We start from the raw sequence: 56,463 nt of genomic DNA, 5'->3' as shown, positions 1-56,463 counted from the left end.
CGCAACGCTTCCTTGTTCTCCGACAGCACCGGCTCCTCGATGAACATCAGCTTGTAGGGCTCGAGCTCCTTGGCGAGCACCTTGGCCATCGGCTTGTGCACGCGGCCGTGGAAATCGACGCCGATGCCGATATGCGGGCCGATCGCCTCACGGATGGCGGCGATGGTCTCGACTGCCCTTTCCACCTTCTCGTTGGTGTCGACGATCTGCATTTCCTCGCAGCCGTTGAGCTTGATCGCCTTGAAGCCGCGGGCGACTACGTCTCTGGCATTGTTGGCGACGTCGGAAGGACGGTCGCCGCCGATCCAGGAATAGACTTTGATGCGGTCGCGGAGCTGGCCGCCGAGCAGGGAATGGATCGGCTGACCGAGCGCCTTGCCCTTGATATCCCAGAGCGCCTGGTCGATGCCGGAGATCGCGCTCATATGGGCCGCGCCGCCGCGATAGAAGCCGCCGCGATACATCACCGTCCAGTGGTCCTCGATCAGGAAGGGGTTCTTGCCGATCAGGTAATCCGCAAGTTCGTGGACGGCGGCCTCGACGGTCAGCGCGCGGCCCTCGACGACCGGTTCGCCCCAGCCGACGATGCCTTCGTCGGTCTCGACCTTCAGGAACAGCCAGCGCGGCGGAACGATATAGGTGGTGAGTTTGGTGATCTTCATCTTAGGTCTTAATCTCTTCTCGGATTTGCGATGGGACAGCGCGTCCACGGCTTTTCGTGATTGATCATTTCGTCCTGCCGATCGCCTTCTCTGCGGCGGCAAGGTCGCGTACCGCAAGATCGAGCATACGATTAGCGCATTCCCTCGCGCCTGCCTTGTCGCGCATGCGCAAGGCCTCGACCAGCTCGCCGTGAACGAGCACCGCATCCTCCCGGTTTTCGACGGCGATGTTGGAGGCATGCAGTGCGTATTTCAGGGCAGCATGGATGGCGCTGGACAAACGCCGGAACACCTGGTTGTGGCTGGCGGTCAGCAGCACCGTATGAAACATCACGTCGGCGTCGGTGAAGCTTTCCGGATCGCCTGCGCTGTCGCGCATCTGCCGCCAGGCCTTATCGAGATCGGCGATCTCCTGGGCGCCGGCACGTTCGGCGGCATATTCGGCGGCTGCCGGTTCTATGGTGCGCCGGGCTTCGAGAATGCATCCCAAAAGATCGAAGTCTTTGATGTAAGGCCCCATCCAGTCGAGCACCTCGGCGTCCAGGATGTTCCATTCATCCCGGTCGCAAACGGTCGTCCCGACCCGCGGCTTGCCACGGACAAGCCCCTTGGATTCCAACACTTTCAGCGATTCGCGAATGACGGTGCGGCTGACTCCGTAGAGTTCGCAGAGGTCGTTCTCGCGCGGCAGCGGCGAGCCCGAGGGATAGCGGTCCGCGCAGATGTCCTGAGCGATGGCCGCCGTCACGTTGCGGCGTACGCGCGGGCGGCGTTCGCTGCCGGAGCTTTCCATTCGGCCTTGTTCCTCAGTCGATTCCAACTTCACCTCTCCGCGCTCTCTCCCAGGCAGCAACCGAACCTGATTAACCGAATTCGATCCAGTTTGCGACGGGTCCATCCGTCTCTCGCCACTATCCTATTATTCCAATCATCATACATTGGCAATTGACTGGTATGATGATTTAACATAATTCATTGGGCGCTGCCTGGGAGGCAGTTGCTCGATTTCAGAGTTTAGGGAGAGAGACATGCGCTTGTTCAAAGCAGCTATTCTGGCTGGCACTTTCGCCATTCTGACAGCCGGCTCGGCATTTTCCGCAGACGTCAAGATCGGTTTCATCGTCAAGCAGCCGGAAGAGCCCTGGTTCCAGGACGAATGGAAATTCGCCGACCAGGCCGCCAAGGAAAAAGGCTTCACCGTCGTCAAGATCGGCGCCGAAGATGGCGAGAAGGTCCAGTCGGCGATCGACAATCTCGGCGCGCAGAGCGCGCAGGGTTTCATCATCTGCACGCCCGACGTCAAACTCGGTCCCGGCATCGTCGCCAAGGCCGAAGCCAACCAGTTGAAGCTGATGACGGTCGACGATCGCCTCGTCAGTGCCGACGGCAAGCCGCTGGAAGACGTGCCGCACATGGGCATTTCGGCCACCAAGATCGGCGAGACCGTCGGACAGGCGGTCGTCGACGAAATCAAGAAGCGCGGCTGGGACATGAAGAACGTCGGCGCGATCCGGGTTTCCTACGATCAACTGCCGACCGCCGTCGATCGCGTCGAAGGTGCGATCTCGGTCCTGAAGTCTGCCGGGTTCCCGGCCGAGAACATCTATGATGCGCCGCAGGCGAAGACGGATACCGAGGCAGCACTCAACGCGGCGACCACCGTCCTCAACAAGCATGCCGACGTGAAATACTGGGTGGCTTTCGGCCTCAACGACGAAGCCGTTCTCGGCGCCGTCCGCGCTTCGGAATCGGTCGGTATTCCGGCTACCAACGTGATCGGCGTCGGCATCGGCGGCGCGGAATCGGCGATCAATGAGTTCAAGAAGCCGGTCGCGACGGGCTTCTTCGGCACCGTCATCATCTCGCCGAAGCGTCACGGTTATGAAACGGCGCTCAACATGTACGACTGGATCGCCAACGACAAGGAGCCTGAAAAGCTGACGCTGACCTCCGGTTCGCTGGCGCTGCGCGGCGATTACGAGAAGGTCCGCAAGGATCTTGGCATCGAGTGATCATGCTTCCAAAATGATCAACCTCCGGCGGCCGCTCCGCGTGCCGCTGGATCCTTGTCGGCGGAGCGGCGATGGCGTTTCTCGAATTCAAACATATCTCCAAGGGTTATCCCGGCGTGCAGGCGCTGTCGGACGTCTCCTTCGCGGTCGAGAAGGGCGCCGTCCACGGCCTGATGGGTGAGAACGGCGCGGGCAAATCGACGCTGATCCGCGTATTGTCAGGCGATCAGGCCGCCGATGCCGGCAACATTCTCATCGATGGCGAAGAACAGAATTATGCCTCGGTGCGCGACGCCTTCCATGCCGGCGTCATCGTCATCCATCAGGAACTGCAGCTCGTTCCGGAGCTGACGGTGGCCGAAAACCTATGGCTTGGCCGCTTCCCAGGGAAGGGCGGAGTGATTAATGCCAAAACATTGATCGAGACGGTGCGATCGAAACTCGAAGAGATCGGCATCGATGTCGATCCGTCGGCCAAGGTCGCCTCGCTTTCGATAGGGGCGCGGCAGATGGTCGAGATCGCCAAGGCGGTGATGCTCGAGGCGCGGGTGATCGCGCTCGACGAGCCGACCTCCTCGCTTTCCTCGCGCGAAAGCGAAATTCTGTTTTCGCTCATCGACAGGCTGAAGGCGAAGGGAACGGTCATTCTCTACGTCTCGCACCGCCTCGACGAGATTTTTCGGCTTTGCGACAGCCTGACCGTGCTGCGCGACGGCAGGCTTGCCGCCCATCATCCTCGGATCGCCGAAACGACGCGCGAGCAGATCATTGCCGAAATGGTCGGGCGCGAGATCAGCAATGTCTGGGGATGGCGTGAGCGCCCGCTCGGCGGCGTCAGGCTCGAGGTCAAGGGCCTGTCGGGGCCGCGGCTGCGTACGCCAATCAGTTTTTCCGTCCGCCAAGGCGAGATTCTCGGCTTCTTCGGCCTGATCGGCGCCGGCCGCAGCGAGATGGCGCGACTGCTTTACGGCGCCGACAACAGACATCGGGGCGAGGTTACGATCGACGGCATTGCGGTTTCGCCGAGCAATCCCAAAGCGGCTATCAGCGCCGGCATGGTGCTCTGCCCGGAGGACCGCAAGTTCGACGGCATCGTCCAGGGCCGATCGATCGAAGAGAATATCGCGATCTCGTCGCGCCGGCATTTTTCGCCCTTCGGCATATTGAACCCGAAGAAGGAGGCGGCGCTGGCCGATCAGTTCATTGCCCGGCTGCGGGTGCGCACCCCGTCGCGCAAGCAGGACATCATCAATCTCTCCGGCGGCAACCAGCAGAAAGTCATCCTTGGCCGCTGGCTCTCCGAGCAGGGCATCAAGGTTCTCGTGATCGACGAGCCGACGCGCGGCATCGACGTCGGGGCGAAGTCGGAAATCTATGAAATCCTTTATGAGCTGGCGGCCGGCGGCATGGCGATCGTGGTGATCTCAAGCGAGCTGCCCGAGGTCATGGGCATCTCCGATCGCATCATGGTGATGTGTCAGGGCAGGGTGGCAGCCAATGTCGCCCGCCCGGATTTCGACGAGCGCAGCATCCTGACGGCGGCACTCCCTGACAAGAACGCCGCGGGCATCATTTAAGACTGGGAACATGGGCGATGACTTCGTTGAAAAAAATCCTTCTGGGCGAACAGGGGCTGGTGGTGATTTTCGCCGCCGCCTTCGTGATCGTCTCCCTCTTCGTTCCGAATTTCCTGACCGAGCGGAACATGCTGGGGCTGCTGCAATCGGTCGTCACGATCGGCATCGTCGCCTGCACAATGATGTTCTGCCTGGCGTCCCGCGATTTCGATCTTTCGGTCGGATCGATCGTCGCTTTCTCCGGCATGGCCGCGGTGATGGTCTCGAACGCGACAGGCTCCATTCCCGTCGGTTTGCTGGCCGCCCTGCTCTGCGGCGCCGTCGTCGGTTTCGTCAATGGCATCGTCATCGCCCGGTTCCGCATCAACGCGCTGATCACGACGCTTGCGACCATGCAGATCGTGCGCGGCCTGGCGCTGATCGCTTCGGACGGCCGCGCGGTCGGCATCAACGATCCGGCTTTCTACCAGCTTGCGTTGTCGCGATTCCTCACCGTGCCGACGCCGATCTGGATCATGCTCATCCTTTTCTTCTTCTTCGGCTTCGTGGTCAACCGCACCGTTTTCGGCAAGAACACGCTGGCGATCGGCGGCAATCCCGAAGCTTCGCGGCTTGCCGGCGTCAACGTCGTCACCATGCGGATCTGGATCTTTGCCCTGCAGGGTCTCGTCTGCGGCATTGCCGGCATCCTGCTTGCCTCGCGCATCACTTCCGGCCAGCCGAATGCGGCGACGGGGCTCGAACTCTCGGTGATTTCGGCCTGCGTCCTCGGCGGCGTTTCGCTGGCCGGCGGCCGGGCGGCAATGAGCGGTGTCATCGTCGGGGTGCTGATCATGGGCATTGCCGAAAACGTTATGAACCTGCTGAATATTCAGGCATTCTATCAGTATGTCGTGCGCGGGCTGATCCTGCTGATCGCCGTGTTGCTCGACAATTTGAGATCTTCGGCTGCGGGGCGACGCGGATGAGCCATGAGCGGGCAGGGGACGAAATCGAACTGAGGCACGGCGACCTCGCCGTTCGGGTCAGCCGCCGGGGTGCTGCCGTCACCGCCGCGACCTATCGGGAGACGCCCTTTCTCGTCGCGGCCGGCGGGCCGGATGGTGTTATGGCGAATTTTGCGATGGTGCCGTTCGGCAATCGTGTGGAACGCAATGCCATGTCCTTTGCCGGACGTGCCTATACCTTCCAGCCGAATACTTCCGATCCGCTCTATCGGCACGGCGACGGCTGGCTCGGCTTCTGGCAGCTGGACGAGGCCAGCGTGGAGCATGCGAAGTTCTCCTTTTCCCGCATCGCCGACAAGGTTTCACCTTATGCCTATCTGACCCGGCAGCAGATCCGTGTCGCCGGCGATAGCCTGGTGCTGACGCTTTCCGTGGAAAACCGGGGCGAAACCACGCTTCCCTTCGGATTGGGTCAACATCCTTTCTTTGTTCGGACGCCGGAGACGAAGCTGACGATTGCGGCCGACCGCTACTGGAACGAGCGGCCCGACCATCTTCCCGATGTGCCCGGCCCTGTGCCTGACGATTTCGATTTCAGGTCCGGCAAACTGTTGCCGCAGAAATGGATGAACAATGCCTTCGAAGGCTGGAACAGGCGGGCGGCAATCGCCTGGCCGGAGCTAGGAATTCAGGCGGCGCTGAAAGCCGAGGGCGCGCTTGACCGCTTCATGCTCTATATGCCGACCGACCGGAACGACTTCTTCTGTCTCGAGCCGATGAGCCACCTTCCGAACGGCCATCACCTGCCCGAATTCGGCGGGCTGACGCCGCTTGCGCCGGGTGAAGCCTTTGCCGGCAAGGTGACGATCGATCTGTCGGCGCTGCCGCTTCCATCGGAGGGGAGATAGATGAGCGATCGCCTGCAAGGCAAAAATATTCTGATCACCGGCGCTGCGCAGGGTATCGGCCTTGCGATCGCCAGGGCATTCCTCAGGGAGAATGCTGCGGTCTATCTCGTCGATCGCGATGGAGCGCTGCTGGCGCAGGCAGCGGCAGAACTCGCAAGCACCGGCGGCCAGGTTGGTTATCTGCCGGCCGACATAACCGATGCCGGGACGATCACCAGGGCGGTTGCTCATGCGAACGACGAGATCGGCCCATTGAATGCGCTCGTCAACAATGCCGGGGTCAATGTCTTTGCCGAACCGCTCCATACGACCGACGAGGAGTGGAGCCGCTGCTTCGATATCAATCTGAAGGGAGCATGGAATTGCTGCAAGGCGGTGCTGCCCGGGTTTATCGAGCGCGGCGGCGGCGTCATCCTCAACATCGCCTCCACGCACGCCTTCACGATCATTCCGCACACCTTTCCCTATCCGCTGGCCAAACATGCGCTGCTCGGCATGACGAAATCCCTGGGGCTGGAGTACGCGCCCCGCAATATCCGGGTCAACGCTCTGGCGCCGGGCTATGTCTCGACGCAGAAGGTGATCGACTATTGGAACAGCTTCCCCGATCCTGAGGCCGCCAAGGCCGAGACGATGAAGCTGCATCCCGGCGGGCGGATCGCAACGCCGGAAGAGATCGCCATGGCGGCGGTGTTCATGATCTCCGACGAATGCCCGTTCATGAACGCCACCTGCCTGACGATCGACGGCGGTCTCGGCGTGCAGCAGCATCCCGCCTGAAAGGGCTTTCTATTCCGCCGATTTTTACGAGCCTGTCGTCTTCTCAGGATAGAGCGTTATATTGTCTCGCGGGGAGCCTATCCAATCTCCCTCAGGCATGGAGCGGCGCCCTGCCGCTTCCTCAAAACCATCGAAACAGGAGGACGGCATGCAGATCAATCGCACGGCTTCGGCTCATTGGAGCGGCGGCCTCAAGGACGGCAAGGGCCTGATCTCGACTCAGAGCGGCGCCCTGACAGACTATCCCTACGGCTTTGCCAGCCGCTTCGAAGGTATTCCCGGCACCAATCCGGAAGAGCTGATCGGTGCTGCCCATGCCGGCTGCTTCACCATGGCGCTGTCGCTCATCCTCGGCGAAGCCGGTTTCACCGCCGAGCATATGGAAACCTCCGCCAAGGTGACGCTCGAAAGCGTCGAGGGCGGCTTTGCCGTCACCGCCATCCATCTTTCGCTCTCCGGCCGCATCCCCGGCGCCGACGAGGCGACCTTTACCGAACTCGCCAATAAGGCGAAGGCCGGCTGCCCGATTTCCAAGGCGCTCGCCGCCGTTCCGATTACGCTTGACGTCAAGCTCGCTTAATCCCTCTGCCGCCGACGAGGTGCCGCGCTCATCTGTCGCGGCACTTTCGCCTTCGCTGGCGCTTATCTTCACCCTTCCGAAACTTCGCTATGTTTGATGCAGCTTTGCTACTCCGATGGCAGGAGCTCTCGCGGCGCATTCGAGCGCCTGTAACTTGACAAATGACGGCTGATATTTTACGACTGACGAAATTCAAAAATCGTCAGTCGTAATTCGGGCGCCGAAAAACCATGAACGACATCACGGAAAATACACTCGACGTCACGCGGCAGGAGAATGTCACGCGCATTCTCGATGCGGCCGAGCGGCTGTTTCGCCACTATGGCTACAGCAAGACAACGGTGGCCGACATTGCCCGCGATCTCGGCATGTCGCCAGCCAATATCTATCGGTTCTTCGCTTCCAAGGTGGAAATCCACCAGGCCCTTTGCGGGCGCATGCTCGCGACCGCATATCAGATCGCCTACGACATCCGCCATCAGCCGGTTAGCGCCAGCGAGCGGCTGCGTCGTTATGTCAAGACCCAGCATCAGTTGACGCTCGATCTGATGCTCGACGAGATGAAGGTGCACGAGATGATCATCGTCGCGATCGAACGCGACTGGCATGTCATCGAGAAACATATCGATCGCGTCCATGATCTGATTGCCGAAATCATCGCCGAAGGCATTGCGTCAGGCGAGTTTGCCGAGCAGGACCCGGTCGTCGCCTCGCGCTGTTTCGGCGCGGCGACGATCAATCTCTGTCATCCGCAGATGGTGGCGCAATGTCTTGCCAAAACCAACCGCGCAAGCGTCGACGAACTGATCGACTACGTCATCAGGGCGCTCAAGAAATAACCGACGGCAGCCGTCGTCGATCCCCCGAAACATTCCAGGAGTGCGGAAGATGTTTTCGCTCAAGACCCTCAGCAATCGCATGCCGTCCGTTGCCAGCCTCGCGCTCGTCGGCGCCATCGGCATCGGCCTTTCCGCCTGCTCGGAGGAAAAAGCTGAGGTCAAGGAAGTCATCCGGCCGGTGAAGGTCGTCGAGATCGCCAAGGCCGATGATACGCGCAAGCTCGATTATTCAGGGTCGGTCAAGGCGCGCACGGAGATGAACCTCGGCTTCCGGGTGGCGGGCAAGATCACCGAGCGTCTCGTCGATATTGGTGATCGGGTGACGCCCGGCGACGTTCTCGCCCGCGTCGACGCCACCGACTATCAGCTCGCGGTCAAGACGGCGGAGGCCAATCTCGCAGCTGCGGAAAGGGGCGTCGAAACCGCCGATCTCGCCAACAAGCGCGCCGAGCAGCTGTTCGACAAGAGCGTCGCCCCGAAGTCGCAGCTCGAACAGGCCGCGCTCAGCCATGACCAGGCGATCTCGCAGCGCGACGCAGCGCTCTCGGCGCTGGACCAGGCGAAGAACCAGGTGAGCTATACCGAGCTTAAGGCCGGGCAGAATGGCATCGTGACATCGATCAATGCCGATATCGGCCAGGTCGTCGGCTCCGGCAGCCCCGTCGTCACCGTTGCCGTCGACGGCGAGAAGGAAGTGCAGATCGCGGTTCCGGAAAACGACGTTGCCGAATTCAAGCCCGGCAAGACGGTCAAGGCCAGTTTCTGGGCGGACGACAGGCTGGTGCTCGACGGCAAGGTGCGGGAGGTTTCCGGCAGCGCCGACCAGCAGTCGCGCACCTTTGCAGTTCGCGTGAGCCTGCCGAACGATCCTCGCGTGTGGCTCGGCATGACCGCGACGATCGAAGCCGATGTCAACAACGATAACAGCTATGTCTCGATCCCGCTCACCGCGCTGGCCGAGAAGGACGGCAAGCAAATGGTCTGGACGGTCGACCGCGACACGGCGATGGTACATGGCCGCGATATCAAGGTCGCCGATTTTACCGGCGACGGCGTGCATGTGACCGAGGGCCTCGATAGCGGCGATCTCGTCGTTGCCGCCGGCACCCAGTTCATGAGCGAGAACCTGAAGGTGAAGGTGCCGGATCAGCAATCGGCCCTGGTTGATACGGATCAGACCGTGCGCTGACCGCGTCGAAAGGAAACAAGACCATGGACGCAAACACCGAGAAGCGGCCCTTCAATCTATCGCGCTGGGCGATCGGACATCCGAGCATCGCGCGCTTCCTCTTCGGACTGATCATCATCACCGGTGTGCTCGGCCTGATGCGCATGGGCCAGCGCGAGGATCCCGAATTCACCTTCCGCGTCATGGTCGTCCAGGCGATCTGGCCAGGCGCTTCCATCCAGGAAATGGAAGATCAAGTCGTCAACAAGATCGAGCGCAAGCTGCAGGAGACGCCGCATATCGACTGGGTCAAGTCCTATACGCGGGCGGGCAGCGCCATCATCACCCTGCAGGTCAAGGGCGACACGAATTCGAGGGACGTGGCGGATGCCTTCTACCAGGTGCGCAAGAAGGTCGGCGACATCTCCAGCGAACTGCCGCAGGGGCTGCTCGGTCCCTATTTCAACGACGAATTCGGCGATACTTTCATCACGCTGCATTCGATCAGCGGTGAGGGTTATTCCTATCCAGAACTGAAGAAATTCGCGATCCAGGCGCGCGACATGCTGCTGACGACACCGGGCGTCGAGAAGGCCGTCATCATCGGCGACCAGCCTGAGAAGATCTATATCGACGTCTCGTCCAAGGCGCTTGCCGAGCGCGGCCTGACGATCCTCGACCTGCAGAACGCCATCAAGGGCCAGAACAATGTCGATCCGGCAGGCTCGGTCGATACCGGCCTGCGCTCGGTGCGCATTTCGGTCGAAGGCGACATGAAGAAGGTGGCCGATATCCGCGATCTCAGCCTTCGCGCCGGCGGCCAGGTGACCCGCCTCGGCGATATCGCCACCGTCAGTTCCGGGCTCGAGGATCCCTATCAGCGCAAGTACCGCTTCAACGGCCATGACAGCGTTCAGGTCGGCGTTGTCATGGCCAAAGGCTTCAACGTCACCGACGTCGGCAAGGGCGTCGAGGCAACCTATCAGCGCTTCGAAGAAGCACTGCCTTACGGTGTTGCGGTCGACCAGATCGCCAACCAGCCCGACGTCGTGACGGACGCGATCAGCGAATTCATGCATGCACTCGGCGAAGCTCTTGTCATCGTGCTTGTCGTCTCGTTCCTGTCGATCGGCTGGCGCTCTGGCCTCGTCATTGCCATCGCCATTCCGCTCGTGCTCGCCGCCACTTTCGCGCTGATGTACGAACTCAGCATCGACCTGCAGCGCATCTCGCTCGGCGCGCTGATCATTGCGCTCGGCCTGCTGGTCGACGATGCGATGATCGTCGTCGAAATGATGGAGCGAAAGCTGGAGGAGGGGCTGGTCAAGATCGAGGCGGCAAGTTTTGCCTATTCCTCGACCGCCTTCCCGATGCTGACTGGCACACTCATCACCACGGCCGGTTTCATTCCCGTCGGTTTCGCCGCATCGACCGCGGGCGAATATGTGCGCTCGCTGTTCTACGTCGTCGGCATCGCGCTGGTTACCTCGTGGTTCGTCGCGGTCTATTTCACGCCGTGGCTCGGCTACATGATCCTCAAGCAGCGCCATCATGCCGGCGAGCATCACGATGCTTTCGACACCCGCTTTTACCGCCGGCTGCGCGGTACGGTCGGCTGGGCGGTTCGCCATCGGGTCATCGTCCTGCTGTTGACGCTCGGGACCTTCGTTACCAGCCTCTGGGCCTTCCAGTTCATTCCGCAGAATTTCTTCCCGCAGTCGTCGCGGCCTGAGATTCTCGTCGATCTGTGGCTGCCCGAGGGCACCAGCATTAAAGAAGTCGAGGTGCAGGCAAAGGCGCTCGAAGCGAAGATGATGGATGATCCCGACAAGCGGTTCATCGCCACCTATATCGGCGAAGGCGCACCGCGCTTCTTCCTGCCGCTCGATCAGCAGCTGCGCAATCCGAATTTCGCCCAGCTGCTCGTCATGGCCAAGGACGAACCGGCGCGCGAACGCTTGATCGTCAAGCTGCGCACCATTCTTGCCGAAGACTTCCCATCGATCCGCGGCAAGGTCGACCGCCTGTTCCTCGGTCCGCCCACTGGCTGGCCGGTGCAGATGCGCATCATGGGACCTGACCGCCAGGAGGTGCGAGCGATCGCCGATCAGGTGAAGGCGCGGTTTACGGCCAACCCGATGCTCGGAGCCATCCACGACGACTGGCTGGAGCCGGTGCCGGCGATGAAACTGGTGATCGACCAGGATCGCGCCCGGGCGCTTGGTGTGACCTCGCAGCGCGTGCGTCAGATGCTGCAAACCGCCATGTCCGGGGCGCCGCTCGACGATTTCCGTGACGGCGAGGAGACGGTCTCGATCGTCGTCCGCGAGCCGGACGCCAGCCGCTCGCTGCTGTCGGCGGTGAATTCCGTCTATGTCCCGACGGATTTCGGCGGCTTCGTGCCGGTCTCGCAGGTCGCCAAGGTCGTGCCCGTGATGGAGCAGGGCATCGAATGGCGGCGCGACCGGCTGCCGACGATCACCGTGCGCGCGACGCTGCCCGATGGCGTGCAGCCGAACGACGTCGTGATGAAGATGTATGCCGACATGAAGGACCTGCGCGACAGTCTGCCGGCCGGCTATAATGTCGAGGTCCAGGGCGGCGCCGAGGATGCGGCGGAAAGCCAGATGTCGATCGCCGCCAAGGCGCCGATCATGCTCGCCGTCATCATCGTGCTGCTGATGGTGCAGCTGCAGCATTTCGGCAAGGCGATGCTGGTGCTCGCCACCGGGCCGCTCGGCATCATCGGGGCGGCGGCCGCCCTGCTGATCAGCGGCGCGCCTTTCGGCTTCGTGGCGATCCTCGGCGTCATCGCGCTGCTCGGCATCATCATGCGCAATTCGATCATCCTGGTCGACCAGATCGACCAGGACATCAAGGCCGGCATGCACCGGCAGGAAGCGATCGTCGGTGCGGCCGTTCGGCGTTTCCGGCCGATCATGCTGACGGCGCTGACCGCCGTGCTGGCGCTGATCCCGATCTCGCGCGGCGTCTTCTGGGGTCCGCTCGCCTTCGCAATGATGGGCGGCATCCTGGTTGCGACAGTGCTCACCATTCTGGTTCTGCCCGCCGGTTACGCCCTTTTCTTCGGCCGCGAGCCGAAGGCAAAGGACGAGCCACGCCGGGATGCCGACGCCATCCAGGAAGAGGCGGATGACAGAGATCCGCCGGCGTTGGCAGCCGAGTGAGGACGGCGCGGCGAAAGCCGCGCCGTTTTCCTTGCAAGTCGCAATCTCGCGAATTCTCATCATTGTCCGCTTCGCCTCGACTCGCGCCGATTCCATTGCTGCCTGGAAAAAGCTAAGCTTTTGAAAGCACGCCGGGGCGCTAACGTGATCTCGGCCGTCCATTGACAGCGGAGGCGCGACCATGGCCGATTATCGTCTGGAAACAAGCTGGCGCCCCGTCGAAAGCAGTTTCGGGCGCTTGACTTTCACGCTCTTTAATCTTTCAGCCGAGCCGCTTTCCGGCTTCTCGCTCGCCTATACGTCGGAGACGCGGGTTGCCGACAAATGTGTCTGCGATGGTGGCAGCCTGATGCGACAAGTCGCGCATCTGCATGAGTTCCGGCCGCCAGACGGGCTGAGCGTGCCGCCGGGCGGCCACTGGCGGTTCACCGTCGAGGGGCTGACCCGAGAACCGAAACATGTGACATCAGGGGTCAAATCGGCCTATCTGACACTTGGCGACGGGCGCCATGTTCCTGTCGGTTTCGGCGATCTCCTTCTCGAAGGCCGGGATGGCGGCATTTCGCTGCCGCTTCTGCCGCCGGGCCGGGTGGAGGAGCCTTATTCGCTGCTGCCCTGGCCGCTGGCGCTCGCGCTGAAGTCGGGAGAGCTGCCGGTCGTTCTTTATCCGGCCGAGAGCACACGACCCGAAGCGGTCAAGGCATTGTCCCTGGTTCTTTCGCTTTACCAGCGGCTCTATCCGGCCGAAAACGTGCCGTTTTCGCTCTGTGGCGTAAAGGGCGGGCGCGCTATTCGTTTCGTCACCGAATCATCGATCGCTGCGCTCGCCTATGAAATACGATTTACCGCGCATGAGGTCGTGCTCTCCAGCGCGGATGCGACGGGTCGGCACTATGGCCTGATCAGTCTGGCGCATCTTATGCACGGCGCGCATGCCGATGGGGAGAGCTTCAGATTTCCTGATTTCGGCACGATCGCCGACCAGCCGCGTTATGACTGGCGCGGCTGCCATCTCGATGTGGCCAGACAGTTCCATCCGGTGGCTGACGTCATGCGGCTGATCGATATCCTCGCCTGGAACAAGCTCAACATCTTCCATTGGCATCTGACCGACGACGAAGCCTGGCGGCTGGAGATCAAGGCCTATCCCCAGCTTACGGAGATCGGCGCGCGGCATGGCCCGGACGAGGTGCTCGTGCCGCAGCTTGGTGACGGGGCGGAACCGCGCTCCGGCCATTACACGCAGGAGGACGTCAGGCGGATCGTCGCGCATGCCGCCGCGCTGCATATCGAGGTAGTGCCGGAAATCGACGTTCCCGGCCACAGCACCGCGACGCTGTTCTCGCTGCCCGCGCTCGTCGACGGGCAGGAGGCGCCGGACAGCTATCGCGCCGTCCAGGGTTATCTCAACAATGCCCTCAACCCGGCGGTCGAATTCACCTATGAATTTCTCGGCAAGGTGTTCGACGAGATGGTCACGCTGTTTCCCGGTGAATATATTCATATCGGCGGCGACGAGGTCGCAAGTGGCGCCTGGCTTTCGTCGCCGCTTTGCAAGGCGCTGATGGAGCGGGAGAAAATTGCCGGCACGGCCGAGCTGCAATCCTATTTCCTGAAACGGATCAAGGCCATGTTGTCGGAGCGCGGCAAGAAGCTCGCCGGCTGGAACGAGGTCTCACATGGTGGCGGCATCGACCGCGACGGCACTTTGCTGATGGCCTGGGAGAAGCCCGCTGTCGGCCTCGCGCTGGCGCAGCAAGGTTACGATGTGGTGATGACGCCGGGCCAGGCCTATTATCTCGACATGGCGCAGGCGGAAGCCTGGGATGAGCCCGGTGCGAGCTGGGCGGGCCACGCACCGCCGGAACATACCTATGCTTACGAGGCCGAAGGCGAGTTGTCGGAAGCGCTACGGGACAACGTGCGTGGGGTTCAGGCCTGCATCTGGACCGAAAATTTCCTTTCTCGCGCCTACTTCAATCGGCTGGTCTTCCCGCGCCTTCCTGCAGTCGCGGAAGCCGGATGGACCCCATTGGAACGCAAAGACTGGAACCGGTTCGCAGCGATCGTGCGGATGTGGCCGGTGCTTTAGGATGCAGCGGCATCGGCTTTCAGTCCCAGCAGCGCTGCGCCGATCAGGCCGGGTTCGATGCGACATTCGCTCGGCACCACCAGCGGACGGTCGAACTTGCGCAGGATGCGGGTACGCACCGCCTGGTCGAGCTCAGCGAGCAGCGGCGCGACATTGGAAAGCCCGCCGCCGACCGGCACGATGGTCGCGCCTGTTATGTTGACCGTCAGGGCGAGTGGCGAGGCGACGAGATCGACATAGACGTCGATGGTGCGCGTCGCCTTCTCCTCGCCGCGCCGCCACTGATCGATGATCTCTTCGCTCGTACGGTCGAGATCATGCAGCGTCTTGTGCAGGCGCTCCAGGCCGCGGGCGCCGCCGACGGTGTCGACACAGCCCTTCTGGCCGCAGCCGCAGGCATAGGCGGGAATGGCGACGGGCGGATTGCCGGCCGCCGATGCGATGATCGGGCCATGACCCCATTCGCCGGCAAAGCCTCCGGCTTCGTTGACAAGGCGCCCGTCGGCGACCAGGCCGCCGCCGACGCCGGTGCCGAGGATGGCGCCGAACACGATACGGTGGCCGCGGCCGGCGCCGAGACCGGCTTCAGCCATGGCGAAACAGTCAGCGTCATTGGCGATCAAAACAGGCAGAGCAAGTTCGGCTTCGAGGTCGGCTGCGAGCGTGCGGCCGTGGATGCAGGGAATGTTGGCGCAGGTCAGCCGCTGGGTATCGGGATCGACGACGCCGGCGATCGACAGAGCAACGCGGCTCGGCTGTTCGCCGATTTCGGCGATGATGTCGCGCAGGGTCTCGACGAAAGCGGCAAAATCATCCTTCGGCGTCGGCCGGCGGCCGAGGGGGACGATGTCTGTCTCGGAGCGGGCGATGCCGCCCTTGATGGCGGAGCCGCCAATATCGAAAGAAATAATCATTGCCTGCCTGCCGTTGCTCTGGCCTTCAGCGTCTGCTCGCACTGTTGGCCAAGAATTACAAGCCTTGATGCATCTGCCTGCATTGGCTTGCGGCGCAAAGGAGCGATGGTCGAACTCAAATAGCCGCCGACAGGTCTTCTCATTGATTTCCTGTCCCTTAAGTCATTCAATTGGCATATTGCGCGGCCAAACTCGGACCCTGCACTTCCATCATCTACCGGTATCATGAGCATCGAAAACGCCGATTCCAACAGACGCAGAAGACCCCGTCCGCCACGTCCCAAAGGCCGCCGCCTCTCAGCGGTCCTGCGGCAGCTGGCAGGCGACCGAAGCCGGGAGTGGATTTCGATCGGCGATCTGTTCGAGACGATGGGTGACAGGGCGATCAGTGCTCTAATGCTGATCTTCGCGCTGCCGAACGCCTTTCCGACCCCGCCCGGCACCTCGGCCGTGCTCGGCGCGCCGCTGGTTTTTCTGGCGGTGCAATTGACCTTCGGGCTGAAACCCTGGCTGCCGAAGGCGATCGCAAACCGTTCGATGCGGCGGGAAGACTTCGAGACCATTGTCGGCCGCATCCACCGCTGGCTCGCCTGGGCGGAGCGCATGCTGAAGCCGCGGCTTGCGATCTTCGCCGAGCCGCCGGCGGAATATTTCGCCGGCCTTGCCTGTCTGCTGCTTTCGATCGTGCTCGTTCTGCCGGTTCCGCTCGGCAACATCCTACCGGCAATCACCATTTCGGTGTTCGCTTTCGGCATTATGGGCCGTGACGGGCTCTTCGCGCTCATCGGCTTTATCATGACGACCGTGTCGCTCGTCATTGCCGGCAGTGTGATTTACGGTCTCGCCAAGGCGTCGATTTATTTCGTCATGCAATGGTTCGCCTGAGCGGTGGCGTCAAAGGCTCGACATTTTCGGGAATTTTGTTTTGATCTGGCGCATAGAGACTCACATCAAGCCGGCGGCGGCAAGCCGGCTCATTTTGCGCGGTAGGCAGTAGATGGCAAAAAGATCAGAGACCCCTGCACGGCTCGATGATGCAGCCCGTGCCGGCTGGCTTTATTACGTCGCCGGACGCACGCAGGATGAAATCGCTGCCGCGATGGGCATCTCGCGGCAATCGGCGCAGCGGCTGGTGTCGCTTGCGGTCGCCGAGCGTCTGATCAAAGTGCGGCTCGACCATCCGATCGCTGCCTGCCTCGAGCTTGCCAACCAGCTGCGGCGAAAATTCGGGCTGAAACATGTGGAGGTGGTGCCGAGCGATGCGGGTTCCTCGTCGACCACCGTCGGCATCGCCGAGGCGGGTGCGGCCGAGATCGAGCGCTGGCTGAAGCGGCCGGAACCGATCGTGCTGGCGGTCGGCACCGGCCGCACGCTGAAGGCGGCGGTCGATCAGCTTCCGGCGATCGAATGTCCCAATCACCGGATCGTCTCGTTGACCGGCAATATCGCGCCGGACGGTTCGGCCGCCTATTACAACGTCATCTTCAGCATGGCGGATGCGGTCAAGGCGCGGCACTATCCGATGCCGCTGCCGGTGCTCGTCACCTCGGCCGAAGAACGGGAGCTGCTGCATGGCCAGCAACTGGTGCGCTCGACGCTCGACATGAGCGCGCAGGCAGACGTCACCTTCGTCGGCATCGGCGAGCTCGGCATCGACGGGCCCCTCTGCGTCGACGGCTTTCTCGAGAAGGACGAAATGATGGAGCTTATGCGTGGGGGCGCCGTCGGTGAAATCTGCGGCTGGATCTTCGATGTCGACGGCAAGCTGCTCGACAACCCGATCAACGAGCGCGTCGCCTCGGCGCCGATCCCGTCCCGCGAGGCATCGATGGTCATCGGGCTCGCCAAAGGCAAACGCAAATTCAAGGCGATCAGAGCCGCCGTCGTCGGCCATCAAATCAACGCGCTGATCACCGACGAAGAGACGGCCGAATTTTTGCTCAAAAGCTGAGCAAAAAATATCGCAATTAAATCAAAAGGAAGACCGTTGTCTTCGGCATCGCAGCAACGATTGCCGATTGACTTTTCTTATGAAGTTGTGAGTAATTGCTCATGAGCAAAGCGAATGCTCACATCTCGTCTTCTGGGAGGAAGATATGACATTGAGAACTTTCCTGCTGGGCGCCTGCTCAGCATTGGCGTTTGCCGGCATGGCTTCGGCCGAGACGCTGACAATCGCGACCGTCAACAACGGCGACATGATCCGGATGCAGAAGCTGACGGATGATTTCAAGGCGAAGAATCCCGGCATCGACCTCGAATGGGTCACCCTCGAAGAAAACGTGCTGCGCCAGAAGGTCACAACCGACATCGCGACCAAGGGCGGTCAGTACGACGTTCTGACGATCGGCACCTATGAAGTTCCGATCTGGGCAAAACAGGGCTGGCTGCTGCCGCTCGACAATCTCGGCGCCAATTATGACGTCGACGACCTGCTGCCGGCGATCCGCAGCGGCCTGACCGTGGACGGCAAGCTTTATGCGGCGCCATTCTACGGCGAAAGCTCGATGGTGATGTACCGCAAGGACCTGTTCGACGCCGCCGGGCTGAAGATGCCCGACGCCCCGACCTGGGATTTCATCGCGGACGCAGCCCGCAAGGTCACCAACAAGGACAAGGAAATCTACGGCATCTGCCTGCGTGGAAAGGCCGGCTGGGGCGAGAACATGGCGTTCCTCACGGCCATGTCTAATTCCTTCGGCGCGCGCTGGTTCGACGAGAAGTGGAAGCCGCAGTTCGATCAGCCTGAGTGGAAGGACACGTTGGACTTCTACGTCAAGCTGATGAAGGATGCCGGCCCTCCGGGCGCCTCCTCCAACGGCTTCAACGAGAACCTGGCGCTCTTCCAGACCGGCAAGTGCGGCATGTGGATCGACGCAACGGTTGCCGCTTCCTTCGTCGCCGATCCGAAGCAATCGCAGGTCGCCGATAAGGTCGGCTTTGCGCTCGCCCCGGACAAGGGCCTCGGCAAGCGTGGCAACTGGCTCTGGGCCTGGAGCCTCGCCGTCCCGGCAGGCTCGCAGAAGGTCGAAGCTGCCGAGAAGTTCGTCGCCTGGGCTACGAGCAAGGAATACACCAACCTCGTCGCCGAGAAGGAAGGCTGGCTGAACGCACCTCCGGGCACCCGCAAGTCGCTCTATGCGAACGCGGACTACCAGAAGGCGGCTTCGTTCGCCAAGATGACGCTCGACTCGATCAACTCGGCCGATCCGACCAAGCCGACCGTCAAGCCGGTCCCCTATGTCGGTGTTCAGTTCGTGGCGATCCCGGAATTCCAGGGTATCGGCACGGCTGTAGGCCAGCAGTTCTCGGCAGCCCTTGCCGGCCAGATTTCGGTCGATCAGGCGTTAAAGAGCGCACAGCAGCTGGCAACCCGGGAAATGACCAAGGCGGGCTACATTAAATAAAACCTCCTGAGAAGAGGCGGATCCTTGACAATCCGCCCCTCTGGGCCGCCGATTGCCGAACCGCATCGGCGGCCTCTTTTCCAGATTAAAGCTGCCTTGCGGCCGCTCCCTGCTTCAGATCAGATCGGTGATTGCCATGGCAACAACACATACTCGCTCCGCGGCGCGCCTGATGATTGCGCCCTCCGTGCTGTTCCTCTTTGCGTGGATGATCGTCCCGCTCGCGATGACGATCTATTTCTCGCTGCTGAACTACAATCTGCTCAGCCCCGGCATGGAGAGCTTTGTCGGCCTGCTGAACTACGAATATTTCCTGTCCGATCCGGCCTTCATCGCCGCGCTGATCAATACGCTGCTGCTTGTTGCCGGCGTTCTTGTCGTCACCGTCGTCGGCGGCATCGCCTTTGCACTGCTGCTCGACCAGCCGATGTACGGCCAGGGCATCGTGCGCATCCTTGTCATCGCGCCGTTCTTCGTCATGCCGACAGTGGCTGCACTCGTCTGGAAGAACATGTTCATGAACCCGGTCAACGGCCTGTTTGCGCATCTTGCGAAGGCGCTCGGCCTGCAGCCGATCGACTGGCTGGCGAATGCGCCGCTGGTTTCCGTCATCCTCATCGTCGCCTGGCAATGGCTGCCCTTCGCCACCCTCATCCTGTTGACGGCGCTGCAGTCGCTCGACGAGGAGCAGAAGGAGGCGGCTGAAATGGATGGCGCCGGCGCGATCTCGAAATTCATTTACATCATCCTGCCGCACATGGCGCGCGCCATCACCGTGGTGATCCTGATCCAGACGATCTTCCTGCTTTCGGTCTTCGCCGAAATCCTCGTCACCACCAATGGTGGGCCGGGCACCGACAGCACCAATCTCACCTATCTCGTCTATGCGCAGGCGCTCCTGCAGTTCGATATCGGCGGCGCTTCGGCAGGCGGCATCGTCGCGGTCGTGCTTGCCAATATCGTCGCGATCTTCCTCGTGCGCCTCGTCGGCAAGAATCTGGAGGCTTGAGATGGCCAGAAAAGTCACAACGCAGCACAAGGTCATCGTCACCGCGATTGCCTGGACGCTCGGCATCCTGATCTTCTTCCCGATCCTGTGGACCTTCCTGACGAGCTTCAAGTCGGAAGCCGACGCCATCGCCTCGCCGCCGCAGTTCCTGTTCTTCCACTGGACGATGGAGAACTATACCGAGGTCCAGAGCCGGTCGAACTATCTCAGCCACTTCATGAACTCGGTGATCATATCCTTCGGCTCGACGCTGATCGGCCTGATCATCGCGATCCCGGCCGCCTGGGCGATGGCGTTTTCGCCAACCAAGCGGACCAAGGACGTCTTGATGTGGATGCTCTCGACCAAGATGATGCCGCCTGTGGGCGCGCTGATCCCGATCTATCTGATGTTCCGCAATTCGGGTCTGCTCGACACACGTATCGGGCTGGTGATCGTGCTGACGCTGATCAATCTGCCGATCATCGTCTGGATGCTCTACACCTATTTCAAGGAAATCCCCGGCGAGATTCTCGAGGCGGCCCGCATGGACGGGGCGTCGCTGATGAAGGAGATCGTCTACGTGCTGACGCCGATGGCGGTGCCCGGCATCGCCTCGACACTGCTTCTCAACATCATCCTTGCCTGGAACGAGGCTTTCTGGACGCTCAACCTCACCGCCTCCAAGGCGGCGCCGCTGACCGCCTTCATCGCCTCCTATTCCAGCCCGGAAGGCCTGTTCTACGCCAAGCTCTCGGCGGCATCGACGATGGCGATCGCGCCGATCCTGATCCTCGGCTGGTTCAGCCAGAAACAACTCGTCCGCGGCCTGACCTTCGGCGCAGTGAAATAAGAAAAGGGAGACAAACATGGGCAGCATTACCCTTCAGAAGGTTTCCAAGGTCTTCGGCGAAGCCAAGGTCATCCCCTCGATCGATCTCGACATCAGGGACGGCGAATTCGTCGTCTTCGTCGGCCCGTCGGGCTGTGGCAAGTCCACGCTGCTGAGATTGATCGCCGGCCTCGAGGACGTCTCCGACGGCAAGATCGTCATCGACGGCAAGGACGCCACCGAAAAGGCGCCGTCGGAGCGCGGCCTTGCCATGGTGTTCCAGTCCTATGCGCTTTATCCGCATATGAGCGTGCGCAACAACATCGCCTTCCCCCTGAAGATGGCGGGCGTCGACAAGGCGGAAATCGACCGCAAGGTGACCGACGCCGCCCGCGTGTTGAACCTGACCGACTATCTCGAGCGCAAGCCGCGCCAGCTTTCCGGCGGTCAGCGCCAGCGCGTCGCCATCGGCCGCGCCATCGTGCGCCAGCCTTCGGCCTTCCTCTTCGACGAACCGTTGTCGAACCTCGATGCGGCGCTGCGCGTCAACATGCGCCTCGAAATCAGCGAACTGCATCAACAGCTGAAGACGACGATGATCTACGTCACCCACGACCAGGTCGAGGCCATGACCATGGCCGACAAGATCGTCGTCTTGAACAGGGGCAATATCGAGCAGGTCGGCTCGCCGCTCGAGCTTTACAGCCGCCCGCGCAATCTTTTCGTCGCCGGCTTCATCGGTTCGCCGAAGATGAATTTCATCAAGGGCCAGAACGCGGCCGAGCTCGGCGCGCATACGATCGGCATCCGCCCAGAACATATCCTGCTGTCGATGGAGAGCGGCGACTGGAAGGGCAGGGTCGTGGTCGCCGAGCATCTCGGCTCCGATACCTTCCTGCATATCGAAATCGAGGGGATCGGCATGCTGACGGCGCGCGGCAGCGGCGATTTTGCCGCCAAGGCGGGCGATACCGTCTACCTGACACCGGACCGGTCGCGCATTCACAAATTCAACGAGGGCGGTCTTGCGATCTGAGCAGGCGGCCGGCTGGGGGCAGGCATGCGAGCCGGGCGATGGCGCCCGGCCGTTTGGGCAAGACCTTCAAGAGGACTGAAACATGACGTGCAAATTATCGCTGGCAACGCTTTCGGACGCGGCGCGCACTGCCGCAATCCCTTCCTATGACAGGGCATCGCTGAAAGCCGGCATCGTGCACTTCGGCGTCGGCAACTTCCACCGCGCGCATCAGGCGATCTATCTCGACGATCTCTTCAATCAGGGCGCCGATCACGACTGGGCAATTATTGGTGCCGGCGTTCTGCCATCGGATGCCGCCATGCGCGAGAAGCTTGCGGCGCAAGATTTCCTGACGACGGTGGTGGAGCAGGACAACAACAAGACGGCGGCGCGGGTCACCGCCCCGATGATCGACATTCTGCCTGTCGGCAATCCCGCCGCCGCCATCGCCAGGCTTGCCGATCCCGAGATCCGCATCGTCTCGCTGACCATCACCGAGGGCGGTTATTTCATCGATGCTTCAGGCACGTTCAACCCGGCCCATCCTGCTATCGCCGCCGATGGACAAAATCCCGGTGCGCCGAAGACGGTCTTCGGTCTGATCGTCGCTGGCCTGAAGGCCCGCAAGGACAAGGGCATCGGACCGTTCACCGTGATGTCTTGCGACAACATTCCCCATAATGGCGTCGTCACCGCCAATGCCGTGATCGGCACGGCAGCACTTTCTGATCCCGCCCTTGCCGACTGGATCTTGGCCAACGTCGCCTTCCCAAACGCGATGGTCGACCGCATCACGCCGGCGACCGGCCAGCGGGAGATCGATTTCCTCAGGGACAATTTCGGCATCGAGGACAACTGGCCGGTTTATTGCGAAGAATTCAAGCAGTGGGTGCTCGAAGACAAGTTCACGGCCGGCCGCCCGGCCCTGGAAAAGGTTGGCGTCACCTTCGTTCCGGATGTCACGCCTTACGAGCATATGAAGATCCGCATCCTCAACGGCGGACATGCCGCGATCGCCTATCCGGCGGCGCTGATGGACATTCATTTCGTGCACGACGCCATGGAAGATCCGCTGATCCGGGCTTTCCTGGCCAAGCTCGAGAAGGACGAGATCATTCCGATCGTGCCGCCGGTGCCGAATACCTCGCTGACGGATTATTTTGCTCTCATCGAGCATCGGCTTCTCAATCCGAAGATCGCCGACACCATCCCGCGTCTGGCGCAGGACGGCTCGAACCGCCAGCCGAAATTCATCCTGCCATCGACGCTCGACAATCTGCGCCAGGGCGGGGACGTCATCGGCCTGGCGCTGGTCTCGGCGCTCTGGTGCCGTTATTTCGCCGGCAAGACCGACAGCGGCAAGGATATCGTCTTCAACGACGCCAGCGCCGAGCGCCTGCACGCGGCGGCGCTGAAGGCAAAGGACGATCCGTCGGCCTTCCTCGTCTTCGATGATATTTTCGGCGAGGTGGCGAAATCGGACCTTTTCCGAAAACGTTTCGCTCGTGCTCTTAAAACCTTGTGGGAAAAAGGCACGCGGGAAACGCTGCAGCTCTATCTCGACGGCAAGCTCGCAGTGTAAGGGAATGCGGGTGGCGGCATCGGCTGGCCATCCAATCACGTCTTGCGGTCGAAGCGGGACAATCATGCGTCCGAATTGAAGTCAGGTTGGGTCTTTCATGGCTGATGCTGAACCACGGCTGGTCATTTTCGATTGCGACGGCGTGCTCGTCGACAGCGAACCGATCTCGATCAGCGTACTCGTCCGGGCGATGAGCGATCTCGGGGTTTCAATCACCGAAGACCAGGCCTATGAGCGCTTCCTCGGCCGCAGCCTGGCAACCCTCATCGATACGCTCGAAATCGAGTTCAATATTCACGCCGGCGAGGAATTCCTCGAGCGCATCCGCACCGATCTCTACGCGCGGTTCCGCACCGAGCTGAAGCCGATAGACGGCATCGCGGCGACGATAGACAGGCTCGGCATTCCCTGTTGTGTCGCTTCTTCAAGCCAGATGGAGCGAATCCGGCTGTCGCTTTCTGTTACCGGACTTCTCGACAAACTGCCCGACATCTTCAGCGCCACAATGGTCAAGCGCGGCAAACCGGCCCCCGATCTCTTCCTCCACGCGGCGCGGCAGATGCATGTCGAGCCCGGATCCTGCCTTGTCATCGAGGACAGTCCGGCGGGCATTGCCGCCGCCAAGGCGGCGGGCATGACGGTCTTTGCCTTCACCGGCGGATCGCATGCGAATTTCGCTGGATACCGCGCCGAACTCGACCGACTTTCGCCTGATGTGGTGTTTGACGCCATGCCGGATTTGATACACCTTGTCCGCGACCATAAGCTGGACGGGACTGCGATTTGATGCGTGATCATGTGGTTGCGGTGGATGTCGGCACCGGCAGTGCGCGCGCCGGCGTCTTCGATGCCAGCGGCCGTCTGCTGGCCAAGGCCGAACATCCGATCGTCATGAACCGGCCGCGTGAAAACCACGCTGAGCACGATTCCGAAGACATCTGGTCGGCCGCCTGTACGGCGGTGCGCAGGGCGATGGAGCAATCCGGTATCGCTGCCGCCTCGGTCGGAGCAATCGGCTTCGACGCGACCTGTTCGCTCGTCGTCCGCGACGTCGAAGGCCGGCAGATCAGTGTGTCCACAACAGGCGAGCGGCGTTTCGATACCATCGTGTGGCTCGATCATCGGGCGCTGAAGGAGGCCGACTTCTGCACGGCGACGGAGCACAGGGTGCTCGAACATTCCGGCCACGTCATGTCGCCGGAAATGGAAATGCCGAAGCTAATGTGGCTGAAGAAGAAGCTGCCGGCGACGTGGGAAAAGGCGGGCTATTTCTTCGATCTCGCCGATTTCATGACCTGGAAATCAACTGGGTCGACTGCTCGTTCTCGTTGCACGCTGACGGCAAAATGGAACTATCTCGCCCATCTCGAAAAGGGATGGCAGCAGGATTTCCTGCAGCGGATCGGGCTCGACGATCTTCAGGCCCGCGGCGGGCTGCCGGACGAGACTGTGCCGGTGGGCGGCAGTATAGGCCGGCTGACGGCTGATGCGGCCGAGGCGCTGGGGCTGACAACGGAGTGCCATGTCTCCGCGGGAATGATCGACGCCTATGCCGGGGCACTCGGGGCGCTCGGCGGTTATGCCGCCGATCCCGTAACACGCGAGCGCCAGCTGGCACTGATCGCCGGGACATCGAGCTGCATCGTCGCCTTCTCGCAGGAGTGCAAGCCGAGTCACGGCATGTGGGGGCCTTATTACGAGGTTGTCTTCCCGCAGTCCTGGCTGGTCGAGGCCGGCCAATCTGCGACCGGTGCGCTGCTCGATCATATCGTGCGCATGCATGCGGCCGGCGGTGAGCCGACGGCGGCGCTGCACCGGAAGATCGTCGCGCGCATCGCCGAATTGCGGACAGAGGAGGGCGATGTTTTCGGCGAGCGGATTTTTGTGCTGCCGGATTTTCACGGCAATCGCTCGCCGCTTGCCGATCCGCATGCCGTCGGTGTGATCAGCGGGCTGACGCTCGACACCTCCTTCGACGGGCTCTGCGCGCTCTATTGGCGGTCGGCGGTGGCGATCGCTCTCGGCATCCGCCATATCCTGGAGACGATGAAGGAGTATGGCTACGTGCCCGATACGCTGCATATCGCCGGCGGACACGTCAAGAACCCTGTGCTGATGGAACTCTATAGCGACGCCACCGGCTGTAAGGTCGTGGTGCCGAAGATGAACGAGGCGGTGCTGCTCGGCACGGCGATTGCGGCATCCGTGGCCTGCGGCCTGCATGAGGATCTGGCGGCAGCCGGCGAGGCGATGTATCCGGGCGGCGACGAACGGCTTCCCGACAAGGCGAAACAGGCGCTTTACGACCGCGACTACCGCCGTCTTCTGGCCATGCATCGGCACCGTGCCGAACTGGAAGCGATGTTCTGAAAGCTCACATCTAGTGGTTTGCGGTTTCGCCGAGCACGGTCGCAAATTCCAGCATGCGGCGGCGGCGGAGGGCTGCCTCCTCTCCGACTTCGAGAATGACGGATTCGGACAGGCAATCGAGCAGCGCGATCAGCGGCGGAAGATTGTCGAGATCAGGGGCGCGTGCCGGCGGCAAGGACAGCATGACGTTTGACTGATCTGCCATCCAGTCTGCTTGCTGAGGCGAAATCAGCACGACCTTGTAGCCGTAGCGCCGGGCGGTTCTGGCAAGCAGCCGTGCCTTGGCGAAACGGCGGCAGTCGATGATGACGAGCAAAGCGTCGTCGACGGCCTGCCGGGCGAAGAGTTCGGCAAAACGGTTGTCGGTGGCATCGAGCGTGCGAACACCATCACGGGCTTGCGTCAGCCGCTGGCAGAAATGATTGGCAAGGCTTGCGAGCCGCGCATGCGTGGCGATCGATACTTCGCGGGCCGTGCTGATCAGGCGGACGGCTTCGGCCCAAAGCGGCTGCGCCGTCAGATGATAGATGTGATGTAGGGCCTGGATCTGCTCGGCAACCAGCACGGCAAGCGGCTTGCCCTCCGCGGCGTCCGCGTGCAGTTCGCTCATGGCGCTCTGCAGCTGCGCCGGCGATGTGGTCACGGTCTCGCGAATTTCCACCTTGACGCTGTCCAAACCCTGGTAGCCGAGCGCGCGCAGGAAGCGCCCGACGGTCATCGGCGAGAGATCCAGCCTGTCGGCGACAGATGCTGCCGTCTCAAACGGCAGGTCGTTCAGGTGCTCGGAGAAATATTTCGCAATGCGACGCTCGGCCGGTGTGCCGCTTTTTACGTATTGCCTGAGTTTGTGCACAAAGTCTTCCACATCAGCCTCCCCGTATTTCCTCAGAGGCGTTCCGTGGATGCGCTAACGCGCCCCTTTGTCTTTGCAACTATTTTCGGAAGCTGCTTCTCAGGCTCGTATTTCTGCGTCTGATAATATTATATTCGTTCTAATATTGCGACAAGTTTCTATTACAGCCTGCAATTTTATTCTCTCTTGTCGGTAGCATTCGCCTTTCCTACATCTTCTGCGTAACCGGAGACGCTGAAGAAATGATTCTTGATGCCACACGCCTTTCGCTCGCCAATCTGTTCGCGCCGGAGACACGCTCGGTCTTCTGGAAAGTGCTCGGCCTGACGCTTCTCGTGCTCGTCGGCCTCTGGTTCGCGCTACGCGGGGCCTTCATGGCCTTTCTCTTTCCCTGGCTCACCAGCTTCTTTCCCGATATGCCGGATTGGGCCGGATGGTTTGCTCTGGTCTTCGCAATCCTGGCCGGGATCGGCCTTGCGCTCGTGCTGGCGCTGCTGCTTTCTCCGGTCACGGCGCTGATCGCAGGCCTTTTCCTCGACGATGTCGCCGACGTTATCGAAAAACGTGACTATCCCGCCGACGCGCCGGGCGCCGCCATGCCGCTCGGCCCGGCGATGGCGAGCTCGATCAAATTCCTCGGAGTGGTGATCCTTGGCAATATCGTGGCCTTGTTGCTGCTGTTCATTCCCGGCGTCAATCTGGTCGCTTTCTTTCTGGTGAACGGCTACCTGCTCGGACGAGAATTCTTCGAATTCGCCGCCATGCGCTTCCGTCCGCCTCATGAGGCACGGCTCTTCCGCACCAAACATGCGCCGACGGTCTTTCTCGGCGGGCTGGTGATCGCCCTCTTTCTGGCGATCCCCGTGGTCAACCTGCTGACGCCCCTCTTTGCGGCGGGCATGATGGTGCATCTGCACAAGCTGATTTCCGCAAAGGACGCCGGTTTCCGCGTCTGAGGCTCAGCCAGCTAAGGCTGAAGTCTCGTACATTAGCGCGAACTTGGCGCCCGGAATCGGCGTGATGAGGTCGATCATCGTGGCGGGCGCCGAACGGCGGAGCGACGAGCAGGCGATCACTGTTCTACTCGACAGCCTCGCCGATCGCTTGCGGCGGCAGTTCGACGAGAGGGGCCGGCACGTCCGAGCTTTTCTCCGGCGATTTGCAAATATCGGCGATGACGCAGCGCTCGCATTCGGGACGGCGTGCCTTGCAGGTGTAGCGCCCGTGCAGGATCAGCCAGTGATGAGCATGGTAGAGGTAGTGTTTCGGTACTACTTTCATCAGGCGCGCTTCGACCTCATCAGGCGTCTTGCCGGGAGCAAGCCTGATGCGATTGGCGATCCGGAAGATGTGGGTGTCGACGGCCATGGTGGCCTGGCCAAAGGCCATGGACAGCACGACATTGGCAGTCTTGCGGCCGACGCCGGGCAGGCGAACCAGTTCCTCGCGCGTTTCCGGCACCTTGCCGGCGAAGTCGTCGACCAGCATTTGCGAGAGCGCGATGACGTTTTTCGCCTTGTTGCGGTAAAGGCCGATCGTCTTGATGAAATCGCGAAGCTTGTCCTCCCCGAGATCGAGCATTTTCTGCGGCGTATCGGCCACCTTGAAGAGCGCCCGCGTCGCCTTGTTGACACCGGCATCGGTGGCCTGGGCGGAGAGAGCCACCGCCACGACAAGGGTGAAAGGGTTGGTGTGCTCCAGCTCGCCCCGCGGCTCGGGCCGCTGCACCGAAAAGCGACGGAAGATTTCCTCGCGTTCAGCCGGCGAATAGGCGGTCTTGACCGCCGCCGCCGGTTTGCGGCGGGTGATCACATTCGTGCCTTGCGGCAGGGATTTGAGTTTCGGATTCGCCATAGAAACTCTATACTCAGCGGTCATGACGGAAAGCAACGCCAACAGCTCCAACGAGCAGCCTGTTTTCGCCGCCGAGCTCTTCCCCCACCGGTCGCTCGGCCGCCGGGGCTTCAAGGTGCTGCTCATTCTGTCCGGCGCCGTCTGCTTCCTCTATGGGATGTTCTTCATCGCCACCGGCGCCTGGCCGATCGGCTTCTTCTTCGGATTGGATTTCGCGCTTCTCTACGGCGCCTTCTGGCTGAATTACCGCTCCGGACGGGTGCGCGAACAGGTCACCGTGTCGCGCACGGACGTATCGGTGCGCAAGTTTGCCCCATCGGGGCGGATGGTGGAGCATCATTTCAACCCGTTCTGGGCGCGGTTCCTCGTCCGAAGGCACCAGGAGATCGGCATCCTCTCCATGCATATTTTCGGCGAGGGCCGGCGCACGGATATCGGCTCCTTCCTCAATCCTGACGACCGCGAAAGTTTCGCCAGGGCCTTCAAGGGCGCGCTCGCCACCGTCAAGCAGCGTATCTGAGCGTATCAGGCGAGCGCGCAAGAATCGGGTGGTTTACGCTCCGCCTATTGATTATCTCCTTGTTACAAGGAGAAAGACCATGGATATGATCGCGAACCTGCAGACCGACATCACGCCTGACGGCCCTGATTACGATATCGTCCGTCGGGTCATCGAACTCATCACCGAGGATTATCGCGACCAGCCGTCGCTGGAGGCGATCGCCGCCAGGCTCAACCAGTCGCCGACGCAGCTGCAGAAGACCTTCACCCGCTGGGCTGGCCTCTCGCCGAAAGGTTTTCTGCAGGCGGTGACGCTCGACCACGCCAAGCGGCTGCTGCGCAAGGAAGACATGCCGTTGCTCGAGACGTCGATCGAAGTCGGCCTCTCCGGGCCGAGCCGCCTGCACGACCTTTTCGTGACCCATGAGGCGATGTCACCCGGCGAATGGAAGGCAAAAGGCGGCGGCCTCACCATCCGCTACGGCTTTCACATCTGCCCCTTCGGCGTGGCGCTGATCATGGTGACCGATCGCGGTCTTGCCGGCCTTGCCTTCAGCGATTCCGGCAGTGAAAGGGCTTGCCTCGAGGACATGACCTGTCGATGGCCGAATGCCGAATACATCGAAGACCTGCAGGCGACGATTCCCTATGCCGCCCGCATCTTCCAACCCGGAAAATGGTCGTCCGAGCAGCCGCTCCGCGTCGTGCTGATCGGCACGGACTTCCAGGTGCGTGTCTGGCAGAGCCTCATGAAGATACCGTTCGGCAAGGCGGTCACCTATTCCGACATCGCCAACGATATCGGCCGGCCGACGGCGCAGCGCGCCGTGGGCGCTGCGGTCGGGGCAAATCCGATCTCCTTCGTGGTGCCTTGCCACCGGGCGCTCGGCAAGAACGGTGCGCTGACGGGCTACCACTGGGGCCTCACCCGCAAACGGGCGATGCTCGGCTGGGAATCGGCGCATGCGTAAAAGCATGCCGTGCAAAAAGCACGTCATGGGGCACGGCAAGCCAATCTGAAAGATCACGGCGCGCTTCAGGCCTGTTCGGCCAGATCAAGCAATGCTTGCGCGGCACCTTCATCGGTGATCAGGGTGTTGCAGCCGATGCGCTTGATCGTGGCGCGGATGGCGGTGGCCCGGTGGGCGCCGCCGGAGGAAAGCACGATGTGCTTGGCCTCTTTCAACATATCGAGGTCGACGGACATCACGCGCTGGTTGATCGAGTGGTCGACCGAATTGCCGTCCTTGTCGAGGAAGTTGAACATCGTGTCGCAGACGCAGCCGGCATTGATCAGTTCCTGCAGCTCGGCCTTCGATATCCAGCCTTCCGATAGCGAGGTCGAGTGCGGCCCGATATCACCGCAGCTGACGATCGCGAGATCGAGATTTTCGGCTAGACGGTAGATCGTGTCCAACCCGCATTTGTCGATCAGATTGCGTTTGGTTTCAATCGAATCGACGAGAAGCGGCGCCAGGAACATGTAGCATTCGGCGCCGAGCTGATTTGCCAGCCGCCAGGTGTAATCGATCGGATTCGTCTGGTGCACGGCAACGATACCGCCGAGCAGCGAGACGACCTTACAATTGGCGCGGCGTGGCGGCCGGAAGCTTGCCAGCGAGGCGGTCATGGTGCGGCCCCAGCCGACACCGATCGTATAGTCGTCAGGAATGGCTTCGGAGAGGAACTGGCCAAGCGCCAGACCGACGTTTTTTGCCAGCGAATCGACGTCGCAATGAACCGGCGCAGGCACGACGATCGCCTCGTCGAGCCCATAGGCACGCTCCAGCTTGACCGAAAGCTCGACGCAATCGCCGATCGAATCATTGATCCAGATCTGGACCTCGCTGCGTTTCATCGACTCGTCGAGCAGGCGGATCACCGTTGTCCGGCTGATGCCGAGCTGTTCGGCGACGTCTTTCTGGGTCAGGCCTTCATTGTAATAGAGCCATGCGGCCCTCAGCCGCAGCGAGGATGCCTCGGAATAGGCGGTATGGGTGCCGCGTTTGAGCTTGACCACGTCTCCTCCCGCAGGATTTTCGCCTAAATCCCTGGTGGGACGAAAGGCTGCGCCTGTGCGTTTGTCTCCGGGATAATGACGGGTGTGACACTTATGTCAATCGGAATGCACAAATGTCCTTGACTTTTCCTTGCGCGAACGGCGATAGTCCTCGCGACACGAAGTCGTCCCTGTCCCGTCCGAGGAGGACATAGTGCGGGCATGCCGAAAGTCACGACCGGTCCCCGAGCCGCATGCCGCCCTGCTTGCGTTCGAGAATCCGTTTGACTGCATCAGGAACATGGCCAGTGTGCTTCACGTTTATGAATCATCCGTGACGGATGCGCCCGTTGTTCGCCGCTGAATGCAGGCCGTCTGTCCCAAGATCACCCTTGCCGGGCGGAACGCGCCGACCCTGCAGCCCAAGTTCAAACAAGGATTATTGATCATGACATCCAAGCTTGACCAACTTCGCGAGATCACCACCGTCGTCGCCGATACCGGTGACATCGAAGCCGTCGCGCGCCTGAAGCCGGTCGATTGCACGACGAACCCGAGCATCGTGCTGAAGGCGCTCGGCACGCCGATGTTTGCCGACGCCATCAAGGAGGCCGTCGTCTGGGGCAAGAAGCAGGGCGGCAATCCGGAATCCGTTTCCTCGGCCGTCGCCGATCGCCTCGCCATCTCCGTCGGCGCCGCGCTGGTGAAGCTCGTCCCAGGCCGCGTCTCGACCGAGGTCGACGCCGATCTCTCCTTCGATACCGAGGCTTCGCTTGCCAAGGCACGTTCGATCATCGCCGCCTACAAGGACCGCGGCATCGATCGGGATCGCATCCTCATCAAGCTCGCTTCCACCTGGGAAGGCATTCGCGCCGCGGAAGTGCTGCAGAAGGAAGGCATCGACTGCAATCTGACGCTTCTGTTCAGCAAGGCCCAGGCGATTGCTTGCGCCGACGCCAAGGTGTTCCTGATCTCGCCCTTCGTCGGCCGCATCCTCGACTGGTACAAGAAGTCGACCGGTAAGGACTACACCGCCGAGGAAGATCCGGGCGTCATCTCCGTCCGCGAGATCTACAATTACTACAAGGCGAACGATATCAAGACGATCGTCATGGGCGCCTCCTTCCGCAACGCCGGCGAAATTGAAGCCCTTGCCGGCTGCGACCGGCTGACCATCAGCCCGGCGCTGCTCGACGAACTTTCCAAGGATAACGGCAAACTGGAGCGCAAGCTTTCGCCGGAAAGCCGCAAGCCCGATGCAAAGGTCTCGGTCGACGAAAAGACCTTCCGCTGGATGATGAACGAAGATGCGATGGCGACGGAAAAGCTCGCGGAAGGCATCCGCGCCTTCGCCAAGGACCTGTCGACGCTGCGCATCATGGTGCAGAAGGAACTGCAGCTCGCTGCCGCCTGATAGAGCACGCCAGTCATCGAAGGCGCGGATGCCGGCTGGCAACCGCGCCTTTTTCATGCTCTTATCAATGACATATGCTGTCGGAGACCGATATGGCGGATGAGGAACCGGCAAGTTCGCTTGTGGCACTTGCACTTGCCCGCAAGCACGCAAGCTTCATCATCGCCGCTGTTGCCGGACTGGTGGTCTTCCTGTTTCTGACCTCGCGGGAGGTCAGCGCCGGCAATATCCTGTTCGGCTGGAATGTCAGCGCCATTGTTTTTGTCGCGCTCAGCTGGCGCAAGATGCTGCGGGCGACGGTCGAAACGATCCGGAAACGCTCCGCCGATCTCGATTTTTCCGATACCGTTTTGCTGGCCCTTTCGATCGGTGCTGCGCTTGCGAGCATCGCCGGCATCGGCACCGAGCTTCATTCGATCAAGGAGGCACCACCTGACATCGCGCTGACGCGGGCGGGTGCCGCGGTGCTGACGATCCTGATCTCCTGGATTTTTCTGCATACGCTTTTCACCATCCACTATGCCCATTACTTTTATGGTGGGACGGACGAAGAGAGCGGCCTCAAATTTCCCGACGGAATCGAAGAGCCCGGCTACTGGGACTTCCTCTATTTCTCCTTTACCATCGGCGTTGCCGCGCAGACCGCGGATGTTGCGGTCAGTTCGACCAGCATGCGCAAGCTGACGCTGCTGCATGCCGTGCTGTCGTTCCTTTTCAACACGACGATCCTGGCGCTGGCGATCAATGTCGGGGCAAGCCTGCTTTAACCCCTTGCCGCCTTCCTGAAGAGCGCCTCGAACTCGGCCAGGTCGCCGGCGGCGACATCCGAAATCGCTGAGAAAATGAGCCCGCCATCCGACCATTGCTCCATATTGTAGCCGTCATGCACGGCTGTCGTCTCTGCGGCCGATCCTGCGGGCCAAACGAACAGGTTGATGACATGGCCGTGGCGCCGGTAGACGAGGGCCGCAACGGCGCGCCCACCGAGATAGTCGACACGCCCGCCGATCAGGGGAAAGCCGTCCTTGGAGAGGTCGCTGACCGGCGGCGAAAAATCGAGCTTGCCGTTGAACCACGGTTTTACCGTATGCTGATCCGAGGTCAGCACGTCGGTCAGATGGTCGGCCATCATCGACCTGATATGGCTTGAAAGGATCTGTTCCTGCAGAAGCGCGGTCTGAGACGGTGCGTTGACGAACAGGAAGGCGCCGGCCGCCAACGCTGCGAGTGAAGGAACGAAGCTCCATTGCCGGATGAAAACCAGGGCGCGGCGCCAGCCGGGCACCTGGCGTGGCAACGGCAGGCCGGATGTCGTCGCCTGTTCAAACGACAGCATCGACAGGACATGTGAACGCAGCGCTTCGGACGGTCGCCATTTGACGCCATCTTGGTCGGTGATCTCTCTCACGGCCTGAACTCTTTCCATCTCCGCCCTGCAATCCGTACAGGTAGCAAGATGATCCTTGAATTGTGCCGCGTGGACCGAATCGAGTTCGCCATCGACAAAGCCATGCAGCATGACACGCCATTCCGGGCAGCCTTTTTGGTGCGCGTCGCTCATCCTGCAGTCTCGCCTTTGTCGCATGTGTGCCAGGCTTCACCAAACTCACGCCGCGCCCTGGCAAGCCTCGACATGACGGTGCCAATCGGCGCGTCGATGATTTCGGCGATCTGCCGGTAGGAGAGATCCTCAAGCTCCCGCAAGACGAGGATTTCCCGCATTGCCTCGGGGAGCCGGCTAATAACAGCGCGTACGCGCTGCTGTTCGCTTCGCCGGATCGTCGCCGCCTCCGGCGAATCCTCCTCCGAGGCGATCTCGTTCTCACCTGTTTCGTCGCCGTCGCCATCACTCAGATGCCGCTCGAACCGCGCCTTGCGGCGATCCTGCTGGCGCCAAGCATGGCAGCAGTTCCTCACGATGGCAAAGAGCCAGGCGCGCGGATCGCCACCGCGATAGCTATCGAAGTTGCGGAAAGCACGCAGGAATGCATCTTGGACGATATCTTGTGCCGCATCCGCGTCGCGGCTGAGGAACCGGGCAAAATTATAGGCAGCGTCAAGGTGCGGAACGACAATGTTCTGAAAGCGCTGCATGAGTTCATGCTGCGCGGTCGCATCGGCCGCCGAAGCAACCCGCTCGCCGCTCGCCTTTTCCGAGACCATGGGGTGGAACAACCGTGCTGCGCTGTCGAGAAGCACGGCCAGCGGCGATGGTCGAAGACGGTCCTTCCAATGTCGCCACGCCAGCGGCAACCACTCGTTTGATCCGATGGGATAGGTGATCTGAGCGTTTGTCATCATCCTCCCTGCCTCAATAGTAGCCGAATTTAAGAGCGAGATCCGCAGGCATGGAGTGCGGTCCCTTGCCGTCTAGACTGACCGGCACGCAGTTTTATTCCAACCGAAGCCAATTTATTTCCACGCGGCCGGATAGCCGGCCGCGGACGATAGAAATGACGATGTCTTTTCAAGCGCTTGAACAAATGACGCTCGAGATCGGGAATAAGTGAGTCCGGCTGGCAATCTAGTTCGTCAGCGAGGGCATCCGAACAATTGCGGTCCTCGCCAGCTGAAATCTCATCGACAAAAGGAGGCATATCCATGTTTACCATGTCACGTCGCGCCGTCCTTGGATCGGCTGCCGCGGCAGCTGCATTCGGGCTGTCGTCGAAGCTCGAATTCGTCGGGTCGGCGCTCGCCGCAACAACGCTGGAGCCGACCGTCGGCTTCTACAAATATCAAGTCGGCGATGTCGAGGTCACGGCGGTCTACGACGGAATTTGGAAAAAACCGCATGACCCGACCTTTATCAAGAATGCCTCGATCGAGGATACCAAGGAAGCGCTTTCCAAGGCAGGGCTTACGACCGAATTTATGCCGATCCCGCTGACGGTGGTCGTCCTGAAACTCGGCAACCGGCTGATCATGATGGATGCCGGCTCGGGCGTCGGTCAGTGGCAGGCAAATGCCACACATCTGCCGGCGAATATGGCAGCCGCCGGCATCGATTATAAGAGAATCGATACGATCATGCTCTCACATTTCCACCCGGATCACGTCTGGGGATTGATGGAAAAGGGAACGAACGATCCTGTCTTTCCGAACGCCGAACTCATCGTCAATGCCATCGAATATAACTGGTGGACGGAACCTGGTCGGGTCGAGAAACTTGCGGAAGGCCGCAGACCCGCAGGCAAACGCCTCGCCGAGGTCTTCCCGAAATGGAAGAACTGGAAACTGGTGGACGATGGTGCCGAGGTTGCGCCCGGAGTTCGGCTTCTTGCAGCGCCAGGCCATACACCGGGTCATTCGACCTATCTTGTCGCCTCCGGCAGCAAGCAACTGCTTGTCTCGGCCGATATCATGTACGTGCCGGCGCTGCTTGCGCCGCACCCCGACTGGCAGGGCAGTTATGATCAGGATGGGCCGGCGGCCATCGACACGCGCCGCCGTCTCATCGACCGCATCATTGCCGACAATATCGCCATTTGCGGCTCGCATTTCCCCTTCCCCGGCTCGGGCACCTTCGTCAAGGACGGAAGCGCCTACGGCTTTACGCCGACAGTCCAGGCCTGAAAGGCCGAATGGAGATCATCATGATGAAATATCTAATTCTCGGATTCATCTGGCTCTGCGCCATATCCGCCGGTTTCTCCGCGGTGACGGCGCTTCCCGCTTTTGCTGTCGACAATATGGAATCGACGGAAGCTCCCGATTTGACGTCGGTGCGCGCCAAGATCGATGCCAAGGATTATGCCGGCGCCCTGGCGGAGCTTCGCGGTCTTGCCGAAGACAACCAACAGGCAGATGTCTATAATCTCATGGGGTATACGCTGCGCAAGACCGGCGACTACAGAACGTCGCTGACCTACTACACCAAAGCACTTGAGCTTCAACCCGATCACAAGGCTGCGCGTGAATATCTCGGCGAGCTCTATGTCGAAACGGGCGAGATGGCAAAGGCGGAGGAGCAGCTATCATCGCTGAAGCAACTTTGCCCAAGCGGCTGCGAAGAACTTGAAGACCTGCAAAATGCCATCGCTGCCAAAGGTGGCAACTGACCAATACATAAACGCGAGAACAGGCCGCCAAGCCGCCTGTTCTCTGCAAATCGGAGGGTGTGATGGATAGCGCCTCAAGCTGGTCTCAACTGGCCGATTTCATTCTTGTCCTTGGCAGGCTGCTCCTGTCGCTGATCTTCCTGCATGAAGGTTCGGTGCTCGCATCAGATATCAGCGCGACCGTCGACACTTTCGCAAAACTGGGACTTGCCGCGCCGGTTGCATTTGCTGTCATAGCACTTCAGCTCGCCGCCGGCCTTTCCGTTGCCGCGGGTTTCCTCAGCCGGCTTGGCGCATTGGCGCTGGCCTTCTTCTGTCTGGCGACCGCCTTGCTCTTTCACACGAATTTTGACAGCCAGAACGAGCTCCTGCATTTCGAGAAGGATCTGGCGATTGCCGGCGGCATGTTCGTCCTGGTGGCTTCGGGGGCGGGGTCGATATCGATCGACAGCCTGCTGAGAAAGCGGGGTAGCAGCCTTCATCCCTGGCTGAGGGCAATGATGTAGCCAATTGGCCACAAGCTCCGCGGCTTTCCCGAGCCGCGGAATTGCTTCGGCTTGTGCGGCGCTCGCTTACAAGACCGCCTGGCCGGCCATCAGCGCCAGAACCAGGAAGATCAGGAAGATCACCAGCGCGATACCGAAGAGCACGCGGGCGATGGTCGCGGTGGCGGCGGAAACGCCGGAGAAGCCGAAGAAGCCGGCGATGATCGAAATAACGAAGAATATCAGAGCCCATTTCAGCATGACACATCATCCTTTGCGTTTGTCTGAAAAGACGCGGCAACCGGGAAATTGTTCCACGTCGCGCGAAATTGGACGGCGTTATCTGCTGTCGGCGTTCTATATCCTTCCGGTTTCACGGTCAGCCATGATTGATCATCACGTGACGCACGGCGGTATAATCCTCCAGCGCATAGACCGACATGTCCTTGCCGTAGCCCGACTGTTTGAGGCCGCCATGCGGCATCTCGTTGACCAGCATGAAATGGGTGTTGATCCAGGTGCAGCCATATTGCAGGCGGGCGGCGGTCTTCATGCCGCGGCCGATATCCCTGGTCCAGACCGAGGAGGCGAGGCCGTAATCGCTGTCGTTCGCCCAGGCGATGGCGTCATCTACTTCAGAGAAGCGGGTGACCGAGACGACCGGGCCGAAGACCTCACGGCGGACGATCTCGTCGTCCTGCAGGGCGCCTGATATGACGGTCGGGGTGAAGAAGAAGCCCTTGTCGCCGGAGCCCTTGCCGCCGGTGGTGATTTCCATGTGCTTGTGCTCGGAAGCGCGGGCGACGAAGCTTTCGACGCGGTCACGTTGGCGCCTGGAGATCAGCGGACCGATCTCGTTTTCGGTATCGTCGGCCTGGTTGAAGCGGATGCTGGCGACGGCCGAAGAGAGATCGGCAACGAAATTGTCGTAGACCTTGGCGTCGGCATAGATGCGGCAGGCCGCGGTGCAGTCCTGACCGGCATTGTAATAGCCGAAGGTGCGGATGCCAGCGACGACGGCATCGATATCGGCATCGTCGAAGACGATGACCGGGGCCTTGCCGCCGAGTTCCAGATGAGTGCGCTTGACGGTCTTGGCGGCGGCCTGCAGCACCTTCTTGCCGGTGGCGACATCGCCTGTTATCGAGACCATGTTGACCTTGGCATGGTTGATCAGCGCATTGCCGACGCTTTCGCCGCGGCCGAGGATGACGTTGACGACGCCTTCAGGAAGGATGTCGGAAAGCAGCCTCGCCATCTTCAGCGCGGTCAGCGGCGTCTGCTCAGAAGGCTTGAAGACGACGGTATTGCCGCCGGCGATTGCCGGCGCCAGTTTCCAGGCCATCATCATCAACGGATAGTTCCACGGCGCGATCGAGCCGACGATGCCGATTGGATCACGGCGGATCATCGAGGTGTGACCGGGCAGGTATTCGCCCGCGGCCGGTCCGTGCAGGTTGCGCACGGCACCGGCGAAGAAGCGGTAACAATCGACGATCGCCGGGATTTCATCGTTCAGCACTGAATTGATCGGCTTGCCGCAGTTCAGCGCTTCCAGCGCGGCGAAACCGGCGGCATCCTTCTCGATAGCGTCGGCGATCTTCAGCAGGTAACTCGAGCGTTCGGAAGGTGTCGTCTGCGACCAGCTCTTGAAGGCTTTTTCGGCGGCATCGACGGCGGCGTCGACCTGAGACAGCGAGGCCTCGGGAAGGTCGGTCACCGTCTCGCCGGTCTTCGGGTTCAGGATGTGCTCTTCCGTCTCCGTGCCTTTTTCGAAACGGGAACCGATCAGCATTTGCGTATCCATGATGTTCTCCCTGTTATTTGCCGGCGCCGGCGATCTGGTCGCCGTCGCGGGTGAGGTAATAGGCTGCCAGGATCGGCAGGAAGGTGACGAGCACCACGACCATGGCGACCACATTGGTGACGGGGCGCTGGCGCGGGCGGATGAGTTCTTCGAGCATCCAGATCGGCAGGGTCGATTGCTGGCCGCCGGTGAAGGTTGTGACGATGACCTCGTCGAAGGAAAGGGCAAAAGCGAGCATGCCACCGGCCAGAAGTGCGGTGCCGATATTGGGCAGGATGACATGGCGGAAGGTCTGGAAGCCGTCGGCGCCGAGATCCATCGAGGCTTCGATCAGCGAGCCGGAGGTGCGGCGGAAGCGGGCGACGGCGTTGTTGTAGACGACCACCACGCAGAAAGTGGCGTGGCCGAGCACGATGGTCCAGACCGAGAACGGGATGTCGAAGAGACTGAAGGCGGAGCGCAGCGCAATGCCGGTGATGATGCCCGGAAGGGCGATCGGCAGGATGACCAGCAGCGAGATCGCCTCGCGGCCGAAGAACTTCGTCTGGCTGACGGCCGCCGCACAGAGCGTGCCGAGGACGAGCGCGATCGCGGTGGCGATGACGGCGACCTGCACGGAAAGGCCGAGCGCCGACCAGACGTCCGGCCGGTTCCAGGCAACGGCGAACCATTGCAGCGTCAGGCCGGGCGGCGGCCACTGGTAGCTCTTCTCTTCCGTCGTGAAGGCATAGACGAAGATCAAGAGGATTGGCAGGTGCAGGAAAAGCAGGCCGCCGGCGGCGGCGATCTTCAGAGGCAGCGGCGATGTCTTGAGGTCAGAGCGCATCGAAGGCTCCCATGCGTTTGGCGAGCGTCAGATAGAACGCCATGATGACGATCGGCACGACGGAAAAGGCGGCCGCCAGCGGCACGTTGCCGGCCGTTCCCTGCTGGGCATAGACGGCCTGGCCGATGAACAGCCGGGACGAGCCGATGATCTGCGGGATGATGTAATCGCCCAAGGTCAGCGAAAAGGTGAAGATCGACCCGGCGACGATGCCCGGCAGCGCCAAGGGCAACAGCACGGTGCGGAAAGTCTGGCTCGGCGTGGCGCCGAGATCCGCGGAAGCCTCGATCAGGTTGCTGGGCACACGCTCGAGGGCTGCCTGCGTCGGCAGGATCATATAGGGCAGCCAGACATAGACGAAGACAATGAAGGTGCCGAGATAGCTGACCGAAAGCGAATTGCCGCCGACGACCGGTAGGTTCAGGATGCCGTCGAGCAGCCAGGCGAGATGGAGCTTCTCGAAGATCCAGGTGAGGATGCCTTCCTTGGCAAGGATCAGCTTCCAGGCGTAGATCTTGATGAGATAACTCGACCAGAGGGGCAGCATGACGCCGAGATAGAAGAGTGCCTTCCACTTGCCCCGAGCGTAACGCGCCGCGTAGTAGGCGATCGGAAAGGCGATCAGCGCGGAAGCGACAGTCACCAGTGCGGCCATGACGACAGTGCGGATGATGATGTCGAAATTCGTCGGGCTCAGAAGCTGGGCGTAGGTCGCAAGGGTGAATTCGTAGTTCACCAGTCCGGAAAAATCGTCGATCGAGAAGAAACTCTGCAGAAGCAGGGCGACCAGCGAGCCGATATAGATGATGCCGAGCCAGAGCAGGGGCGGTGTCAGCATCAGAAAGAGTAAGAGCTTCGGGTGCCGCCAGAAGGCATCCGACAGCCGGCCGAAGACGCCGCTGCGTCCCGGAAGGATCGATGTCTTGCCGTCGGAGATGATGAGTGCCGTCATGCAGCATCGTCCATGTAGTGGATATCGGCGGGCTGCCAGGCGAGGCGGATGCCGGCGCCGACATCCGGCACGAGCGCGCCTGCCGGCAGCGTGACATGCAGCCGGCTACCTCTGAGGTCGACGCTGAGACGGGTGGCGGCGCCGAGGAAGCTCGCATGCTCGACCTTCGCCTCGATGCCGTCGCTTGTCAGCCGGATCGCTTCGGGGCGCAGGCTCGCCCAGCGTTTCTCGCCGCCGAGCGCGGCCATCAAATCAGGTGCGATCACATTGGACGAGCCGACGAAGTCGGCGACGAAGCGGGTCTTCGGGCAGCGATAGATATCCTGCGGCGTGCCGTGCTGGACGATATTGCCATTGTTGAAGACCGCGACGCGATCGGCCATCGACAGCGCTTCGCCCTGATCATGGGTGACGAAGACAAAGGTGATGCCGAGGGCGCGCTGCAGGCTCTTCAACTCCTCCTGCATCTGCTCACGCAGCTTCAGGTCCAGCGCACCGAGCGGCTCGTCGAGCAGCAGCACTTTGGGCTTGTTGACGAGGGCGCGGGCGAGCGCCACGCGCTGCCGCTGGCCGCCGGAGAGCTGGCCGGGGTGGCGGCCGCCATAACCCGGCAGTTTGACGAGTTCGAGGGCATCGCCCGCCGCCTTCATCCGCTCCGCTTTGCCAACGCCCTTGACCATCAGCCCATAAGCGACGTTGTCGAGAATGTTCAGATGCGGGAAGAGTGCATAATCCTGGAATACGGTGTTGACGTTGCGGCGATAGGGCGGAACGCCGTCGGCCGTGTCGCCGAAGATCTGGATATGGCCTGATGTCGGCTGTTCGAAACCGGCTATCAATCTGAGGCAGGTCGTCTTGCCGGAACCGGACGGCCCGAGCATGGCGAAGAACTCGCCCGGCGCGATCTCCAGATCGACGCCGTCGACGGCGCGCACCTGGCCGAAATGGCGCGATACCTGTTGGAAACGGACGGCTGGGGTCATTGGAAGGCTCCGGGGTCTATGTGCTCAACAGAGGGTGTCGGTCGTGGCTCAAAAAGGACCCGGCCCCAAGCCCCTCCCCACAAGGGAGGGGCTTAATCTGCCGCACCCTCGCGAATTCGGCGTTCAGCGAGGAGCGAGGCGGTGCCACTTATAGCCCCTCCCCCTTGTGGGGAGGGATTGGGGAGGGGTCTTCAACCACATAAGCCGACTTGGCTATTACCGCCCGCCGATCACGCCGATGTAATCCGATACCCAGCGATGATAGGGCACGCATTCGCTTTGCGTGGCGCATTTGGCGACCGGGGTTTTCCAGAACTTGATCTTGTCGAAGTGATCGAAGCCGTTGGTGGCGCAGCCGGTATCGCCCATCAGTTCGTTGCCCTTGCAGGCGGTGGGAACGGAGGGAACGGCGCCGAACCAGGCGGCGGCGTCGCCCTGGACCTTGGCCTGCAGCGAATGTTCCATCCACATATAAGCGCAGTTCGGGTGTTCGCTGTCGGCGTGCAGCATTGTCGTGTCGGCCCAGCCGGTGACGCCTTCATCCGGGAAGGTGGAGGCGATCTTCTGCTTGTCGGCCTGCAGCAGGTTCACCTGGAAGGGCCAGGAGCCGGAAGCGACGACGCCTTCGTTCTTGAAGTCGTCGATCTGGATCATCGCGTCGTGCCAGTAGCGCGAGATGAGCTTGCGCTGGCCGCGCAACAGGTCGAGGGCCGCCTTGTACTGGTCTTCAGTGAGTTCGTACGGGTCTTTGATGCCGAGATCCGGCTTGTGGGCCATCAGATACATGGCCGCATCGGCGATATAGATCGCGCCGTCATAGGCCTGGACGCGGCCTTTGTTCGATTTGCCGTCGGGCAGCGTCTCTTCCTCGAAGACGACATTCCAGCTGGTCGGCGCCTTGTCCTTGAAGGCATCGGTATTGTACATCAGCACATTCGGGCCCCAGAGGTAGGGCACGCCGTAATGTACGCCGCCGACCGTATACCAGGCGCCGTTCTGCAGGCGCTGGTCGACATTCTTGAAGCTCGGGATCAGATCGGTGTTGATCGGCTGGACACGCTTGCCGGCGATGAGGCGCAGCGACGCATCGCCCGATGCGGTGACGAGGTCGAAGCCGCCCTCGTTCATCAGCGAGACCATTTCATCCGAGGTGGCGGCGGTCTTGACGGAAACCTTGCAGCCGGTCTCCTTTTCGAAGCCGGTGACCCAGTCGTAATTCTTGTCGGTTTCGCCGCGTTCGATGTAGCCGGCCCAGGCGACGATGCTGATCGCACCCTCGCCCTTGCCCAGCGCCTTCAGCGGTTCGGCGGCGGTCACCTGCGTCGCGAAACTCAGACAGGCGATCGCTGCCGTGCAGGATTTCAAGAGATTCGTCATCGTCCGGCTCCCGGTCTGGTGCCACTTTCCGTGGCGGTTTGTTCCCGCTCAAGAAAGTGATCCCAAAGGGGCGCTTTCGCAAATTCATTTATCAGAAAGGCGATATCGGAAATTCCGATATCAGCGGACGCGGCCGGATCGCAGGCTTTCGGCGATGCCGACGAAGTCGCGCGCCGCCTGCGGCAGGCTGGAGCCCTTGCGCCAGACCATGCCGACCTGGACCACCGGCAGCGAACCGGAGACGTCGCGGCTCTCGATGCGGTCGCCTTCGAGCGACCACGGGCGGTAGACGAGGTCGGGAAGCAGGGCGATGCCGGCGCCCGTCGCGACCAGGCTGCGCACCGCCTCCACCGAGCGGGTGCGGAAGGCGACATGCGGGCGGGCGCCGAGCGCCGACAGCAGCTTGCCGGTATTCTCCTCGATCTCGTCGACCGTCAGCATGATCAGCGGTTCGCGGGCGATATCGGCGACCGAGATGATGTCGGCCGAAACCAGCGGATGGCCCATCGGCAGCCATAGCCGATAGGGCGAGGTTTCGAGGATTTCCGCCTGCAGCGCCATGCGGTCGCGCAGGTTCGATATCACCATGACCGCGACATCGAGTTCGCCGCCGACCAGGAGATGCTCGAGATAGCCGCCATTGTCCTCGATGGCGCTGACCTCGATGCCCGGACAGGCGCGCCGGTATCGCGCCAGCAGATCGGAGAGCACGTAGCCGGCGACAAGCGAGGTGACGCCGATATTCAACGTGCCGGAGAGGGTGCTCTGCTGGCCGGAGAAGCTGGTCCGCGCATCGGAGACGGAGGCGAGGATCTTGGTCGCGTGACGGAGAAACTGATGTCCGTTGTGGGTGATCGTCAGACCGCGCGGATGGCGCTCGAACAGTTCGACGCCAAGATCGGTTTCGAGCTCCTTCAGCGCTTCCGTCACCGAGGATTGCGAGATCGACAGGTTCTGCGCGGCTCGTGTCACCGAACCTTGTTCGGCGACGGCAACGAAATATTGGATCTGGCGGAGCGTGAAGGCCATGGGCGTATAGAGCATGGTGGGATGCGCCGTGGCAAGCGGTTGAAAAAGGCGGACCTTTTTTGGACTTTTTCAAAATGGGGCGGGCTTGGCTTGTTCACTTAAACTTTCGGAAACGTCATTTCCCTAGCATTCTCGGCACCTGTCCTGCGTTGGAGTTTGAGATGGCGGAGCAGTTGGCGTGAAGGCCTTACTGCGCATGTTCCGGCCTTCCCGGAAATTGGCAATGATCATCGGCGGAGTCGCGCTTCTGGCGGGCGTTTCCGGCGGCGCGGCCGTCTATGTCGGCAAGGACAGACTGATGGGTGTGGCCGGTGGCGGCTACGGGCTCGAATGCAGCGACGTCAACCTGGTGACGATCCGGAAGCAGGATCACGTCTGGGTGCGCAAATACATCAAGACCGAACCGACCGACGGGATAACACGCGTCAAGACTGCGCTTCGGGTCGCCCAGGCCGTTTATGCCGCACAGAAGCCGGATCTGGTGCAGGTGGTGGTGCTCGACGAGAATGGTCCGACCCTCCGCTCCGACATTCGCGGCCGGGCGATCGGCGCCGACGTCGTCTATATCCCGCATCCCGACAAGGCCGTTCCCGGCCTCGACGACAAGCCCTATACGGCGCGTTACTATGACGGCAAGGCCAGCGAAAACGGACTGTTCTTCGGCGAGCGAATAGAGTTGCCTCTCGACGAAATCGCCATGATCAGCAGCGGCTTCAAGGATCCTGAGGATTGCGTCGACCCGGTCGCTGTGGGCTCGACGAAGAACGGAGAAAAGGCCAAGGAAACGAAGGCTGCGGGCGGCGCGCACGGCGCAGCGCCGGCGGCCGAAAGCGAAGCCGCGCCCGCTCATGAACCTGCGCCAGCCAGAGAAGGCGCGAGTGCCGATGTGGTAGCGGAGGCTCCGGCCGAAGAGCCTCCGGCGGAAGGCGCCGAGACCCGCTGAATCACCGGCATGAAAAAAGCGGAGCGCCGGCCGGCACTCCGCTTTTTCTCACGTTCTGTCTGTCAGTCGGCCTTGTTGCGGCGGGCCGGGAAGAGAATGACGTCGCGGATCGACGGAGCGTTGGTCAGAAGCATGATCAGGCGGTCGACGCCGATGCCGAGGCCACCGGCCGGCGGCATGCCCTGGTCGATCGCGTCGAGGAATTCGTCGTCCAGCTGCTTTTCCTTTTCGCCGCGGGCATGCGCCTGTTCCAACTGCTCGACCATGCGGCGCCGCTGTTCCTCGGGATCGTTAAGTTCCGAGAAAGCGTTGCCGAGTTCCCAGGCGTTGCAATAGGTCTCGAAGCGCTCGACCAAACGCGGTTCGCCCGGCACTTCCTTGGCGAAGGGCGAGATGTCCTTCGGGAAATGCGTGACGTGCGACGGCTGGATCAAGGTGGATTCAACCTTTTCTTCGAAGATGAAGGCAAGGCACTCGCCCCAGGTCCAATCCTTCTCGACGGCGAAGCCGGCGGCCTTGGCGGCGGTGCGCGCTTCCTCATCGGTCTTGATGGCGAGGAAATCGATGCCGGTGGCTTCCTTGACGGCAGCAGGCATCGGCACGCGCTTGAACGGCCCCTTGAAGGACAACCGCTTGTCGCCGAAGTCGAATTCCGTCGTGCCGTGAATGGAGAGCGCCAGGGTCTCGAACAGCCGCTCGACGAGGTCCATCATATCCTCGTAATCCGCATAGGCCCAGTAACACTCCATCATGGTGAATTCGGGATTGTGCCGGGTAGAGACCCCTTCGTTGCGGAAGTTGCGGTTGATCTCGAAGACCTTGTCGGTGAGGCCGGAGACCAGCGTGCGCTTCAGGAACAGTTCCGGCGCGATGCGCAGATACATGTCGAGCTTCAGCGTGTTGTGATGCGTCTTGAACGGCTCGGCGGTGGCGCCGCCATAGATCGATTGCAGCATCGGCGTCTCGACTTCCATAAAGCCGTCATTTTCCATGAAGCGGCGGATGCCGGAGACGATCTTCGAGCGCTGCTGGAAGCGCAGCTTCGAATCCTCATTGGTCATGATGTCGAGATGTCGCTTGCGGTAACGCAGCTCGATGTCGGAGAGACCGTGCCACTTCTCGGGCATCGGCAGCAGCGACTTCGTCAGCATTTCGATCTTGTGGGCGTTGATCGTCAGCTCGCCGCGCTTGGTGCGGCGCACGATGCCGGTGACGCCGATGATGTCGCCGATATCGATCATCGGCAGCAGGCCGCGGGCCTCTTCCGGCGTCGTGTCCTTGTGGCTGAAGATCTGGATCTTGCCGGAAGCGTCATGGATATCCATGAACATACCGGAGTTGCGCGAGGAAAAGACCCGGCCAGCGACGGTGACGATGTCCTGCGTCTCGACATCGGGTTCCAGACCCTCGTATTTCGTCGCAAGCTCGGCATTGGTCAGGCTCCGGTGAAAATGCGCCGGATAGACATCGCCGATCTGCTCGCGCAGCAGCTTCAGCTTCTGGGCGCGCACCTCGGTCGCGTCGGAGGAAAGGGTGTTTTCGGTCTTGTTGTCAGCCACTGTCGAAATCCTCTGACTATGCTTACTTCGAGCCGACGAGGGCGGCGACCGCCTGGGCCGCGAGCTTCAGGCGCTGGCGCACGACAGAGCGGCCGAGGAGCGCCATGGAATCGAAGAGCGGCAGCGAACGCGACGAGCCGGAGACGGCGACGAAGAGCGGTGCCACCACGACCTTCAGCTTCTTGCCCAAGCGATCAGCGACGGCGCGCAGCTCCGCCTCGATCGTTTCGACATTCCATTCCAGGATCTTTTCGAGGTCCGGCTGGACAGTGTTGAGGATCTCCAGGATCTCTTCCGGCGGTGATTTGATCTTGGCGAAGTCGGACGGCTGCAGGCCGAGATCGGACTTCAGCAGGAAGCTGGCGAGATCGGGTAGCTCGCCGAGCTTGGAAATGCGGGTCTGCGACAGGCGCAGACCCGCCATCAGGCGGTCGTTTTCCATCGCCCAAGTCAGGACGCGCGCCCGGAATTCGTCTTCGGAGAGCTTTTCACGGATCCAGCGGCCGTTCAGCCAATCGAGCTTCTGGATATCGAAGATCGCGCCTGCTTTGGAGAGATTGTCCGGATCGAACTTTTCGGACAGTTCTTCCATCGTCAGAAGCTCTTCGCCCTCGGCGATCTGCATGAAGAACAGGCCGAGGAAATTCATCAGCGCTTCGGGGATATAACCGAGCGCAGAATAGTAGGAGATCGAGGTCGGGTTCTTGCGCTTCGACAGCTTCGATTTGTCGGCATTGCGCATCAGCGACAAATGCATGAAGACCGGCTGCTCCCAGCCGAAATAGCGATAGAGCAGGATGTGCTTGGGCACAGAAGCCAGCCATTCCTCGCCGCGCGCCACATGGGTGATCTTCATCAGATGGTCATCGATGACGTTGGCCATGTGATAGGTCGGCATGCCGTCGGCCTTGATCAGCACCTGCATGTCGACGGAATCCCACGGGATGGAGACATCGCCATAGACGCCGTCAGTGAAGTCGCAGGAGCCTTCGGTCGGGATCTTCATGCGGATGACGGTCGTCTCGCCGGCTGCCATGCGCGCGGTGACTTCCTCGGCCGTCAGATTGAGGCAGAGGCCGTCGTATTTCGGCGGCTTGCCGGCGGCGCGCTGCGTCTCGCGCATCTGTTCGAGGCGGGCTGGCGTGCAGAAACAGCGGAAGGCATGACCCTTGTCCAGCAGTTCCTCAGCATAGGGCTGATACATCGGCTTGCGGTCGGACTGGCGATAGGGGCCGTAGGGGCCGCCGATATCGGGGCCCTCCTTCCATTCCAGCCCGCACCATTTCAGCGCATCCAGGACCTTCGTCTCGAATTCCGGCGTCGAGCGCGTCGCATCGGTATCCTCGATGCGCAGAATGAACTCGCCGCCGTGCTTCTTGGCAAAGAGATAGTTGAAGAGAGCGATGTAAGCGGTGCCGACATGCGGCTCGCCGGTCGGCGAGGGAGCGATGCGGACGCGGACGCCGGAAGCTGTCCCGGAATTTGTCATTGTATGTGCCCATCAATGAATGCCGGACTGCTTTCACGGGAAAGCGAGGTTCGGCCGGAAGGATGCAGATATCTTCATCGGCAAACCGGCCGAAAAGGGCATTCGCCCGCACCATCCGCCGATCGTCCGTTCGGCTGGCCTTAGGCCATATTCAACCGGGCGCGTCAAGAAAAACCGCGTCCGCAACGGCTTTCCGGCACTTGAGAGGGTGCGCTGGTTGTCGCGCGCCCTCCCGCATCAGCCTCAATGCGCTCCTTCGCGTTTCCGCTTGCGGGCGTTGCGCGCGAACATGTTCAGCACCTCGACCAGCGCCGAGAAGGCCATGGCGGCGTAGACGTAGCCCTTCGGCACGTGGAAGCCCATGCCTTCGGCGATCAGCGTCGTGCCGATCATCAGCAGGAAGGCGAGCGCCAGCATGACGATCGTTGGATTTCTCTCGATGAAGTTGGCGAGCGGGGTCGCGGCAACCAGCATGACGGTGACGGCGGCGATAACGGCGATCACCATGATCGGCAGATGCGGCGTCATGCCGACGGCGGTGATGATGCTGTCGACGGAGAAGACCAGGTCAAGCAGCAGGATCTGGCCGATAGCCGACGCAAAGCCCGTCGTGACGGACTTCGCGATGAAATCCTCCTGATGATCCACCGGGTCGACCGTGTGGTGAATTTCCTTGGTGGCCTTCCAGACGAGGAACAGGCCGCCGGCGATGAGGATCAGGTCCTTCCAGGAGAAGCCGTGCCCGAAGGCCGTAAACAGCGGTTCGGTCAGTTGCACGATCCAGGCGACGGTACCGAGCAGCGCCAGACGCATGACGAGGGCAAGGCCGATGCCGATCCGGCGGGCTTTCTCGCGATGCTCGGGTGGCAGTTTGTTGGTGAGAATGGAAATGAAGATCAGGTTGTCGATCCCGAGAACGACTTCCATCACCACCAGTGTGATGAGCGCCACCCAGGCGGCCGGGTCCTGAATGAGCGTCATGATTTCCTGCATCAGCCTATACCCTCTTTGCGTCACATGATGAAACGACGCGCAATGTAATGGCGCCTGCCTGCCAGACAAGCGCCACAAGCCGGTATACGAAACTGATATGACTTTTATTCCCTATCGGCAGCCAGATTTCGGTGACGCCCATGCCGGTATAGGGATCGAAGCGCTCGTCGTAACGTTCGAACATGTCAGGTGTCTCGCCATGTTCCAGGCCCGACGTTGGCCACCATGTGCCGAAAATCCGGTGCATGGTCAGGGAAATGCCGGAGACATGGCCGCGATGGGTGAAGACGGCGTAGCGCTGTCCCGGAAGCTTGAGCGTCGTAAAATCCGCGGGCAGGTCGCCGGCATTGGAAATTTCGGCTGCGGCCATGTAGCGGAATTTCTCCTCCTCGCCGATATGCCGGCAGATGCCATAGGCGACATTGCCTTTCTGGCCGGGAATATGCCCGAAATGGGTATTGAACTCCTGCCAAAGCGAGGGGATGGCGGCATTGTCGCCATAAGGGTAGATCTCCTGCAGACCGGCAAAGAGCATTGGTTGAAGAGTCTCGAAACGGGGTGGTTCGAGATCGTTGAGGTGGTCGGTGTCCATTCGGATCGGCTCCAGTAAAACAAGGTTGCGGGCGTGTCCCTGTCTGCGCACAGCATCCGGCGTCATGCCGAACTGGTCGCGGAAGGCACGGGTGAAAGCTTCGTGCGAGCCGTAGCCCGCGCAAAGCGCAACCTCGAGAATGGTGGATGAGCCGCTTACCAATGCGGGCACGGCGCGGCTGAGGCGCCGCCCTCTCATGTAGCTGCTGATCGAGTGGCCGGTCACGAGCCCGAAGACGCGCGACAGATGGTAGCGCGACAATCCGGCTGCGTCCGATATCTCTTCCAGCGATATATCGCTTTCGAAATGGCTCTCTATGAACCAGATCGCCCGTGCGATGGCGTTCATCTTCATTCCCCTGGTTGCGGCTTCTTCCTTAGAGAAAAGCCGGCAGCCGGGTTTGATCGTTCTTGCGGAGTTTTGGCCGAAGGAGAGCGGCAGTCAAGGATGCGGGGTTAGGCAGTCGCGTGCCGGCGCACGCCGTAGGCTGCCATGAAGACCTTGATCGCACCGCGGATGACGCGGTCGATTTCCTCGCGAGTCGGCGGTTCTTCCATGCTGCCGAACAGGCGGAGCTTGAAGAAGCTGCCGCTGGCAAGGTCGAGAAACTGGCCGGCGGCAAGATCGATGTCGTCGATCTCGAGCCGGCCTTCGGCGATATGCTGTTCCAAAAAGTCGCGCATGATGGTGCGCAGGTTGACCGGGCCTTTGAAGAAGCGTTGACAGAGCACCGGCATGCGGTCGCGAACGCCGAGAACGGTGCGCATCGCGCTGATGACCTTTTCATCGGTCATGTGGGTGACGAAGCTCATCCCGAATTCGTACAGGCCGGATTCGGGGTCGTCATGCTCGGCAAGCGCCGTGCGCACGGCCGCCATGAAAGCGGCGCGCTCGTTCTCGATCATTGCCGAAAACAGTTCTTCCTTGTTGGTGAAATAGACGTAGAGCGTGCCCTTGGAGACACCGGCTTCGCGCGTCACGTCGTTCATGCTGGCCGCGTCGAAGCCCATCTTCATGAAGACGCGCTTGGCGCCGGCAAGAATTTGCTGGCGCTTGGCCGGATCTTCGCCAGCGGCAAATCGGCCGCCTCCAACGGGTGGGCTGAAGACGGCGGCATGGTCGGGCTTTAGCGTCATATCTCCTTAACCGTGTTCACGGTTTCGTACTTTCTTTAAAGAAATCGAACCGATTGGTTCTATACATCTTGATATGACGATAAAACAGGTCTATGTCAACTGAACCGAACCGTTCAGTTCGATTGTTACTCCAAGATCGGTAAAGTGGCCATGTCGAGCAACCAGAAGAGCAACGTCGCGCGTATCGTCAGCGAAAACGCCGAGGTCGAAGAGGCAAAGGTCGCGGTCGTTGCCGAGGCTCCGACGGCGGAAGCCCTGGAAAAGCCGGCTGCTCCTGCACAATCGGCGCCGGCCCAAGCCCCGGTTGCTCCTCCTGCGGCAAAGAAGCGCCGCAGCCCGGTGCTGCCGATTGTCGTGCTTGCCCTGCTTGCGGGCGGCGGCTGGTATGGATACGAATGGTGGATGAACGGCCGGTTCATGGTGTCGACCGACGACGCCTATATCGAAGGCGATATCGCGACCATCTCACCGAAGGTGACCGGCTATGTCGCGAAGGTGAATGTTGTCGCCAACCAGGAAGTCAAGGCAGGTGACGTTCTCGCCACCCTTGATAACGGCGACTACCAGAATGCCCTCGATCAGGCGAATGCCCAGATCTCGACCGAGCAGCTTTCGCTAAGCCGTATTGATGCGCAGATTGAAGGCGCCAAGGCGAGCCTCGTGCAGGCCCAGGCTCAGAAGACTGCCCTCGAAGCCACGGTTCGTGGCGCGGAAATCAAGCAGAAGCGTCAGAGCGACCTGCAGGCAAAGTCGGTCGGCACCACCGCGGATCTCGATGATGCCAATACCGCACTCGATCAGGCCAAGGCCAATCTTGCCGGCGGCGACGCTAATATCGTGGCGGCGCAAGCCAATATCGCCATCCTCGAAGCCCAGCGCAGGGAGGCGGAAGGTTCCGTCCGCACGCTGGAAATCCAGCGCGACAAGGCCGCCCGCGACCTCTCCTTCACCGTGCTCAAGGCGCCCTATGACGGCATCGTCGGCAACCGATCTGTCCAGGAAGGCGATCTGGTCTCGCCCGGCCAGCGCCTGATGGCGCTCGTTCCGGTGCGCCAACTTTATATCGACGCCAATTTCAAGGAAACGCAGATTCAGCATCTCGTTCCTGGCTCGAAGGTCAACGTCCATGTCGATGCCTATGACGACCATCCGATCGTCGGCACTGTCGAATCGATCTCGCCGGCTTCCGGTTCGGTCTTTTCGCTGCTGCCGCCGGAAAATGCCACGGGCAACTTCACCAAGGTGATTCAGCGCGTGCCGGTGCGCATCGCGCTGCCGCAGGATGCGCTCGACAGTGGGCGTCTGCGCGCGGGCCTCAGCGTCGTCGTCGACGTCGATACCCGCACGGCGCCGAACAAGTAAACCTTCGGAGCAATTCCAGCAAAAGGAAAGGCGGAGGTGGTCCGATGGCCGGGAGCGCGACAGCAACAGCGGGAACGATGCCGGCGGCGCCTGCCCACGCCGCGGATCGCATGGATCCGAGAAAGCTCATCGCCTTCTTCGCGATGGTGCTCGGCATGTTCATGTCGATCCTCGACATCCAGATCGTCTCTGCTTCGCTCGCCGAAATCCAGGCCGGCCTGTCGGCCGGTTCCGACGAAATCGGCTGGGTGCAGACGGCCTATCTGATCGCGGAAGTGATCATGATCCCGCTTTCGGGAACACTGGCGCGCATCATCTCGACGCGCTACCTCTTCGCGATCTCGGCCGCCGGCTTTACTATGGCGAGTGCGCTTGCGGCGACGGCGACGAATATCGACCAGATGATCGTCTACCGCGCCATCCAGGGTTTCATCGGCGGCGGCATGATCCCATCGGTCTTCGCGGCCGCCTTCACCATCTTCCCGCCGTCGAAGCGCAGCATCGTCTCGCCGATCATCGGCCTGATCGCCACGCTTGCGCCGACCATCGGCCCGACCGTCGGCGGCTATCTCAGCCACGCCTTCTCCTGGCACTGGCTGTTCCTCGTCAATATCGTTCCGGGCATCATCGTCACGCTGGTTACCTGGAACTTCATCGACTTCGACAAGCCGGAACTGTCGCTCTTCAAGAAGTTCGACTGGTGGGGGCTGATCTCGATGGGGGTCTTTCTCGGCGCGCTGGAATATGTGCTCGAAGAGGGCAACTCGAACGATTGGTTCAACGACAATTCCATTGCGCTGGCTGCCGTTGCCTCCGGCGTCGCGGCCATCGTCTTTTTCTATCGCGCCTTCACGGTGGAGTTTCCCGTCGTCGACCTCAAGGCCTTTGCGAACAGGAATTTCTCCTTCGGCTCGGTGTTTTCCTTCGTCATGGGCATCGGGCTCTACGGCCTTACCTATATCTACCCCGTCTATCTCGGGCGTATCCGCGGCTATGATTCATTGATGATCGGCGAGACGATGTTCGTCTCCGGGCTTGCGATGTTCTTCACCGCGCCGATTGCCGGGCGGCTTTCGACCAAGATGGACCTGCGCCTGATGATGGTGATCGGTTTCATCAGCTTCGCCGCCGGCACATACATCATGATCCACCTGACGGCGGATTGGGATTTCTACGAGCTGTTCATCCCGCAGATCCTGCGCGGCTTCGGGCTGATGATGTGCATGGTGCCGATCAACAACATCGCGCTCGGCACGATGCCGCCGTCGCGCATCCGCGGCGCGTCCGGTCTGTTCAACCTGACCAGAAACCTCGGCGGCGCCGTCGGTCTCGCGGTCATCAACACCGTGCTCACGAGCCGGCAGGATGTGCACTACGAGCGGCTACGGGAGAATGTGGACTGGGGCAATCCGGCGGCGATCGACCAGATGAACAATATGGCCGCCAATTTCAACAGTTACGGCATGGACGGCACGTCAGTCGCGATCAAGCAGATGGTGGGCCTCGCCACCAAACAGGCGGTCATCCTTTCCTTCAGCGATGTGTTCCTGATCCTGACCGCGCTGTTCGTTGCGATGATCCTCGGTGTCGCGATGATCAAGAAACCCGCGCCGCAAGGTGGCGGAGGAGGTGGCGGCGGCCACTGACCTCCGGCCCCCGTCCCTCGAAAAGGCCCTCTCCGGAGGGCCTTTTTGTTGTGGTTTTCCAGCCTCTGTGTCATCAGATGGGTGATCGCTGATCGAATCGGCGTCAGCGAATCAATGGCGGAAAAATAATGCCGCAATCGCCCCGATGGTTTTTTTGATTTACGTACATCAAATTTGGCGCTAATGGTCTCGTCAGGAGGAATGATGAGGCCAACTGTTCACGATATCGCCGCTGCGGCGGGCGTCAGTCTCGCGACTGTCGACCGGGTTCTCAATCAGCGTCCTGGTGTGCGCCACGTCACGCGGGAGAAGGTCGAGAGCGCAATCCGCGAACTCGGTTATGTCAGGGACGTCGCCGCCGCCAATCTCGCCAAGGGTCGCACCTATCCGCTGGTCTTCATCCTGCCGGCCAGCGACAATTCCTTCATGCACGGGCTCAATGCCGAAATCCGGCAGGCGATCCTCCGCTCGCCGGCCGAACGCACCGATATTCGCACCATCGAGGTGCCTGCCTTCGATTCGGCCGCTCTCGTCGCCGTGCTCGAAGGGCTTTCCCGCGGAAAGCCTTGCGGCATCGCAATGGTTGCGACCGATGCGCCCGACGTGCGTGCCGTCGTCGACAGGCTGGTGCATGCGGGCTTTCCCATCGTCACGCTGGTGTCCGATCTTACCGGATCGCTGCGCCATCACTACGCCGGCGTCGACAATATCGCGGCAGGCCGCACGGCGGCCCGTCTGCTCGGCCGGTTCCTCGGGCCGCGAAAGGGCAAGATCGCCGTGCTCGCCGGCTCCATGCTGGTGCGCGATCATCGCGAGCGGCTGGAAGGGTTTACCTCGGTCATGACAGAGGAGTTTCCCGATCTTGCGATCCTTCCGGTTCTGGAAGGCCGCGACGATCCGGAGATCGCCCATATGCTCGTCGCAGAGGCACTCGGGAAGGCCGACATTATCGGCATCTATAGTCTCGGCGCCGGCAATCGCGGCCTTATCCGGGCGCTGAAGGAGAAGGCCGTCGATCGGACGCTGACAGTCATTGCCCACGAACTGACCGCCCACACGCGGGCGGCGCTCATCGACAACACGGTTGATGCGATTCTCAATCAGAATGCCGGTCATGAGGTGCGCAGCGCCATCCGGGTGCTGAAGGCCAAGGCGGACGGGCTCGCCGTCATCGAAGCGCAGGAACGCATCCGCCTCGACATATTCCTGAAGGACAATCTGCCGTAACGGCAAAGGGAGAATGCCACATGTATCTCGGTCTCGATCTCGGTACCTCCGGCGTCAAGGCGATGCTGATCGACGGGGACCAGAAAATCGTCGGTTCGGCCAACGGTGCGCTCGACGTCTCGCGCCCGCATTCCGGCTGGTCGGAACAGGAACCGGCTCACTGGGTGCGCGCGACCGAGGAGGCCGTCGCCGGGCTCAAGGCAAAACATCCAAAGGAGTTCGCCGCAGTCAAGGGCATCGGCCTTTCCGGCCAGATGCACGGCGCCACGCTGATCGATGCGAGCGACAAGGTATTGCGGCCCTGCATTCTTTGGAACGATACACGCAGCCACGTCGAAGCCGCCGAACTCGACGCCGACCCGCGTTTCCGGGTGCTGACCGGCAATATCGTGTTTCCCGGCTTTACGGCGCCCAAGCTCGCCTGGGTCAGGAAGCATGAGCCTGAGACTTTCGCCAAGGTTGCCAAGGTGCTGCTGCCGAAGGATTATCTGCGTCTCTGGCTGACCGGCGAATATATTTCCGAAATGTCGGATTCCGCGGGCACCTCCTGGCTCGATACCGGCAAGCGCGGTTGGTCGTCCGAACTGCTTGCCGCCACCGGCCTTTCGAGAGAGCAGATGCCGGCGCTTGTCGAAGGCACCGATCAGGCCGGCAGACTGCGGTCCGACCTCGCGGCCCAGTGGGGCATATCAGGCTCGGTCGTCGTTGCCGGCGGCGCGGGCGATAATGCAGCCTCGGCCTGCGGCATGGGCACGGTCAGCGATGGCGCAGCCTTCGTCTCGCTCGGCACATCGGGCGTGCTTTTTGCCGCCAACGGCTCCTATCTGCCGAAGCCGGAAAGCGCCGTGCATGCGTTCTGCCATGCGCTGCCCAACACCTGGCATCAGATGGGCGTCATCCTCTCGGCCACCGATGCGCTCAACTGGCATTCCGGTGTGACCGGCAAATCGGCCGCCGATCTCACAGGCGAACTCGGCGAGACGCTGAAGGCGCCTTCCGGCGTCACCTTCCTGCCCTATCTCTCAGGCGAGCGTACGCCGCACAATGACGCTGTCATACGCGGCGCCTTCACCGGCCTCGGACATGAGAGCAGCCGCGCGGTGCTAACCCAGGCCGTGCTCGAAGGTGTGGCTTTCGCCATCCGCGACAACCTCGAAGCGTTGCGTTCGGCCGGCACCGGCATCGCGCGCGTGACCGCAATCGGCGGCGGTTCGCGCTCGCACTATTGGCTGGCGTCGATCGCCACCGCGCTCGGCGTTCCGGTCGACCTGCCGGCTGACGGCGATTTCGGCGCGGCCTTCGGCGCTGCTCGTCTCGGTCTGATCGCGGCGACGGGTGCCGATCCGATCGCCGTCTGCACGCCGCCGATGACAGCAGGCACGATCGAACCGGTCGCGGCGCTGAAGGACGCTTACGAGGACGCTTACAAGCGCTATCGGGCGCTCTATCCGGCGATCAAGTCGCTGGCGCGTTGAGAACTGGAGCCGGCGGCCCCCTCATCCACCTGCCGG

General features: G+C 61.4%; 52 protein-coding genes and 1 pseudogene (1 of these 53 cut by a window edge). 33 read left to right on the top strand and 20 right to left on the bottom strand.

From position 1 onward, the window contains the following. On the bottom strand, window positions 1–662 hold the 5' portion of the coding sequence (gene dgoD, locus AMK00_RS19090; RefSeq protein WP_064811411.1) for a galactonate dehydratase. 487 nt of this gene lie to the left of the window's left edge; 662 of the gene's 1,149 nt are visible here — the first part of the coding sequence; the start codon lies at window positions 660–662; the stop codon falls past the left edge of the window. 64 nt (window positions 663–726) lie between these two features. Then, entirely contained in the window at window positions 727–1,455 is a 729-nt protein-coding gene (locus AMK00_RS19085; RefSeq protein WP_123876225.1) for a FadR/GntR family transcriptional regulator, read from the bottom strand. 235 nt (window positions 1,456–1,690) lie between these two features. Between AMK00_RS19085 and AMK00_RS19080 the strand changes: the two genes are divergently transcribed. The 11 genes from AMK00_RS19080 to AMK00_RS19035 all read left to right on the top strand — a co-directional run bounded on the left by AMK00_RS19080 (window position 1,691) and on the right by AMK00_RS19035 (window position 14,753). Further along, window positions 1,691–2,674, top strand: coding sequence for an arabinose ABC transporter substrate-binding protein (locus AMK00_RS19080; RefSeq protein WP_064811410.1), 984 nt, complete (start codon window positions 1,691–1,693; stop codon window positions 2,672–2,674). Between the two features lie 71 nt (window positions 2,675–2,745). Next, on the top strand, window positions 2,746–4,251 hold the full coding sequence (gene araG, locus AMK00_RS19075) for an L-arabinose ABC transporter ATP-binding protein AraG (RefSeq protein WP_064811409.1): 1,506 nt from the start codon (window positions 2,746–2,748) through the stop codon (window positions 4,249–4,251). A gap of 17 nt (window positions 4,252–4,268) precedes the next feature. Beyond that, window positions 4,269–5,219 carry an L-arabinose ABC transporter permease AraH gene (gene araH / locus AMK00_RS19070; protein ID WP_064811408.1) on the top strand — a complete coding sequence of 317 codons (951 nt, stop codon included), beginning with the start codon at window positions 4,269–4,271 and terminating at the stop codon, window positions 5,217–5,219. Continuing rightward, window positions 5,216–6,106, top strand: a complete 891-nt coding sequence (locus tag AMK00_RS19065; protein WP_064811407.1) for an aldose 1-epimerase — start codon at window positions 5,216–5,218, stop codon at window positions 6,104–6,106. Before araH ends, AMK00_RS19065 begins: the two co-directional genes overlap by 4 nt. After that, the gene (locus AMK00_RS19060; RefSeq protein ID WP_064811406.1) at window positions 6,107–6,886 is read left to right on the top strand and encodes an SDR family oxidoreductase; all 780 of its coding nucleotides are present in this window, start codon (window positions 6,107–6,109) and stop codon (window positions 6,884–6,886) included. A gap of 148 nt (window positions 6,887–7,034) precedes the next feature. Further along, window positions 7,035–7,466 (top strand): OsmC family protein, encoded by a 432-nt coding sequence (locus AMK00_RS19055; protein ID WP_011426902.1) that lies wholly within the window; start codon window positions 7,035–7,037, stop codon window positions 7,464–7,466. Window positions 7,467–7,696: 230 nt separating this feature from the next. Further along, window positions 7,697–8,305 (top strand): TetR family transcriptional regulator, encoded by a 609-nt coding sequence (locus AMK00_RS19050; RefSeq protein ID WP_064811405.1) that lies wholly within the window; start codon window positions 7,697–7,699, stop codon window positions 8,303–8,305. 49 nt (window positions 8,306–8,354) lie between these two features. Beyond that, window positions 8,355–9,494 (top strand): efflux RND transporter periplasmic adaptor subunit, encoded by a 1,140-nt coding sequence (locus AMK00_RS19045; protein ID WP_064811404.1) that lies wholly within the window; start codon window positions 8,355–8,357, stop codon window positions 9,492–9,494. A gap of 23 nt (window positions 9,495–9,517) precedes the next feature. Next, window positions 9,518–12,661, top strand: a complete 3,144-nt coding sequence (locus tag AMK00_RS19040; RefSeq protein WP_064811403.1) for an efflux RND transporter permease subunit — start codon at window positions 9,518–9,520, stop codon at window positions 12,659–12,661. After that, window positions 12,627–12,785, top strand: coding sequence for a hypothetical protein (locus AMK00_RS32635; RefSeq protein WP_164517808.1), 159 nt, complete (start codon window positions 12,627–12,629; stop codon window positions 12,783–12,785). The genes AMK00_RS19040 and AMK00_RS32635 overlap by 35 nt, the downstream gene beginning before the upstream one ends. A 57-nt stretch (window positions 12,786–12,842) precedes the next feature. Then, the gene (locus tag AMK00_RS19035) at window positions 12,843–14,753 is read left to right on the top strand and encodes a beta-N-acetylhexosaminidase (protein ID WP_064811402.1); all 1,911 of its coding nucleotides are present in this window, start codon (window positions 12,843–12,845) and stop codon (window positions 14,751–14,753) included. Here the strand turns inward: AMK00_RS19035 and AMK00_RS19030 are convergent. Continuing rightward, window positions 14,750–15,667, bottom strand: a complete 918-nt coding sequence (locus AMK00_RS19030) for an ROK family protein (protein WP_064811401.1) — start codon at window positions 15,665–15,667, stop codon at window positions 14,750–14,752. The genes AMK00_RS19035 and AMK00_RS19030 overlap by 4 nt on opposite strands. A 306-nt stretch (window positions 15,668–15,973) precedes the next feature. Here AMK00_RS19030 and AMK00_RS19025 point away from each other — a divergent pair, with 306 nt between their 5' ends. The 9 genes from AMK00_RS19025 to AMK00_RS18985 all read left to right on the top strand — a co-directional run bounded on the left by AMK00_RS19025 (window position 15,974) and on the right by AMK00_RS18985 (window position 25,864). Beyond that, a complete protein-coding gene (locus AMK00_RS19025) occupies window positions 15,974–16,552 on the top strand; it encodes an exopolysaccharide biosynthesis protein (protein WP_170965855.1) in 579 nt (192 codons plus the stop codon). Between the two features lie 112 nt (window positions 16,553–16,664). Further along, complete coding sequence (locus tag AMK00_RS19020; protein WP_064805109.1) at window positions 16,665–17,618, top strand: sugar-binding transcriptional regulator; 954 nt, start codon at window positions 16,665–16,667, stop codon at window positions 17,616–17,618. Window positions 17,619–17,763: 145 nt separating this feature from the next. After that, entirely contained in the window at window positions 17,764–19,074 is a 1,311-nt protein-coding gene (locus tag AMK00_RS19015) for an ABC transporter substrate-binding protein (protein ID WP_011426894.1), read from the top strand. Window positions 19,075–19,210: 136 nt separating this feature from the next. Further along, entirely contained in the window at window positions 19,211–20,083 is an 873-nt protein-coding gene (locus AMK00_RS19010; protein WP_020922334.1) for a carbohydrate ABC transporter permease, read from the top strand. Window position 20,084: 1 nt separating this feature from the next. Then, window positions 20,085–20,915, top strand: a complete 831-nt coding sequence (locus AMK00_RS19005) for a carbohydrate ABC transporter permease (protein WP_064811400.1) — start codon at window positions 20,085–20,087, stop codon at window positions 20,913–20,915. Window positions 20,916–20,931: 16 nt separating this feature from the next. After that, window positions 20,932–21,930 carry an ABC transporter ATP-binding protein gene (locus tag AMK00_RS19000; protein ID WP_064811399.1) on the top strand — a complete coding sequence of 333 codons (999 nt, stop codon included), beginning with the start codon at window positions 20,932–20,934 and terminating at the stop codon, window positions 21,928–21,930. Between the two features lie 82 nt (window positions 21,931–22,012). After that, window positions 22,013–23,494, top strand: coding sequence for a mannitol dehydrogenase family protein (locus AMK00_RS18995; RefSeq protein ID WP_064811398.1), 1,482 nt, complete (start codon window positions 22,013–22,015; stop codon window positions 23,492–23,494). A 97-nt stretch (window positions 23,495–23,591) separates the two neighbouring features. Further along, window positions 23,592–24,281 carry an HAD family hydrolase gene (locus AMK00_RS18990; protein WP_064811397.1) on the top strand — a complete coding sequence of 230 codons (690 nt, stop codon included), beginning with the start codon at window positions 23,592–23,594 and terminating at the stop codon, window positions 24,279–24,281. After that, window positions 24,281–25,864 carry an FGGY-family carbohydrate kinase gene (locus AMK00_RS18985; protein WP_064811396.1) on the top strand — a complete coding sequence of 528 codons (1,584 nt, stop codon included), beginning with the start codon at window positions 24,281–24,283 and terminating at the stop codon, window positions 25,862–25,864. The genes AMK00_RS18990 and AMK00_RS18985 overlap by 1 nt, the downstream gene beginning before the upstream one ends. Before the next feature lie 10 nt (window positions 25,865–25,874). On the opposite strand, the gene AMK00_RS18980 is transcribed toward AMK00_RS18985, so the two are convergent. Continuing rightward, complete coding sequence (locus tag AMK00_RS18980; RefSeq protein WP_011426888.1) at window positions 25,875–26,729, bottom strand: MurR/RpiR family transcriptional regulator; 855 nt, start codon at window positions 26,727–26,729, stop codon at window positions 25,875–25,877. Between the two features lie 230 nt (window positions 26,730–26,959). Here AMK00_RS18980 and AMK00_RS18975 point away from each other — a divergent pair, with 230 nt between their 5' ends. After that, on the top strand, window positions 26,960–27,673 hold the full coding sequence (locus tag AMK00_RS18975; protein WP_064811395.1) for a sulfate transporter family protein: 714 nt from the start codon (window positions 26,960–26,962) through the stop codon (window positions 27,671–27,673). 124 nt (window positions 27,674–27,797) lie between these two features. Here AMK00_RS18975 and nth read toward each other — a convergent pair whose 3' ends face one another. Further along, window positions 27,798–28,595: an endonuclease III gene (nth, locus tag AMK00_RS18970; protein ID WP_189637613.1), complete on the bottom strand. Its 798-nt coding sequence runs from the start codon at window positions 28,593–28,595 to the stop codon at window positions 27,798–27,800. On the opposite strand from nth, the gene AMK00_RS18965 reads away from it, so the two are divergent. Together AMK00_RS18965 and AMK00_RS18960 are read left to right on the top strand one after the other, a co-directional pair. Beyond that, window positions 28,594–29,091 carry a DUF2244 domain-containing protein gene (locus AMK00_RS18965; protein WP_064811393.1) on the top strand — a complete coding sequence of 166 codons (498 nt, stop codon included), beginning with the start codon at window positions 28,594–28,596 and terminating at the stop codon, window positions 29,089–29,091. The two genes, nth and AMK00_RS18965, sit on opposite strands and share 2 nt — an antisense overlap. Before the next feature lie 79 nt (window positions 29,092–29,170). Beyond that, window positions 29,171–30,043: a methylated-DNA--[protein]-cysteine S-methyltransferase gene (locus AMK00_RS18960; RefSeq protein WP_064811392.1), complete on the top strand. Its 873-nt coding sequence runs from the start codon at window positions 29,171–29,173 to the stop codon at window positions 30,041–30,043. Window positions 30,044–30,108: 65 nt separating this feature from the next. On the opposite strand, the gene AMK00_RS18955 is transcribed toward AMK00_RS18960, so the two are convergent. Next, window positions 30,109–31,092 carry a sugar-binding transcriptional regulator gene (locus AMK00_RS18955; protein WP_064805089.1) on the bottom strand — a complete coding sequence of 328 codons (984 nt, stop codon included), beginning with the start codon at window positions 31,090–31,092 and terminating at the stop codon, window positions 30,109–30,111. 427 nt (window positions 31,093–31,519) lie between these two features. On the opposite strand from AMK00_RS18955, the gene tal reads away from it, so the two are divergent. Together tal and AMK00_RS18945 are read left to right on the top strand one after the other, a co-directional pair. Beyond that, entirely contained in the window at window positions 31,520–32,485 is a 966-nt protein-coding gene (gene tal / locus AMK00_RS18950) for a transaldolase (RefSeq protein WP_064811770.1), read from the top strand. 92 nt (window positions 32,486–32,577) lie between these two features. Continuing rightward, window positions 32,578–33,252, top strand: coding sequence for a DUF1345 domain-containing protein (locus tag AMK00_RS18945; RefSeq protein ID WP_064811769.1), 675 nt, complete (start codon window positions 32,578–32,580; stop codon window positions 33,250–33,252). On the opposite strand, the gene AMK00_RS18940 is transcribed toward AMK00_RS18945, so the two are convergent. Further along, entirely contained in the window at window positions 33,249–34,046 is a 798-nt protein-coding gene (locus AMK00_RS18940; protein WP_064811391.1) for an anti-sigma factor family protein, read from the bottom strand. The two genes, AMK00_RS18945 and AMK00_RS18940, sit on opposite strands and share 4 nt — an antisense overlap. Next, on the bottom strand, window positions 34,043–34,786 hold the full coding sequence (locus tag AMK00_RS18935; RefSeq protein ID WP_064805085.1) for a sigma-70 family RNA polymerase sigma factor: 744 nt from the start codon (window positions 34,784–34,786) through the stop codon (window positions 34,043–34,045). The genes AMK00_RS18940 and AMK00_RS18935 overlap by 4 nt, the downstream gene beginning before the upstream one ends. A gap of 300 nt (window positions 34,787–35,086) precedes the next feature. On the opposite strand from AMK00_RS18935, the gene AMK00_RS18930 reads away from it, so the two are divergent. From AMK00_RS18930 to AMK00_RS18920, 3 genes are all read left to right on the top strand, one after another. Beyond that, window positions 35,087–36,061 carry an MBL fold metallo-hydrolase gene (locus tag AMK00_RS18930; protein ID WP_064805082.1) on the top strand — a complete coding sequence of 325 codons (975 nt, stop codon included), beginning with the start codon at window positions 35,087–35,089 and terminating at the stop codon, window positions 36,059–36,061. A 20-nt stretch (window positions 36,062–36,081) separates the two neighbouring features. Further along, window positions 36,082–36,546: a tetratricopeptide repeat protein gene (locus AMK00_RS18925; RefSeq protein WP_189637612.1), complete on the top strand. Its 465-nt coding sequence runs from the start codon at window positions 36,082–36,084 to the stop codon at window positions 36,544–36,546. Between the two features lie 62 nt (window positions 36,547–36,608). Then, complete coding sequence (locus tag AMK00_RS18920) at window positions 36,609–37,052, top strand: DoxX family protein (RefSeq protein WP_064811390.1); 444 nt, start codon at window positions 36,609–36,611, stop codon at window positions 37,050–37,052. 66 nt (window positions 37,053–37,118) lie between these two features. On the opposite strand, the gene AMK00_RS18915 is transcribed toward AMK00_RS18920, so the two are convergent. The 7 genes from AMK00_RS18915 to AMK00_RS18885 all read right to left on the bottom strand — a co-directional run bounded on the left by AMK00_RS18915 (window position 37,119) and on the right by AMK00_RS18885 (window position 44,005). Next, window positions 37,119–37,292: a DUF1328 domain-containing protein gene (locus AMK00_RS18915; protein ID WP_004678026.1), complete on the bottom strand. Its 174-nt coding sequence runs from the start codon at window positions 37,290–37,292 to the stop codon at window positions 37,119–37,121. Between the two features lie 118 nt (window positions 37,293–37,410). After that, window positions 37,411–38,838, bottom strand: a complete 1,428-nt coding sequence (locus AMK00_RS18910) for a gamma-aminobutyraldehyde dehydrogenase (RefSeq protein ID WP_064805079.1) — start codon at window positions 38,836–38,838, stop codon at window positions 37,411–37,413. Between the two features lie 13 nt (window positions 38,839–38,851). Then, window positions 38,852–39,664, bottom strand: a complete 813-nt coding sequence (locus tag AMK00_RS18905) for an ABC transporter permease (protein WP_018072710.1) — start codon at window positions 39,662–39,664, stop codon at window positions 38,852–38,854. After that, on the bottom strand, window positions 39,654–40,616 hold the full coding sequence (locus AMK00_RS18900; RefSeq protein ID WP_064805077.1) for an ABC transporter permease: 963 nt from the start codon (window positions 40,614–40,616) through the stop codon (window positions 39,654–39,656). The genes AMK00_RS18905 and AMK00_RS18900 overlap by 11 nt, the downstream gene beginning before the upstream one ends. Beyond that, window positions 40,613–41,599 carry an ABC transporter ATP-binding protein gene (locus AMK00_RS18895; protein ID WP_064811389.1) on the bottom strand — a complete coding sequence of 329 codons (987 nt, stop codon included), beginning with the start codon at window positions 41,597–41,599 and terminating at the stop codon, window positions 40,613–40,615. Before AMK00_RS18895 ends, AMK00_RS18900 begins: the two co-directional genes overlap by 4 nt. Before the next feature lie 216 nt (window positions 41,600–41,815). Beyond that, window positions 41,816–42,976 carry an ABC transporter substrate-binding protein gene (locus AMK00_RS18890; protein ID WP_064811388.1) on the bottom strand — a complete coding sequence of 387 codons (1,161 nt, stop codon included), beginning with the start codon at window positions 42,974–42,976 and terminating at the stop codon, window positions 41,816–41,818. Between the two features lie 120 nt (window positions 42,977–43,096). Continuing rightward, the gene (locus AMK00_RS18885; RefSeq protein WP_064811767.1) at window positions 43,097–44,005 is read right to left on the bottom strand and encodes a LysR family transcriptional regulator; all 909 of its coding nucleotides are present in this window, start codon (window positions 44,003–44,005) and stop codon (window positions 43,097–43,099) included. Window positions 44,006–44,183: 178 nt separating this feature from the next. On the opposite strand from AMK00_RS18885, the gene AMK00_RS18880 reads away from it, so the two are divergent. Continuing rightward, a complete protein-coding gene (locus AMK00_RS18880; protein ID WP_064811387.1) occupies window positions 44,184–44,948 on the top strand; it encodes a hypothetical protein in 765 nt (254 codons plus the stop codon). A 62-nt stretch (window positions 44,949–45,010) separates the two neighbouring features. Here the strand turns inward: AMK00_RS18880 and lysS are convergent, their stop codons facing one another. The 5 genes and pseudogenes from lysS to AMK00_RS18855 form a co-directional block, all read right to left on the bottom strand. After that, window positions 45,011–46,507 (bottom strand): lysine--tRNA ligase, encoded by a 1,497-nt coding sequence (gene lysS / locus AMK00_RS18875; RefSeq protein ID WP_064811386.1) that lies wholly within the window; start codon window positions 46,505–46,507, stop codon window positions 45,011–45,013. A 22-nt stretch (window positions 46,508–46,529) separates the two neighbouring features. Continuing rightward, window positions 46,530–47,996: a glutamate--tRNA ligase gene (gene gltX / locus AMK00_RS18870; protein WP_064811385.1), complete on the bottom strand. Its 1,467-nt coding sequence runs from the start codon at window positions 47,994–47,996 to the stop codon at window positions 46,530–46,532. 243 nt (window positions 47,997–48,239) lie between these two features. Further along, entirely contained in the window at window positions 48,240–48,989 is a 750-nt protein-coding gene (locus AMK00_RS18865) for a TerC family protein (protein WP_064805067.1), read from the bottom strand. A gap of 112 nt (window positions 48,990–49,101) precedes the next feature. Further along, window positions 49,102–49,929: pseudogene (locus AMK00_RS18860) on the bottom strand (AraC family transcriptional regulator); the annotation flags it as partial. A 107-nt stretch (window positions 49,930–50,036) separates the two neighbouring features. Then, entirely contained in the window at window positions 50,037–50,717 is a 681-nt protein-coding gene (locus tag AMK00_RS18855; protein ID WP_064811384.1) for a TetR/AcrR family transcriptional regulator, read from the bottom strand. Window positions 50,718–50,867: 150 nt separating this feature from the next. On the opposite strand from AMK00_RS18855, the gene AMK00_RS18850 reads away from it, so the two are divergent. From AMK00_RS18850 to xylB, 4 genes are all read left to right on the top strand, one after another. After that, a complete protein-coding gene (locus AMK00_RS18850; protein ID WP_064811383.1) occupies window positions 50,868–52,079 on the top strand; it encodes an HlyD family secretion protein in 1,212 nt (403 codons plus the stop codon). A 44-nt stretch (window positions 52,080–52,123) separates the two neighbouring features. Beyond that, on the top strand, window positions 52,124–53,725 hold the full coding sequence (locus AMK00_RS18845; RefSeq protein WP_064811382.1) for a DHA2 family efflux MFS transporter permease subunit: 1,602 nt from the start codon (window positions 52,124–52,126) through the stop codon (window positions 53,723–53,725). Window positions 53,726–53,929: 204 nt separating this feature from the next. Beyond that, window positions 53,930–54,952 (top strand): LacI family DNA-binding transcriptional regulator, encoded by a 1,023-nt coding sequence (locus tag AMK00_RS18840; protein ID WP_064811381.1) that lies wholly within the window; start codon window positions 53,930–53,932, stop codon window positions 54,950–54,952. Window positions 54,953–54,972: 20 nt separating this feature from the next. Next, the gene (gene xylB, locus AMK00_RS18835) at window positions 54,973–56,427 is read left to right on the top strand and encodes a xylulokinase (protein ID WP_064811380.1); all 1,455 of its coding nucleotides are present in this window, start codon (window positions 54,973–54,975) and stop codon (window positions 56,425–56,427) included. The last annotated feature ends 36 nt before the right edge of the window (window positions 56,428–56,463 follow it).

The sequence above is a fragment of the Rhizobium sp. N621 genome, from assembly GCF_001664325.1.
Lineage (GTDB): Bacteria > Pseudomonadota > Alphaproteobacteria > Rhizobiales > Rhizobiaceae > Rhizobium > Rhizobium esperanzae.
This window is presented reverse-complemented; position numbering and strand designations above follow the sequence as displayed.

What these genes read in the sequence shown, in the direction of transcription:
- tal (WP_064811770.1), top strand. Translation starts at nt 31,520, where the DNA reads ATGACATCCAAGCTTGACCAACTTCGCGAGATCACCACCGTCGTCGCC.
- AMK00_RS18895 (WP_064811389.1), bottom strand. Translation starts at nt 41,599, where the DNA reads ATGACCCCAGCCGTCCGTTTCCAACAGGTATCGCGCCATTTCGGCCAG.
- AMK00_RS18840 (WP_064811381.1), top strand. Translation starts at nt 53,930, where the DNA reads ATGAGGCCAACTGTTCACGATATCGCCGCTGCGGCGGGCGTCAGTCTC.
- AMK00_RS18925 (WP_189637612.1), top strand. Translation starts at nt 36,082, where the DNA reads ATGATGAAATATCTAATTCTCGGATTCATCTGGCTCTGCGCCATATCC.
- araH (WP_064811408.1), top strand. Translation starts at nt 4,269, where the DNA reads ATGACTTCGTTGAAAAAAATCCTTCTGGGCGAACAGGGGCTGGTGGTG.
- AMK00_RS18905 (WP_018072710.1), bottom strand. Translation starts at nt 39,664, where the DNA reads ATGCGCTCTGACCTCAAGACATCGCCGCTGCCTCTGAAGATCGCCGCC.
- AMK00_RS18900 (WP_064805077.1), bottom strand. Translation starts at nt 40,616, where the DNA reads ATGACGGCACTCATCATCTCCGACGGCAAGACATCGATCCTTCCGGGA.
- AMK00_RS18965 (WP_064811393.1), top strand. Translation starts at nt 28,594, where the DNA reads ATGACGGAAAGCAACGCCAACAGCTCCAACGAGCAGCCTGTTTTCGCC.
- AMK00_RS18945 (WP_064811769.1), top strand. Translation starts at nt 32,578, where the DNA reads ATGGCGGATGAGGAACCGGCAAGTTCGCTTGTGGCACTTGCACTTGCC.
- AMK00_RS18920 (WP_064811390.1), top strand. Translation starts at nt 36,609, where the DNA reads ATGGATAGCGCCTCAAGCTGGTCTCAACTGGCCGATTTCATTCTTGTC.
- AMK00_RS18935 (WP_064805085.1), bottom strand. Translation starts at nt 34,786, where the DNA reads ATGATGACAAACGCTCAGATCACCTATCCCATCGGATCAAACGAGTGG.
- AMK00_RS18855 (WP_064811384.1), bottom strand. Translation starts at nt 50,717, where the DNA reads ATGACGCTAAAGCCCGACCATGCCGCCGTCTTCAGCCCACCCGTTGGA.
- AMK00_RS18885 (WP_064811767.1), bottom strand. Translation starts at nt 44,005, where the DNA reads ATGGCCTTCACGCTCCGCCAGATCCAATATTTCGTTGCCGTCGCCGAA.
- AMK00_RS18845 (WP_064811382.1), top strand. Translation starts at nt 52,124, where the DNA reads ATGGCCGGGAGCGCGACAGCAACAGCGGGAACGATGCCGGCGGCGCCT.
- AMK00_RS18850 (WP_064811383.1), top strand. Translation starts at nt 50,868, where the DNA reads ATGTCGAGCAACCAGAAGAGCAACGTCGCGCGTATCGTCAGCGAAAAC.
- AMK00_RS19035 (WP_064811402.1), top strand. Translation starts at nt 12,843, where the DNA reads ATGGCCGATTATCGTCTGGAAACAAGCTGGCGCCCCGTCGAAAGCAGT.
- AMK00_RS18975 (WP_064811395.1), top strand. Translation starts at nt 26,960, where the DNA reads ATGATTCTTGATGCCACACGCCTTTCGCTCGCCAATCTGTTCGCGCCG.
- AMK00_RS18915 (WP_004678026.1), bottom strand. Translation starts at nt 37,292, where the DNA reads ATGCTGAAATGGGCTCTGATATTCTTCGTTATTTCGATCATCGCCGGC.
- AMK00_RS18985 (WP_064811396.1), top strand. Translation starts at nt 24,281, where the DNA reads ATGCGTGATCATGTGGTTGCGGTGGATGTCGGCACCGGCAGTGCGCGC.
- AMK00_RS19000 (WP_064811399.1), top strand. Translation starts at nt 20,932, where the DNA reads ATGGGCAGCATTACCCTTCAGAAGGTTTCCAAGGTCTTCGGCGAAGCC.
- AMK00_RS19040 (WP_064811403.1), top strand. Translation starts at nt 9,518, where the DNA reads ATGGACGCAAACACCGAGAAGCGGCCCTTCAATCTATCGCGCTGGGCG.
- AMK00_RS18930 (WP_064805082.1), top strand. Translation starts at nt 35,087, where the DNA reads ATGTTTACCATGTCACGTCGCGCCGTCCTTGGATCGGCTGCCGCGGCA.
- xylB (WP_064811380.1), top strand. Translation starts at nt 54,973, where the DNA reads ATGTATCTCGGTCTCGATCTCGGTACCTCCGGCGTCAAGGCGATGCTG.
- AMK00_RS18890 (WP_064811388.1), bottom strand. Translation starts at nt 42,976, where the DNA reads ATGACGAATCTCTTGAAATCCTGCACGGCAGCGATCGCCTGTCTGAGT.
- AMK00_RS19045 (WP_064811404.1), top strand. Translation starts at nt 8,355, where the DNA reads ATGTTTTCGCTCAAGACCCTCAGCAATCGCATGCCGTCCGTTGCCAGC.
- AMK00_RS19050 (WP_064811405.1), top strand. Translation starts at nt 7,697, where the DNA reads ATGAACGACATCACGGAAAATACACTCGACGTCACGCGGCAGGAGAAT.
- AMK00_RS18940 (WP_064811391.1), bottom strand. Translation starts at nt 34,046, where the DNA reads ATGAGCGACGCGCACCAAAAAGGCTGCCCGGAATGGCGTGTCATGCTG.
- gltX (WP_064811385.1), bottom strand. Translation starts at nt 47,996, where the DNA reads ATGACAAATTCCGGGACAGCTTCCGGCGTCCGCGTCCGCATCGCTCCC.
- AMK00_RS19055 (WP_011426902.1), top strand. Translation starts at nt 7,035, where the DNA reads ATGCAGATCAATCGCACGGCTTCGGCTCATTGGAGCGGCGGCCTCAAG.
- AMK00_RS19085 (WP_123876225.1), bottom strand. Translation starts at nt 1,455, where the DNA reads ATGGAAAGCTCCGGCAGCGAACGCCGCCCGCGCGTACGCCGCAACGTG.
- AMK00_RS19060 (WP_064811406.1), top strand. Translation starts at nt 6,107, where the DNA reads ATGAGCGATCGCCTGCAAGGCAAAAATATTCTGATCACCGGCGCTGCG.
- AMK00_RS18990 (WP_064811397.1), top strand. Translation starts at nt 23,592, where the DNA reads ATGGCTGATGCTGAACCACGGCTGGTCATTTTCGATTGCGACGGCGTG.
- AMK00_RS18865 (WP_064805067.1), bottom strand. Translation starts at nt 48,989, where the DNA reads ATGCAGGAAATCATGACGCTCATTCAGGACCCGGCCGCCTGGGTGGCG.
- araG (WP_064811409.1), top strand. Translation starts at nt 2,746, where the DNA reads ATGGCGTTTCTCGAATTCAAACATATCTCCAAGGGTTATCCCGGCGTG.
- AMK00_RS32635 (WP_164517808.1), top strand. Translation starts at nt 12,627, where the DNA reads ATGACAGAGATCCGCCGGCGTTGGCAGCCGAGTGAGGACGGCGCGGCG.
- AMK00_RS19010 (WP_020922334.1), top strand. Translation starts at nt 19,211, where the DNA reads ATGGCAACAACACATACTCGCTCCGCGGCGCGCCTGATGATTGCGCCC.
- AMK00_RS19080 (WP_064811410.1), top strand. Translation starts at nt 1,691, where the DNA reads ATGCGCTTGTTCAAAGCAGCTATTCTGGCTGGCACTTTCGCCATTCTG.
- AMK00_RS19015 (WP_011426894.1), top strand. Translation starts at nt 17,764, where the DNA reads ATGACATTGAGAACTTTCCTGCTGGGCGCCTGCTCAGCATTGGCGTTT.
- AMK00_RS18995 (WP_064811398.1), top strand. Translation starts at nt 22,013, where the DNA reads ATGACGTGCAAATTATCGCTGGCAACGCTTTCGGACGCGGCGCGCACT.
- AMK00_RS19030 (WP_064811401.1), bottom strand. Translation starts at nt 15,667, where the DNA reads ATGATTATTTCTTTCGATATTGGCGGCTCCGCCATCAAGGGCGGCATC.
- AMK00_RS18910 (WP_064805079.1), bottom strand. Translation starts at nt 38,838, where the DNA reads ATGGATACGCAAATGCTGATCGGTTCCCGTTTCGAAAAAGGCACGGAG.
- AMK00_RS19020 (WP_064805109.1), top strand. Translation starts at nt 16,665, where the DNA reads ATGGCAAAAAGATCAGAGACCCCTGCACGGCTCGATGATGCAGCCCGT.
- AMK00_RS19005 (WP_064811400.1), top strand. Translation starts at nt 20,085, where the DNA reads ATGGCCAGAAAAGTCACAACGCAGCACAAGGTCATCGTCACCGCGATT.
- nth (WP_189637613.1), bottom strand. Translation starts at nt 28,595, where the DNA reads ATGACCGCTGAGTATAGAGTTTCTATGGCGAATCCGAAACTCAAATCC.
- AMK00_RS18960 (WP_064811392.1), top strand. Translation starts at nt 29,171, where the DNA reads ATGGATATGATCGCGAACCTGCAGACCGACATCACGCCTGACGGCCCT.
- AMK00_RS19065 (WP_064811407.1), top strand. Translation starts at nt 5,216, where the DNA reads ATGAGCCATGAGCGGGCAGGGGACGAAATCGAACTGAGGCACGGCGAC.